General features: G+C 73.5%; 43 protein-coding genes and 1 riboswitch. Of the genes, 12 read left to right on the forward strand and 31 right to left on the reverse strand.

The window, feature by feature from the left end:
• On the reverse strand, window positions 1-537 hold a 537-nt coding region (locus tag ABLM29_RS14445), incomplete at its 3' end, for a wax ester/triacylglycerol synthase domain-containing protein (protein ID WP_349714822.1).
• A 119-nt stretch (window positions 538-656) separates the two neighbouring features.
• On the opposite strand from ABLM29_RS14445, the gene ABLM29_RS14450 reads away from it, so the two are divergent.
• Window positions 657-2,042 (forward strand): wax ester/triacylglycerol synthase family O-acyltransferase, encoded by a 1,386-nt coding sequence (locus ABLM29_RS14450; protein WP_349714823.1) that lies wholly within the window; start codon window positions 657-659, stop codon window positions 2,040-2,042.
• An 82-nt stretch (window positions 2,043-2,124) separates the two neighbouring features.
• Here the strand turns inward: ABLM29_RS14450 and serA are convergent, their stop codons facing one another.
• The 5 genes from serA to ABLM29_RS14475 all read right to left on the reverse strand — a co-directional run bounded on the left by serA (window position 2,125) and on the right by ABLM29_RS14475 (window position 8,199).
• Window positions 2,125-3,720, reverse strand: coding sequence for a phosphoglycerate dehydrogenase (serA, locus tag ABLM29_RS14455; RefSeq protein ID WP_349714824.1), 1,596 nt, complete (start codon window positions 3,718-3,720; stop codon window positions 2,125-2,127).
• Window positions 3,721-3,898: 178 nt separating this feature from the next.
• Window positions 3,899-5,167: an iron uptake transporter deferrochelatase/peroxidase subunit gene (gene efeB / locus ABLM29_RS14460; protein ID WP_349714825.1), complete on the reverse strand. Its 1,269-nt coding sequence runs from the start codon at window positions 5,165-5,167 to the stop codon at window positions 3,899-3,901.
• Window positions 5,168-5,180: 13 nt separating this feature from the next.
• Window positions 5,181-6,377: an iron uptake system protein EfeO gene (gene efeO, locus ABLM29_RS14465; RefSeq protein WP_349714826.1), complete on the reverse strand. Its 1,197-nt coding sequence runs from the start codon at window positions 6,375-6,377 to the stop codon at window positions 5,181-5,183.
• 65 nt (window positions 6,378-6,442) lie between these two features.
• Complete coding sequence (efeU, locus tag ABLM29_RS14470; protein WP_349714827.1) at window positions 6,443-7,330, reverse strand: iron uptake transporter permease EfeU; 888 nt, start codon at window positions 7,328-7,330, stop codon at window positions 6,443-6,445.
• A gap of 80 nt (window positions 7,331-7,410) precedes the next feature.
• Window positions 7,411-8,199 carry a DsbA family oxidoreductase gene (locus ABLM29_RS14475; protein ID WP_349714828.1) on the reverse strand — a complete coding sequence of 263 codons (789 nt, stop codon included), beginning with the start codon at window positions 8,197-8,199 and terminating at the stop codon, window positions 7,411-7,413.
• 92 nt (window positions 8,200-8,291) lie between these two features.
• Here ABLM29_RS14475 and ABLM29_RS14480 point away from each other — a divergent pair, with 92 nt between their 5' ends.
• The 3 genes from ABLM29_RS14480 (at window position 8,292) to ABLM29_RS14490 (ending at window position 12,230) form a co-directional block, all read left to right on the forward strand.
• Window positions 8,292-9,191, forward strand: coding sequence for an ABC transporter ATP-binding protein (locus tag ABLM29_RS14480; protein WP_349714829.1), 900 nt, complete (start codon window positions 8,292-8,294; stop codon window positions 9,189-9,191).
• Complete coding sequence (locus ABLM29_RS14485) at window positions 9,188-10,030, forward strand: ABC transporter permease (RefSeq protein WP_349714830.1); 843 nt, start codon at window positions 9,188-9,190, stop codon at window positions 10,028-10,030. Before ABLM29_RS14480 ends, ABLM29_RS14485 begins: the two co-directional genes overlap by 4 nt.
• 175 nt (window positions 10,031-10,205) lie before the next feature.
• On the forward strand, window positions 10,206-12,230 hold the full coding sequence (locus ABLM29_RS14490; protein WP_349714831.1) for a hypothetical protein: 2,025 nt from the start codon (window positions 10,206-10,208) through the stop codon (window positions 12,228-12,230).
• Window positions 12,231-12,315: 85 nt separating this feature from the next.
• On the opposite strand, the gene ilvC is transcribed toward ABLM29_RS14490, so the two are convergent.
• From ilvC to ABLM29_RS14530, 8 genes are all read right to left on the reverse strand, one after another.
• The gene (gene ilvC, locus ABLM29_RS14495) at window positions 12,316-13,341 is read right to left on the reverse strand and encodes a ketol-acid reductoisomerase (RefSeq protein ID WP_349714832.1); all 1,026 of its coding nucleotides are present in this window, start codon (window positions 13,339-13,341) and stop codon (window positions 12,316-12,318) included.
• A gap of 106 nt (window positions 13,342-13,447) precedes the next feature.
• A complete protein-coding gene (gene ilvN / locus ABLM29_RS14500) occupies window positions 13,448-13,984 on the reverse strand; it encodes an acetolactate synthase small subunit (RefSeq protein ID WP_349714833.1) in 537 nt (178 codons plus the stop codon).
• Complete coding sequence (locus ABLM29_RS14505; RefSeq protein ID WP_349714834.1) at window positions 13,984-15,744, reverse strand: acetolactate synthase large subunit; 1,761 nt, start codon at window positions 15,742-15,744, stop codon at window positions 13,984-13,986. Before ABLM29_RS14505 ends, ilvN begins: the two co-directional genes overlap by 1 nt.
• 315 nt (window positions 15,745-16,059) lie before the next feature.
• Complete coding sequence (locus ABLM29_RS14510) at window positions 16,060-16,926, reverse strand: CHAD domain-containing protein (protein WP_349714835.1); 867 nt, start codon at window positions 16,924-16,926, stop codon at window positions 16,060-16,062.
• 190 nt (window positions 16,927-17,116) lie between these two features.
• Window positions 17,117-17,848 carry a GNAT family N-acetyltransferase gene (locus ABLM29_RS14515; RefSeq protein ID WP_349714836.1) on the reverse strand — a complete coding sequence of 244 codons (732 nt, stop codon included), beginning with the start codon at window positions 17,846-17,848 and terminating at the stop codon, window positions 17,117-17,119.
• 19 nt (window positions 17,849-17,867) lie between these two features.
• Window positions 17,868-18,884 carry a hypothetical protein gene (locus ABLM29_RS14520; RefSeq protein ID WP_349714837.1) on the reverse strand — a complete coding sequence of 339 codons (1,017 nt, stop codon included), beginning with the start codon at window positions 18,882-18,884 and terminating at the stop codon, window positions 17,868-17,870.
• A complete protein-coding gene (gene ilvD, locus ABLM29_RS14525; RefSeq protein ID WP_349714838.1) occupies window positions 18,881-20,728 on the reverse strand; it encodes a dihydroxy-acid dehydratase in 1,848 nt (615 codons plus the stop codon). The genes ABLM29_RS14520 and ilvD overlap by 4 nt, the downstream gene beginning before the upstream one ends.
• Window positions 20,729-20,917: 189 nt before the next feature.
• On the reverse strand, window positions 20,918-22,000 hold the full coding sequence (locus ABLM29_RS14530; protein ID WP_349714839.1) for a WD40/YVTN/BNR-like repeat-containing protein: 1,083 nt from the start codon (window positions 21,998-22,000) through the stop codon (window positions 20,918-20,920).
• A 184-nt stretch (window positions 22,001-22,184) separates the two neighbouring features.
• On the opposite strand from ABLM29_RS14530, the gene ABLM29_RS14535 reads away from it, so the two are divergent.
• The 4 genes from ABLM29_RS14535 (at window position 22,185) to ABLM29_RS14550 (ending at window position 25,659) form a co-directional block, all read left to right on the forward strand.
• On the forward strand, window positions 22,185-23,075 hold the full coding sequence (locus ABLM29_RS14535; RefSeq protein WP_349714840.1) for an EamA family transporter: 891 nt from the start codon (window positions 22,185-22,187) through the stop codon (window positions 23,073-23,075).
• A gap of 128 nt (window positions 23,076-23,203) precedes the next feature.
• Window positions 23,204-23,449 carry a hypothetical protein gene (locus tag ABLM29_RS14540; RefSeq protein WP_349714841.1) on the forward strand — a complete coding sequence of 82 codons (246 nt, stop codon included), beginning with the start codon at window positions 23,204-23,206 and terminating at the stop codon, window positions 23,447-23,449.
• Window positions 23,450-23,517: 68 nt separating this feature from the next.
• Window positions 23,518-24,432, forward strand: a complete 915-nt coding sequence (locus ABLM29_RS14545; RefSeq protein ID WP_349714842.1) for an alpha/beta fold hydrolase — start codon at window positions 23,518-23,520, stop codon at window positions 24,430-24,432.
• A complete protein-coding gene (locus tag ABLM29_RS14550) occupies window positions 24,433-25,659 on the forward strand; it encodes a PQQ-dependent sugar dehydrogenase (RefSeq protein ID WP_349714843.1) in 1,227 nt (408 codons plus the stop codon). It abuts the gene before it with no gap.
• Window positions 25,660-25,745: 86 nt separating this feature from the next.
• Here the strand turns inward: ABLM29_RS14550 and ABLM29_RS14555 are convergent, their stop codons facing one another.
• From ABLM29_RS14555 to gatC, 8 genes are all read right to left on the reverse strand, one after another.
• On the reverse strand, window positions 25,746-26,585 hold the full coding sequence (locus ABLM29_RS14555; RefSeq protein ID WP_349714844.1) for an ECF transporter S component: 840 nt from the start codon (window positions 26,583-26,585) through the stop codon (window positions 25,746-25,748).
• The gene (locus ABLM29_RS14560) at window positions 26,582-28,222 is read right to left on the reverse strand and encodes an ABC transporter ATP-binding protein (RefSeq protein ID WP_349714845.1); all 1,641 of its coding nucleotides are present in this window, start codon (window positions 28,220-28,222) and stop codon (window positions 26,582-26,584) included. The genes ABLM29_RS14555 and ABLM29_RS14560 overlap by 4 nt, the downstream gene beginning before the upstream one ends.
• The gene (locus ABLM29_RS14565; protein ID WP_349714846.1) at window positions 28,219-29,352 is read right to left on the reverse strand and encodes an energy-coupling factor transporter transmembrane component T family protein; all 1,134 of its coding nucleotides are present in this window, start codon (window positions 29,350-29,352) and stop codon (window positions 28,219-28,221) included. Before ABLM29_RS14565 ends, ABLM29_RS14560 begins: the two co-directional genes overlap by 4 nt.
• Complete coding sequence (locus ABLM29_RS14570; protein ID WP_349714847.1) at window positions 29,349-30,005, reverse strand: hypothetical protein; 657 nt, start codon at window positions 30,003-30,005, stop codon at window positions 29,349-29,351. The genes ABLM29_RS14565 and ABLM29_RS14570 overlap by 4 nt, the downstream gene beginning before the upstream one ends.
• A gap of 14 nt (window positions 30,006-30,019) precedes the next feature.
• Window positions 30,020-31,153: a hypothetical protein gene (locus tag ABLM29_RS14575; RefSeq protein ID WP_349714848.1), complete on the reverse strand. Its 1,134-nt coding sequence runs from the start codon at window positions 31,151-31,153 to the stop codon at window positions 30,020-30,022.
• A gap of 72 nt (window positions 31,154-31,225) precedes the next feature.
• Window positions 31,226-31,341, reverse strand: a riboswitch (cobalamin riboswitch).
• Between the two features lie 248 nt (window positions 31,342-31,589).
• Complete coding sequence (gene gatB, locus ABLM29_RS14580) at window positions 31,590-33,089, reverse strand: Asp-tRNA(Asn)/Glu-tRNA(Gln) amidotransferase subunit GatB (protein ID WP_349714849.1); 1,500 nt, start codon at window positions 33,087-33,089, stop codon at window positions 31,590-31,592.
• Window positions 33,086-34,603 (reverse strand): Asp-tRNA(Asn)/Glu-tRNA(Gln) amidotransferase subunit GatA, encoded by a 1,518-nt coding sequence (gene gatA / locus ABLM29_RS14585; RefSeq protein ID WP_349714850.1) that lies wholly within the window; start codon window positions 34,601-34,603, stop codon window positions 33,086-33,088. Before gatA ends, gatB begins: the two co-directional genes overlap by 4 nt.
• Before the next feature lie 2 nt (window positions 34,604-34,605).
• Complete coding sequence (gene gatC, locus ABLM29_RS14590) at window positions 34,606-34,920, reverse strand: Asp-tRNA(Asn)/Glu-tRNA(Gln) amidotransferase subunit GatC (RefSeq protein WP_349714851.1); 315 nt, start codon at window positions 34,918-34,920, stop codon at window positions 34,606-34,608.
• A 174-nt stretch (window positions 34,921-35,094) separates the two neighbouring features.
• Here gatC and ABLM29_RS14595 point away from each other — a divergent pair, with 174 nt between their 5' ends.
• Entirely contained in the window at window positions 35,095-36,603 is a 1,509-nt protein-coding gene (locus ABLM29_RS14595; protein ID WP_349714852.1) for an amino acid permease, read from the forward strand.
• 16 nt (window positions 36,604-36,619) lie between these two features.
• On the opposite strand, the gene ligA is transcribed toward ABLM29_RS14595, so the two are convergent.
• Window positions 36,620-38,743 (reverse strand): NAD-dependent DNA ligase LigA, encoded by a 2,124-nt coding sequence (ligA, locus tag ABLM29_RS14600; RefSeq protein WP_349714853.1) that lies wholly within the window; start codon window positions 38,741-38,743, stop codon window positions 36,620-36,622.
• 233 nt (window positions 38,744-38,976) lie between these two features.
• On the opposite strand from ligA, the gene ABLM29_RS14605 reads away from it, so the two are divergent.
• Window positions 38,977-39,612: a TetR/AcrR family transcriptional regulator gene (locus ABLM29_RS14605; RefSeq protein WP_349714854.1), complete on the forward strand. Its 636-nt coding sequence runs from the start codon at window positions 38,977-38,979 to the stop codon at window positions 39,610-39,612.
• A complete protein-coding gene (locus ABLM29_RS14610; protein WP_349714855.1) occupies window positions 39,609-41,258 on the forward strand; it encodes an MFS transporter in 1,650 nt (549 codons plus the stop codon). Before ABLM29_RS14605 ends, ABLM29_RS14610 begins: the two co-directional genes overlap by 4 nt.
• An 85-nt stretch (window positions 41,259-41,343) precedes the next feature.
• Here ABLM29_RS14610 and ABLM29_RS14615 read toward each other — a convergent pair whose 3' ends face one another.
• Genes ABLM29_RS14615 through ABLM29_RS14625 form a run of 3 tightly spaced genes read right to left on the reverse strand, consistent with a single transcriptional unit; the run spans window position 41,344 to window position 44,742 of the window.
• Window positions 41,344-42,417, reverse strand: coding sequence for a uroporphyrinogen decarboxylase/cobalamine-independent methonine synthase family protein (locus ABLM29_RS14615; protein WP_349714856.1), 1,074 nt, complete (start codon window positions 42,415-42,417; stop codon window positions 41,344-41,346).
• Window positions 42,414-43,550: a tRNA 2-thiouridine(34) synthase MnmA gene (gene mnmA, locus ABLM29_RS14620; protein WP_349714857.1), complete on the reverse strand. Its 1,137-nt coding sequence runs from the start codon at window positions 43,548-43,550 to the stop codon at window positions 42,414-42,416. The genes ABLM29_RS14615 and mnmA overlap by 4 nt, the downstream gene beginning before the upstream one ends.
• Window positions 43,551-43,560: 10 nt before the next feature.
• Window positions 43,561-44,742 carry a cysteine desulfurase family protein gene (locus ABLM29_RS14625; protein WP_349714858.1) on the reverse strand — a complete coding sequence of 394 codons (1,182 nt, stop codon included), beginning with the start codon at window positions 44,740-44,742 and terminating at the stop codon, window positions 43,561-43,563.
• Window positions 44,743-44,840: 98 nt separating this feature from the next.
• Between ABLM29_RS14625 and ABLM29_RS14630 the strand changes: the two genes are divergently transcribed.
• Window positions 44,841-46,526 carry a LamG domain-containing protein gene (locus ABLM29_RS14630; protein ID WP_349714859.1) on the forward strand — a complete coding sequence of 562 codons (1,686 nt, stop codon included), beginning with the start codon at window positions 44,841-44,843 and terminating at the stop codon, window positions 46,524-46,526.
• Window positions 46,527-47,033: 507 nt separating this feature from the next.
• Here ABLM29_RS14630 and proB read toward each other — a convergent pair.
• From proB to ABLM29_RS14655, 5 genes are all read right to left on the reverse strand, one after another.
• Window positions 47,034-48,179 (reverse strand): glutamate 5-kinase, encoded by a 1,146-nt coding sequence (gene proB / locus ABLM29_RS14635; protein ID WP_349714860.1) that lies wholly within the window; start codon window positions 48,177-48,179, stop codon window positions 47,034-47,036.
• A complete protein-coding gene (gene obgE / locus ABLM29_RS14640; protein WP_349714861.1) occupies window positions 48,169-49,734 on the reverse strand; it encodes a GTPase ObgE in 1,566 nt (521 codons plus the stop codon). Before obgE ends, proB begins: the two co-directional genes overlap by 11 nt.
• A 184-nt stretch (window positions 49,735-49,918) precedes the next feature.
• Window positions 49,919-50,173: a 50S ribosomal protein L27 gene (gene rpmA, locus ABLM29_RS14645; protein ID WP_349714862.1), complete on the reverse strand. Its 255-nt coding sequence runs from the start codon at window positions 50,171-50,173 to the stop codon at window positions 49,919-49,921.
• 37 nt (window positions 50,174-50,210) lie between these two features.
• Window positions 50,211-50,513 carry a 50S ribosomal protein L21 gene (rplU, locus tag ABLM29_RS14650; protein ID WP_349714863.1) on the reverse strand — a complete coding sequence of 101 codons (303 nt, stop codon included), beginning with the start codon at window positions 50,511-50,513 and terminating at the stop codon, window positions 50,211-50,213.
• 217 nt (window positions 50,514-50,730) lie between these two features.
• Window positions 50,731-50,928, reverse strand: a complete 198-nt coding sequence (locus tag ABLM29_RS14655) for a hypothetical protein (RefSeq protein WP_349714864.1) — start codon at window positions 50,926-50,928, stop codon at window positions 50,731-50,733.
• Between the last annotated feature and the right edge of the window lie 94 nt (window positions 50,929-51,022).

Below are 51,022 nucleotides of genomic sequence, written 5' to 3' on the forward strand. Positions count from 1 at the left end.
GAGCACGTCCTGCGTGCCGCCGCGCACCTGCGCGAGCATCGACTCGATCGCCTCGGCGGCGTCGGCGGCGTCGGCGTCGAAGAGCACGCGGTACAGGCCCGTGCCGGAGACGCCGTCCGCGAGCGCGTGGTGCACCCGCGAGAGCAGCCCCCACCGGCCGTCCTCGAGGCCCTCGCAGAGCGTGACGTCCCACAACGGCCGGTCCCGGTCCATCCGCTCGGCCATCACCTCGGCGACCAGCGCGGCCACCTCGGCCCGCCCGCCCGGCGAGGGCACCCGCACGGCGGTCACGTGGTCGGCGACCTCCACCCCGGGGGCGTCCGCCCAGACGGGCGCGCGCAGCCCGAGGCTGCTGGCCTCCACCCGCTGCCGGTAGCGCGGGACAGAGTCGAGCCGCGACGCGACGAGCTCGCGGAGCTCCGCCAACGACGGGGCCGGGCCGTCCAGGACAGCCATCGAGCCGATCACCAGGCAGGCGGCCGGGTCGACGTCCTCGGCCGCCAGGAACGCGTAGGACAGGGGGGTCAGGCGGTCCATGTGCTCACCTCCGCGGCCAGTCTGCCCTGCCGCGGCGCGCGCGGTGAGGGGCCACAAGGACCCGCTCGCGCTGACCTCCGGCCCTGCCGCCCGCCGCCCGAGCACGGCACGGTGGCGGTGTGACCACCTCGCGGCGGGCCGTGCGCCCGGTCGACGACGTCTGGCTGGCGATGGATCAGCCCGACAACCTGATGGTCGTCGAGAGCCTGATGGTCGTCGGCGGGGACCTGGACCGCGCCACCTACCTCGAGCTCCTGCGCGACCGGCTCCTCGAGCCCTACCCCCGGTTCCGGCAGCGCGCCCGGTGGTCCTGGCTGCCCTGGCCGGGACAGTGGTGGGAGGACGATCCCCACTTCGACCTCGAGCGGCACGTGCACGAGGCGACCCTGCCGGAGCCCGGCGACGACGCCGCCCTGCAGGACTACGTGTCCGGCCACCTCTCCCGGGCCCTCGACCGCGGCCATCCGCCGTGGGAGGCGCACGTCGTGCACGGCTATGCCGGCGGCACTGCGATCTACACCCGCCTGCACCATGCGCTCGCCGACGGCACCGCCCTGTTCCGGGTGGTGATGTCGATGGCCGACGAGGACCTCGCCGGCGGCACCGACGGCACCCCGGAGGGCGGCGAGCAGGGCGGCGAGCAGGGCGGCGGGCCCGACGGCGTGCAGGACGGCCGTGCGGAGGCCGGGACGATCGCGAGGCTGCGCTCGCTGCCGGGCACGGCCGTCCGTTCGGCCTCCGGTGCGCGCAGGCTGGCCAGCACCCCGATCGTCGCCGAGCACCTCGTCCTCGCCCGCCGTCCCGCGTCGCCGCTCTCGGGGCCACCCCACCACGCCAAGCTCGCGGTGTGGGCGCCGCCGATCGACGTGGCCGACCTGCGCACGCTGCGGCAGGCGACGGGGACGACCGTCACCGACGTGGTGATGGCCGCCGTCGCCGGCGCGCTGCGGCGCTGGCTGGACGACCACGGCGGCACGCCCGGGAAGGACCTGCCCACGATGGTCCCTGTCGACCTGCGCGGCGCCGCCGCGCTGCGCCCCGACGACCTGGGCAACCAGTTCGCGCTGGTGCTGCTCGACCTGCCCGTCACCGCGGACACCGCGCTCGGCCGGCTCACCGAGACCGCCGCGCGGATGGCGGCCATCAAGCGCTCGCCCGAGGCCTGGCTCACCTTCGGGCTGCTGGAGGCCATGGGGGTGGTCCATCCCCGGGTCCGCGTGCGGGTCACCGACTTCTTCGCCCGCAAGGCCACGGGCGTCACCACGAGCGTCCGCGGCCCGGACGTGCCGCTGCACCTCGCGGGCCGGCCGATCACCCGGATGTGGGCGTGGGCCCCCATGTCGGCGGACCAGACGATCTCGACCTCGATCATCGGGTACGGCGGCCAGGTGCACGTCGGCTTCAAGGTCGACGCCGCCGCCGTGCCGGACCCGGACCTCCTGGTGGCCGGGCTGCGCGCCGAGCTCGACGAGCTCAGGGAGCTCGGCGGGACCGGCCGGGTCTGACCGGCGGACGGCGACGGGCCCCGACGCCGTACGACGTCGGGGCCCGTACCCTGCTTCCGGAGGCGCCCGCAGGCGCCCGCGATCAGTCCGTGGTCAGGTCGACCGCGCGCACCGAGGTGGCGTCGATCGCGTCGCTGATCTCGGCCAGCACCTCGTGCGCGATGGCCGAGTCGACCGAGAGCGCGACGAGCGCCTGGCCGCCCTTGGTGTCGCGGGCCACCTGCATGCCGGCGATGTTGACCTCGGCCTGGCCGAGGATCTGGCCGACGGTGCCGACCATGCCGGGGCGGTCCGAGTAGGTGATGAACGCCAGGTGGTCGGTGGCCTCGATGTCGAGGTCGTAGCCGTTGACCTCGACCAGCCGCTCCCGCTGGGCGATGCCGACCAGGGTGCCGCTGACCGAGATCTGCGAGCCGTCGGCCAGGGTGCCGCGCAGGGTGATCAGGTTGCGGTGGTCGGGGCTCTCCGGGTCGGTGATCAGGCGAACGGCCGTGCCGCGCTCGGCGGCCAGCAGCGGTGCGTTGACGTAGGAGACCTGCTCGTCGACGACCGAGCTGAAGACGCCCTTGAGCGCGGCCAGCTCGAGCACCTTGACGTCCTGGGCGGTGATCTCGCCGCGGACCTCGACATCGAGCTGCTGGGCGACCTCGCCGGCGACGCCGGTGAAGATCTGACCGAGCTTCTCGGTGAGCGGGATGCCGGGGCGCACGTCCTCGGCGATCACGCCGCCCTGGACGTTGACCGCGTCCGGGACCAGCTCGCCGGCGAGCGCCAGGCGGACCGACTTGGCCACCGCGATGCCGGCCTTCTCCTGGGCCTCGTCCGTGGAGGCGCCGAGGTGCGGGGTGGCGACCACGTTCTCCAGCTCGAAGAGCGGGCTGTCGGTGCACGGCTCCTTGGCGAACACGTCGAGGCCGGCACCGGCGATCCGGCCGGTCTTGAGCGCGTCGAACAGCGCGGCCTCGTCGACGATGCCGCCGCGGGCGGCGTTGACCAGCACCAGCGACTGCTTCGCCTTGGCCAGCTGGTCGGCGCCGATCAGGCCCACGGTCTCCGGGGTCTTGGGCAGGTGCACGGACATGAAGTCCGACTCGGCCATCAGGGTGTCGAGGTCGACCAGGCGCACGCCCATCTGGGCGGCGCGGCCGGCCTGCACGTAGGGGTCGAAGGCGATCACCTTCATGCCGAAGGCGGAGAGGCGCTGGGCGACCAGGACGCCGATCCGGCCCAGGCCGACGATGCCGACGGTCTTCTCGTACAGCTCGATGCCGGTGTACTTCGAGCGCTTCCACTCGCCGTTCTTGAGCGCGGCGTGGGCCGGCGAGACGTGGCGGGCGGCGGCGAGCATCAGCGCGACGGCGAGCTCGGCGGCGGAGACGATGTTGGAGGTCGGCGCGTTGACGACCATGACACCGTTCTGGGTGGCCGCCTTGACGTCGACGTTGTCGAGGCCGACGCCGGCGCGGGCGATGACCTTGAGGCGCTTGGCCGCGGCCAGGGCCTCGGCGTCGACCTTCGTGGCGGAGCGGACCAGGATCGCGTCGACGTCGGCGATCGCCGGGATCAGCTCGGCACGGTCGGCGCCGTTGCAGTTGCGGATCTCGAAGTCCGGGCCGAGCGCCTCCACCGTGGCGGGGCTCAGCTCTTCGGCGATGAGAACAACGGGACGGTCAGTCACAGCGGCAATCCTTCGCGAGGCCCGGGACGGGCGCGGTGTGTGCGTGCGGGGTGAGGTGTCGGCACGACGCTGTGCAGGCCCTCACAGTACCGGAGTGCCGCCATGTTACGAACATGTGACCGACCCTCGGGCGCCTGGATTCTCGCACCCCGTCAGCCGCGGCCGACGACGAGGTGGCTCACGCGAACAGCGCCTGCCCGACGTACTCGCCCTCGGCGACGCCCGGCGGCACGGCGAAGATGCCCTGGCCGGTGAAGCGCAGGTACTCCATCAGCGCGTCGTTGGCCGCCATCGCGCGCTGCTGCGGGATGAAGTGGGTGCGCGGGTCGCGCACGTAGGCGATGAAGAACAGCCCGGCGTCCAGCCCGCCCAGGTCGTTGCTGCCGTCGACGAAGTTGTAGCCGCGACGCAGCATCCGGGCGCCGCCGAACTGCGTCGGGTGGACCACCCGGACGTGGGCGTCGGTCGGGATGATCGGGCCGTCGCTGCCCGGCATGTCGAAGTCCGGCTCGGTGAACTCCTCGCCGCCGGACAGCGGCGCCCCGGAGCCCTTCGTGCGGCCGACGAACTCCTCCTGCGCCTCGAGCGACTGGCGGTCCCAGATCTCGATGGTCATGTTGATCCGGCGCGTCACCAGGTAGGAGCCGCCGGCGAGCCAGGCGGCGGCCGGGTCGTCCCCGCCGTCCACCCACACGTGCTCGTCGAGCGCCTCGGCCTCCTCGGCCTTCACGTTGGCGGTGCCGTCCTTGAACCCGAACAGGTTGCGCGGGGTGTCTTGGCTGACCGACGTGGTCGAGGTGCGCCCGAAGCCGAGCTGCGACCAGCGCACGGTGGTACGGCCGAAGCCCATCCGGACCAGGTTGCGGATCGCGTGCACGGCGACCTGCGGGTCGTCGGCGCAGGCCTGGATGCAGAGGTCTCCCCCGGTACGGCGCTCGTCGAGCACGTCCGCGGAGAACGTCGGCAGCGGGTCGAGCGCGGCCGGCCGGCGGTCGGCGATGCCGAACCGGTCGCGGCCGCGCTCGTCGCGGAACATCCCGGGGCCGAAGCCGAAGGTGATGGTCAGCCTGCTCGGCGGCAGCCCGATCGCCTCGCCGGTGTCGTCCGGCGGGGCGTTGACCGACCCCTCCACGGCGCCGACCGGGCCGGCGTACCCGCCCTGGGTCATCCGCGCCGCCGCCTCGGTCCACCGCCGGAGCAGGTCGATGACCTCGTCGCGGTCGTCGGTGGTGAGGTCCAGGGCCGCGAAGTGGAGCCGGTCCTGGGCCGGCGTGACGATGCCGGCCTGGCGGGTGCCGTGGAAGGGGTAGGACGGCACCGCGGTCGACGACGCGGAGGCCGTCTCCGGGGAGGTGACGCGGCCCGCCGTGTAGGCGCCGGCCAGCCCGGCGGCGGCCACGCCGCCGCCGAGGAGTCCGCGCCTGCTCAGGCGGGCCTTGTCACTCATCCGCGGTGTCCTCTCAGGCGGTGACCGCTGCGGTCAGCTGCGACAGCGGCTCGGCGAGCGCGTCGACGCCCGCGGCGAGCTCGCGGACCTCATCCTTGCCGAGGTCGGTGTAGAGCACGAAACCCTCGCCCTCGCGGTGCTGGTCGAGCACCGCCTGCAGGTCGTCGAACTTCGCGGTCAGCTCGGCGGCGAGGTCGGGGTCCTTGGTCTCCAGCAGCGCCTGCACGCCCTCGTAGGCGACGCGGGCACCGTCGACGTTGGCCTGGAAGTCCCACAGGTCGGTGTGCGACCAGGCCTCCTCCTCGCCGGTGATCTTGCCGCCCGCGACCTCCTCGAGCAGGCCGATCGAGCCGTTGGCGATCGCGTCGATCGGGTACTCCAGCGCGTCGTCGCCGGTCGCCTGGATCCGCTCGTCGAGGACCACGGTGTTGGCCATCAGGTCGTCGGCGTAGGTCGCGCGCTGCTCGGCGGTGAGCGACTTGTACTTGCCGGCGTCGGCGGGCCAGAGGTCCTTCTCGATCAGGTGCCAGCCGGTCCACTCCTCGCCGGCGGCGAAGTCGACGTCGGCCTCGCGGGCGTCCATCATCGGGTCGAGGTCGCCGAAGGACTCCGCGACGGTCTCGATCCGCTCCCAGTGCGTGCGGGCGACCGGGTAGAGCTCGCGGGCCTCGTCGTCGGAGTCACCGGCCTTGTAGAGCTCGACGAACTCCTCGGTCTTGACCAGCAGCTGCGCGGACTGGTCCTGGACGTAGGCGCGGTAGTTCGCCTCCGCCTGGTCGATCAGCTCCTGGTCCGAGGCGCTGACCTCGACCTCCTCGTCGGAGGCGGTGACGGTGAACGCGGCCCGGATGCCCTCGCCGACCATGCCCGGCTTGCAGGCGGTGGTGTAGGTGCCCTCGGGCGCGGTCACGGTCAGGGTCTTGGTCAGGCTCGGGCCGATGTTCTCGACCTCGCCGAGGATCCGCAGACCCTCCTCGTCGAGCAGGTAGAACTCGGTCACGTCCGACCCGGTGTTGGTCACCTGGAAGGAGAGCGTGCCCGCCGGCGCGCTGGTCGCGGAGAGGTCGCAGGCCCCGGCGTCCGAGGCGACGGTCATCGCCCGCTCGTCGGCGCCCTCGCCGCCGGCGTCGGTGGAGGCGTTCTCGGTGCAGGCGGCCAGGGCCGGGGCAAGGGCCATCACGGCCACGGATGCGAGCGCGGTCTTGCGCATGGGAGCGGGTTCTCCTGTTTCGATCTCTACGACGGGGACGGTGGTGCGGGAGACGCGGGCCGCGGTCAGGCGGCGGTCCGGCTGGAGCCGGAGGAGCCTGCGGGCTGGGCCGCGGGCGCCGGTGCCACCTGACGGCGGCGGTTGAGGAAGAAGAGCGTGCCGACCGGGACCACGTAGAGCAGCCAGGCGGCGGCCTCGAGCCAGGTGGTGGCGGGCGAGAAGTTGAAGACCCCCTTGAGCAGGGTGCCGTACCAGGACGACGGCGGGATCGCGCCGGAGACGTCGAAGGCGAGGTTGTTCAGGCCGGGCAGGATGCCGGCCTCCTGGAGGTCGTGCACCCCGTAGGCGAGCACGCCACCGGCGACCAGGATCAGGAAGGCGCCGGTCCAGGTGAAGAAGTGGCTGAGGTTGATGCGGATCGCGCCGCGGTAGATCAGGTAGCCGAGGACCACCGCGACCGCGAGCCCGAGCGCGGCGCCGACGAGGGGCTCCCAGGTCGGGGTGATCGCGCCGACGGTGTCGCGCGTGGCCGCCTGCGTGGCGGCCCAGAGGAAGAGCGCCGTCTCCAGGCCCTCACGACCGACGGCCAGCATCGCCACGACGGCCAGCGACCAGCGCCCGGCGTCGGCGGCGGCGTCGATCCGGCCCCGCAGCTCGGCACCCAGGCCCCGCGCCGCGTTGGACATCCAGAAGATCATCCAGGTCACGAACCCGACGGCCACGATCGACAGCGCGCCGCCGATCGCCTCCTGCGCCTCGAAGGTCAGGCCGCGCGGGCCGAACGTGAGGGCCGCACCGAAGGCGAGGGAGATCGCGACGGCGATGCCGACGCCCGCCCAGATGCGGGGAAGGAGGTCGCGGCGGTCGGTCTTGACGAGGTAGGCGACCAGGATGCTGACCACCAGGGCCGCCTCCAGGCCCTCGCGCAGGCCGATGAGGAAGTTCGCGAACACAGGTAAACCTTACCTCACTTGTGCCGCGCCCACCCGGGCCAGGTGTCACATCCTGCGGGACCGAGGTCCCGGCTCGCCCGTCAGACCGAGCAGCCCTCCGGCCCGCAGGCCTCCCCCACGCCGTCGCCGGCGTCGGGCGTGAGCACCTGCAGCGGGCTCCGCTCCGCCCACGCCTGGCGGAGCGCCTGGGCGAAGAGCTCGACCGGCTGGGCGCCCGAGATCCCGTACCTGTCGTCGACCACGAAGAACGGCACGCCGGTGGCACCGAGGTCGCCGGCCCGGTCGATGTCGGCCCAGACCTCGTCGGCGTACTCCTCGGAGCCGAGCACCGCCGCGACGCGGTCGGCGTCCAGGCCGACCCCGGTCGCGATCCCCGCGAGGACGCCGTGGTCGCCGACGTTGCGGGCCTCGGCGAAGTACGCCTGGAGCAGCGCCTCCTTGAGGGCGGCCTGCGTGTCCGCGCCGTGCTCGGCCAGCGCCAGGTGCAGCAGGCGGTGCGCGTCGCGGGTGCTGACGTGCGGCGTGGCGCTCTGGTCCCAGGTCATGCCCTCCTCCGCGGCCAGGGCGTCGACGCGCGCCTGGGCCTGCGCCGCCTGCTCGAGGCTGATCCCGTACTTGCGGGCGATCGCCTCGCGCGAGGTCTCGACCGGCGTGACCGGGGCCGAGGGGTCGAGCAGGAAGGAGTGGTAGACCACCTCGACGTCGTCGGCGTGCTCGAAGTCGGCGAGCGCCCGCTCCAGGCGCTTCTTGCCGATCGAGCACCAGGGGCAGACCACGTCGGACCAGATGTCGATGCGCATGGTCGGTGCAACGACGCCGGCGGCGCCGCGCTTCCCGGTCCCGGCCGCCGACCCTGAGGGTTCGGTCACAGACCCTGAGCCGGGACTCAGGGTCGCTCCGGGGCCGAAGCCAGGGCTCTGCCGGACGCGGGCCGGGCCCCGCGGCGGCCAGGCTGACAGCCATGATCATCGTCAACGACCTGACCAAGAGGTACGGCGGCTACACCGCCGTCGACCACGTCAGCTTCACCGCGCAGGCCGGTCGCGTGACCGGCTTTCTCGGGCCCAACGGCGCCGGGAAGTCCACGTCCATGCGGGTCATGGTCGGGCTGACCGAGCCGACCTCCGGCTCGGTCACCGTCCTCGGCCGCCGCTACGCCGACCTGCCCAACCCCGGGCGCGAGGTCGGCGTGCTGCTCGACGCCTCCGCCCAGCACGCCGGGCGGACCGGGCGGGAGATCCTGACCCTGGCCGCGCGCACCGTCGGCGTCCCGAAGGCCCGGGTGGACGAGATGCTCGACCTGGTCAGCCTGACCGAGCAGGAGGCGGGCCGCCGGGTCCGCAACTACTCCCTCGGCATGCGCCAGCGCCTCGGCATCGCCGCGGCGCTGATCGGCGGCCCCGAGGTGCTGATCCTGGACGAGCCGGCCAACGGCCTGGACCCGGCGGGCATCCGCTGGATGCGGGACCTGCTGCGCAGCTTCGCCGACGCCGGCGGCACCGTGCTGCTCTCCTCGCACCTGCTGCACGAGATCGAGGTGATCGCCGACGACCTGGTCGTGATCGGCAACGGCGAGATCGTGGCGGGCGGCACCAAGGAGGAGCTGCTCGCCACCGCCGGCACCCTGGTCCGCGCCGCCGACACCGTGGCACTCGGCGCCGCGCTCTCCGGCGCCGGCATCACCGTCCACCCCTCCGGCCACGACGCCCTGCGCGCCGAGGCCGACCTGGCCCGCGTCGGCCACGCCGCGTTCGCGGCCGGCATCCCCCTGACCGAGCTCCGCGCCGCCGACGGCGCCGGCCTCGAGGAGATCTTCCTGGAGCTCACCGCCGCCACCCAGCGCGAAGGAGTCGCAGCATGAGCGCCACGACCTACGAGCCCGGCACCGCCGCCGCCACGGATGCCGTCACCGGCCTCCTGCCCGCCCGCCACGCACGGAGCGTGCCCGCCCCGATCCCCACCTCGCGGGTGCTCGGCGTCGAGCTCCGCAAGATGTTCGACACCCGCTCGGGGTTCTGGCTGATGGTCAGCATCGTGCTGCTGTCGATCACCGCGACAGCAGCGGTCATCATCTTCAGCGCCCGCGAGGACCTGACCTACGGCACGTTCGCCGCCGCGATCGGGATCCCGATGTCGGTGGTCCTGCCGATGGTCGCGATCCTCTCGGTGACCAGCGAGTGGAGCCAGCGCACCGGGCTGACCACCTTCACCCTGGTGCCGAGCCGCGGCCGGGTGATCGGCGCGAAGGCCGCGCTGGCGGTCGCGATCGCCGCGGTCTCGATGGTCGTCGCCCTCGGGGTGGGCGCCGTCGGCAACCTGGTCGGCACCGCCATCGCCGGCGTCGACCCGGTCTGGGACATCAGCGCCCGCGAGTTCGGCCAGATCGTGCTGGCCAACGAGCTGGTCATGCTGGTCGGCTTCACCCTGGGCGTGCTGCTGCGCAACTCGGCCGCCGGCATCATCGGCTACTTCGTGTGGTCCTTCGTGATCCCGGGCATCTCCGCGGCGCTGGAGGGCGTCCAGCAGTGGTGGCTCGACAACGCGGCGTGGTTCGAGCTGAACACGGCCACCTACCCGCTCTTCGACGGCCTCCACCTGACCGGCCAGATGTGGGCCCAGCTGGCCGTCACCACGACCCTGTGGGTGGCGCTGCCGCTGGCCGTCGGGGTGTGGACGCTGCTCCGCTCCGAGGTGAAGTGAGGACCCACCCACCCGGGGGTTGACCTGCTGAGACGCGACCTCCCCGCACCCACCACGGTGCGGGGAGGTCGCGTCTATCACCGTTTTGGGCGATGTGGGCGCCATCCGCGGCTCGGCCACCCACCCGGCGCTGCGAGGGTGTGCCCTCACTTCCAGTTGTCCGGGGGGACACCGAATGACGTCTGCACGCCGTCGTGCCGGTTGGAGGCGCCCGCTCGCCGCCGCCGTCGCGGCACTCCTGCTCCCGCTCGCCGCCGCCACCGCGCCGGCGACCGCCGACCCGGTCGGCCACGGGGTCGTCGCCTCGGCAGTGCCGGCCTCGACGACGCCGCAGATCCTCGACGGCAAGACGCACGCCATCGCCCAGAGCGGCCCCTGGATCTACGTCGGCGGCACGTTCACCACCGCCCAGGACCCGGCCGGCGGCGCGACCCTCAGCACGCCGTACCTGCTCCGGTTCGACCAGGCCACCGGCGTGATCGACCGGACCTTCGCGCCGGCGCTGGACAACACCGTCAACGCGATCGCGCCGACCGCCGACGGCTCCGCCGTCTTCGTCGGTGGCACCTTCAAGTCCGCCGGCGCCGCCAAGGTGCGCAACCTGGTCAAGCTCGACGCGACCACCGGCGCCGTCGCCTCCGGGTTCACCAAGCCGGTGCCGAACGGGAGCGTCCTCGACCTCGCCCTCACCGGCCGGAGGCTGATCGTCTCCGGGGCGTTCAGCAAGTTCAACGGGGAGCCGCGCGGCGGGCTGGCCAGCCTCAACGCCACCACCGGTGCGCTGCAGGACTACCTCACCATCGGCGTCGCGGAGCACCACAACTGGACCGCCGGCGCGAACGGGGCGAAGGCCCCGGTCGGCGTCGCCAAGGTCGCCGTGTCGCCGGACGGGTCGCGGATGGTCGCGATCGGCAACTTCCAGAAGGTCGACGGCTACGCGCGGGACCAGGTCGTGCTGATCCGGCTCGGCGACTCCGCGGCGCGGGTCGACACGGGCTGGCGCACCCTGCGCTACACGCCGGACTGCCAGAGGAAGGCGTTCGACTACTACCTGCGCGACGTCGACTTCTCCCCCGACGGCAGCTACTTCGTCGTCGCGGCGAGCGGCTCCGGGTTCAAGGGCACCCTCTGCGACGCCGCCTCCCGCTTCGACGTCGCCCCCGGCGGGCAGCAGGTGGAGCCGACCTGGACCGCCTGGACCGGGCAGGACTCGCTGCTCTCGGTGGCGGTCACCGACACCGCGGTCTACGTGGGCGGCCACCAGAAGTGGCTCAACGCGGTGCAGAGCGGGGCGGACCGCCAGGCCGGCCAGGTGCCCCGCCCCGGTATCGCCGCCCTGGACCCGGTGAGCGGCCTGCCCCTGGCCTGGAACCCCGGCCGCCACCCGCGCGGGATCGGCGCCGAGGAGCTGCTCGCCACCGACGACGGCATCTACGTCGGCTCCGACACCAGCTACATCGGGAGGTCGCAGTACCGGCGCGAGCGCATCGCGTTCTTCCCCGTGCAGGGCGGCGCAGCACCGGTCTCCCAACCCGCCGCGACGCTCCCCCGCGACCTCTACCAGCTGAACGGCTCGACGATCACCGCCCGGACGTTCACCGGCACCACCGCCACCGCGCCGGCGGCGCTGCCCGGGGCCAACAACCCCAGCGCGGCCTCGTTCCGCGGTGCCTTCATGATCGGCGACAAGCTCGTCCACGGCTCGACGGACAACCGACTGCACTACCGCACGTTCACCGGCACCACCTTCGGCGCCGACGTGCCCATCGACCCCTACAACGACCCGACCTGGAGCGACGTCTCCGTGGGCGGCGCCACCACGTCGTACCGAGGGATGGCGCCGACGTTCTACGCCTCCATGTCCCAGCTCGCGGCGATGACCTACGCCGACGGGCGGATCTACTACACCAAGACCCTCGACCGGAACGTCTACTGGCGCTGGTTCTCGCCGGACAGCCTGGTCGTCGGCGCCCAGGAGCACACCCTCACCGGCGCCGCCACCCCGGCGCTGCGCTACCCGGTGAACCTGTTCTACGCCGGCGGTCGGCTCTACGCGGGGATGTCGACCACGGACGAGCAGGGCGAGCTGTGGCGGCTCCCCCTGACCGGCACGAAGGTCGGCGGCTCCTGGAGCCGGGTGACCGGCAGCGGGATCAGCGGCACCCGGTGGTCGACCGGCCAGATCTTCGTCGGCCCCTGAGCCGCCGGAACAGCACGACGCCCCGCGGGTCATCGACCCGCGGGGCGTCGTGCTGGTGCGTGCCGGTCGCGCCGGCGCGCGGGGCTCAGCGAGCGGCCGAGCCCTCGGTGTAGTCCTTGTCGGCCTGCTGCCACGAGAAGTGCGCCCGCAGCTCCTTGCCGGTCGCCTCGATCGGGTGGCCGGCCTCCTCCTCGCGGAGCTTGAGGAACTCGGCGGCACCGTTGTCCTGGTCGCCGATGAAGCGCTCAGCGAAGGCACCGCTCTGGATGTCGGCCAGCACGTCCTTCATCCGCGCCTTCACGCCGGCGTCGATGATGCGCGGGCCGGAGACGTAGTCGCCGTACTCGGCGGTGTCGGAGATCGACCAGCGCTGCTTGGCGATGCCGCCCTCCCACATCAGGTCGACGATCAGCTTGAGCTCGTGGAGCACCTCGAAGTAGGCGATCTCGGGCTGGTAGCCGGCCTCGGTCAGGGTCTCGAAGCCCGCCTGGACGAGGTGCGACATGCCGCCGCAGAGGACCGCCTGCTCACCGAACAGGTCGGTCTCGGTCTCCTCGGTGAAGGTGGTCTTGATGACGCCGGCGCGGGTGCCGCCGATGGCCTTGGCGTAGGACTTCGCGACCTCCCACGCCTGGCCCGAGGCGTCCTGCTCGACGGCGATGATGTCCGGGATGCCGCGGCCGGCGACGTACTCGCGGCGCACGGTGTGGCCCGGGGCCTTCGGGGCGACCAGGATGACGTCGACACCGGCCGGCGGCTGGATGTAGCCGAAGCGGATGTTGAAGCCGTGGCCGAAGACCAGCGTGTCGCCCTCGGCGAGCGCGGGGGCGATCTCGTCGGCGTACAGGTGGCGCTGGACCTGGTCGGGGGCGAGGATGACGATGACGTCGGCCTCCTCCGCGGCCTCGCGCGGCGTGAGCACGCGCAGGCCCTCCTCCTCGGCCTTCGCCCGGCTCTTCGAGCCCTCCTTGAGGCCGACGCGGACGTCGACGCCGGAGTCGCGCAGGTTGAGCGCGTGGGCGTGGCCCTGGCTGCCGTAACCGATGACGGCGACGTTCTTGCCCTGGATCAGGGTCAGGTCGGCGTCGTCGTCGTAGAACATCTCAGCCACTGGTGGCCTCTCCTTCGGTGATGGTGTGCGCTGCCGGTCGGCCCGGTGCGGCGCTGTTCGCTGGTGTGGATTGTGCGCGTCGGTGACGCGTGGACGGTGGGCGGGGTCAGCCGGCGGCCGGCGGGACCGGCACGGCGACCGGCTTGCCCCGCTCGGAGATCGAGCGGGCGCCGCGGCCGATCGCGACCATGCCGCTCTGGACCAGCTCGCGGACGCCGAACGGCTCGACGATCCGCAGGAAGTCGGCGATCTTGTCGGCGTTGCCGACCAGCTGGACGGTGACCGCGTCGGAGGCGATGTCGACCACCTTGGCGCGGAAGAGCTGGACCAGGTCGAGCACCTGGCCCCGGGTCTCCGCCGTGGCGGCGACCTTGACCAGCACGAGCTCGCGGGCCACCGAGGCCGACGGCTCGAGCTCGACGATCTTGATCACCTCGACCAGCTTGTTGAGCTGCTTGGTGACCTGCTCCAGCGGCGAGGACTCGACGTTGACGACGATCGTCATCCGGGAGATCTCGGCGTGCTCGGTCGGGCCCACGGCCAGCGACTCGATGTTGAAGCCGCGGCGGGAGAACAGGGCGGCGATCCGGGTCAGGACGCCGGGCTTGTCCTCGACCAGGACCGACAGGGTGTGGGTGGCCATCAGAGGTCGTCCTCGTCGAACTGGGGCGCGAGGTCGCGCGCGTACTTGATGTCGTCGTTGCTGGTGCCGGCGGCGACCATCGGCCACACCATGGCGTCGCGGTGGACCCGGAAGTCGACCACGACCGGCACGTCGTTGATCTCCATCGCCTTGGCGATCGTGGCGTCCACGTCCTCCGGCGACTCGCAGGCCAGGCCCACGCAGCCGTAGGCGTCGGCGAGCTTCACGAAGTCCGGGATCCGCTTGGAGTGCAGGTCGGTGTTGGAGTAGCGCTCGTTGTAGAAGAGCGTCTGCCACTGGCGCACCATGCCGAGCGACTCGTTGTTGATGACCGCGACCTTGATCGGGATGTTGTTGATCGCGCAGGTGGCCAGCTCCTGGTTGGTCATCTGGAAGCAGCCGTCGCCGTCGACCGCCCAGACCGTGCTGTCCGGCATGCCGACCTTGGCGCCCATCGCGGCGGGCACGGCGTAGCCCATGGTGCCCAGGCCGCCGGAGTTGAGCCACGTGTTCGGGTGCTCGTACCCGACGAACTGCGCGGCCCACATCTGGTGCTGGCCGACGCCCGCGGTGAAGATCGTCTCCGAGCCGGAGATCGCGCCGAGGCGCTCGATCACGTACTGCGGGGCGAGGCCGCCGTCGGCGGGCCGCTCGTAGCCGAGCGGGTACTTCTTCTTCACGCCGGCGCAGAAGGCGACCCAGCCCTCGTAGTCGCCGGTGTTGCCGGCGTCGTACTCGGAGCGGATCGCGGTGGTCAGGTCGATCAGCACCTCCCGCACGTCGCCCACGATCGGGACGTCCGCGTGGCGGTTCTTGCCGATCTCCGCCGGGTCGATGTCGGCGTGGATGATCTTCGCCTCCGGGGCGAAGGAGTCCAGGTTGCCGGTGACGCGGTCGTCGAAGCGCGCGCCGAGGCTGATGATCAGGTCGCTCTTCTGCAGGCCGGCGACCGCGGCGACCGTGCCGTGCATGCCGGGCATGCCGAGGTGCTGCGGGTGGCTGTCGGGGAAGGCGCCCCGGGCCATCAGGGTGGTCACGACCGGGATGCCGGTGAGCTCGGCGAAGGTGCGCAGCTCCTTGGCCGCGCCGGCGCGGATGGTGCCGCCGCCGACGTACAGGACCGGCTTGCGGGCCTCCAGCAGCAGGCGGGTGGCCTCGCGGATCTGCTTGGCGTGCGGGCGGGTCACGGGGCGGTAGCCGGGCAGCGTGATCTCGCTCGGCCAGCGGAAGTCGGTCATCGCCTGCAGGGCCGACTTGGTCACGTCGACCAGGACCGGGCCGGGGCGGCCGGTGCTGGCGATGTGGAACGCCTCGGCGATCTTGGTCGGGATCTCGGCCGGGTCGGTGACCAGGAAGTTGTGCTTGGTGATCGGCATCGTGATGCCGCGGATGTCGGCCTCCTGGAACGCGTCCGTGCCGATCAGCGACGCGCCGACCTGGCCGGTGACGGCCACCATCGGGACGCTGTCCATGTGCGCGTCGGCGAGCGGGGTGACCAGGTTGGTCGCACCCGGGCCCGAGGTCGCCATGCAGACGCCGACCTTGCCGGTCGCCGCGGCGTAGCCCTGGGCGGCGTGGCCGGCGCCCTGCTCGTGGCGGACCAGGATGTGCCGGATCGAGCTGTCCATGAGCGGGTCGTAGGCCGGGAGGATCGCGCCGCCCGGGATCCCGAAGATGTCGGTGACCCCGGCCGCCTCCAGCGACCGCACCAGGCTCTGAGCTCCGGTGATCGATCCCCCGGAGCGCTGCTGCTCACTCATTCCGCGTTGTCCTTCGTGTGCTCGTGGTCGTCGTACTCAACAAAAAACCCCTCTGTTGCCGGGCAACGAGGGGTGGACGCGTGACTGGGTGTCAGTCGTCGCGTCCGGTGCGTACGAGAAGGTGGCGCATGCGGCCACCGTACGCGGTCGTACGTCGTCCCGTCCACGCCACTCTCTCATGCGTCCCAAATGACAAGACAGCCGTCTCACGATCGGGACGTGTCCGGGCTGCTCGTGCGCGGGTCGTCCGGGGCCGTCACGGCGGCGAAACCCGCCCGCCATCAGGCGGCCCCGGCCCTGCCCGGCCCGCCGCCCTCACCCCATCGCGCTCCGCGCCTCCGCCAGCCGCTCGACGTCGGCGGGCAGGGCGGAGAGCGCCGCGCACGCCTGCTCGCGGGCCTCCGCGGCGACGGAGGCGTACGGCGCCGCGGCCGGCGCCACCCCCTCCACGTACTCGGCCAGCAGCAGCGCGTCGCGGTGGTCGCCCAGCGTCGACTGGATCGCCGAGCCCGCGGCGCCCAGCACCGCGACGTCCTCCCCGAGCACCTCGGCCGGCGGCTTGGTGACCGCCTCGGCGACGTGGCGCAGCCGCCGGGCCTGCTTGCGCAGCTCGTGCAGCGCCTCGGGCGGGGTCGCCGCCAGCGCCTCCGACGGCAGCGCCGCGGGCACCAGCGCGAGCGTCCGGTCGGCCCGCGCGAGCACGAGCCGACGGGCGACCTTCACCGCGGACCGGTCGGCGCGCTTGAGCGGCGGCGCGGCGCCCCAGTCGCCGAGGGTGCCCATCAGGGCCCGCGCCGCGACGCCGTCGCACCACGCCGCGAAGGTTCGGTGCGCGCCGTCGTGCTCGGCCCGCAGCGGCGCCACCAGGTCCGGGCGCAGCCGCGCCAGGTCCACCCGCTCGAGCACGGCGTCGCACAGGTCGGCGCGGACCTCGAGGTCCCGCGCCACGCCGAGCACCGCGCCGAGGTCGCCCAGCTGGTGGCGCAGCTCCTTGGTCGGGCGCCGGCGCAGCTGTCCGTCGAACTCGGACAGGACGGTCCGCAGCCGGCGTACCGACGTGCGCAGGCGGTGGACGCCGTCGGGCTCGTCGGCGACCGCGGCGGGCAGCCGCTGGTCGATCCGCCCGGTCAGGTCGGCGATCACGGCCGAGACCATCTCACCGGTGGTGACCGCGGGCGCCATGGCGAAAGCCTGCCACCTGCCGGGTGGATCAGCCTGGAATCACCGATCGTCGGCGTAGCGAGCGGCACCAGACGGGTGTGATGGCAAGGCGGCGGCGCGCTGGCGGTCTGGTTGCACCGTTGAGCGTCGCCAACGAAGCCAGCGCGCCCGTATGGGGCCGCGTAGTAGCCGAGGATCGGTGATTCCAGGCTCAGGGCCGGATCGTGGCGGTCGCCTCGCTCAGGGCCGTCCGCTGGCGGCCCGCGTCGTCGAAATTCGCCGGGTCCAGCCAGCGCTCGTGGGCCTCGCGCACGGCGGGCCACTCGGCGTCGGTGACCGAGAACCAGTCGGTGTCGCGGTTGCGGCCCTTCACCACCAGGTGGTTCCGGAACCGCCCCTCGTGGGCGAAGCCGAGCCGGGCGGCCGCCCGGCGCGACGGCTCGTTGAGGCTGTCGCACTTCCACTCGAACCGGCGGTAGCCCAGGTCGTCGAGGGCGTGGCGCATCAGCAGGTGGATCGCCTCGGTCGCCGCGGCCGTCCGCTGGAGCGCCTTCGAGAGCAGGATGCCGCCGACCTCGATCTGCCCGTGGGTGGGCTCGATCCGCAGGTACGACGCGATCCCGGCCGCCGTCCCCGCCGCCGGCCCGGCGAGCGGGACGAGGGCGAAGGTGAGGTCCTCGGGACGGTCGAGCACCCCGGCCAGGTGCATCCAGAGCGTGGCGAGGCCGGTCGGTCGCTCGACCGGCCGGTAGGTCCACAGGTCGTCGTCGCCGTCGCCGCAGGTCGCCGCGAACAGCTCGGAGTAGCGGGCCGAGGTGAGCGGCTCGACCCGCACGTGCGCGCCTGTCAGGGTGACCGGCTCGGGCCGGGGACGCGGCTCCCAGCCGGGGACCGGCGCCCCGACCGGCTGGGCGGGCCGGGCGGGCCGGGCGGACTCGCTCACGGGCATTCCTCCTGGGTGCTCACTGGTAGGAGACGAACCGGACGCGGGGGCGGATCGCGGCGACCTCGCGCGGGCGCATCAGCCGGCTGTCCTCGTCGTAGAAGAGCTTGAAGCCCATCCTGAACGTGTCCGGCCGGGCCACCACCCGGTAGGTGTCCAGCTTCTGCCGGGGCGTGCCGAAGCCGTCGACGTGCTGCACCAGCGCGAGGCCGCGGCGGTCGCGGACCCGTTCCGCGTCGGGCAGCATCGAGGTGCGGAACTGGTGCACGACCAGCAGCTTCTCCGGCAGGTCGCGGCGCACCACCATCGCCGACAGCCAGGCCGAGACCCGGTTGACCTCGGCGGCGCGCACCGAGCCGAGCACCCGGCCGGGGACCTGGCCCCGTGCCATCCGCCACTCGGGGTCCAGCGCCAGCCCGACGTGCGGCCGCCGCAGCGCCCAGGCCCAGCGCCGGGCCACCTGGGCGAAGTCGGCGCGGCCGGGCTGCACGTCGAGCAGCACCAGCGCGCCCTGCCGGCGCGCGGCGGCCAGGTAGCGGCGTACGGCGGCGCGGTCGATGTCGTGGTTGAAGTCCCCGTCGCGACCCGGATGGGCGTCGGCGATGGTGACGATCAGCTCGTAGACCGGCTGCGCCTCGCCGTCCCCGCCGGCGAAGGGCCGGGCGGCCCGGACCAGCCGCCGGTGCGACGCCGCCGGGTCCCGCTCGCCCAGCACGCCGAGGGCGCCGCTGCCGGCGGTGCCGTAGTAGGCGACCAGGGTGCGGCCCGGGGCGAAGACCGGCTCGGTGCGCCACCGCGGGGCGGTCGCGGCGGCGGACTCGGCGTCGCCCCCCTCGCCGCCGCCGACGGCGGACCGGACCGCGGCGCCGTCGGCCGCCTCTCCCGCGGCGGGGCCCACCAGGGTGTCCGCGAGCGGCGCGTCCGCCCGCTCGTCGGCCAGCCGCACGCCGAGCGCGAGCAGCAGCAGGGCGGCGATCGCCAGGTGGGCGAGGACCGCCCCGGTGGTCCCGTCGTACGCGCGGAGCGGTGCGCTCACTCCGGGACGCGGCGGTAGGCGCCGTCGGAGGCCGCGGTGGCCATCGAGGCGTAGGCGCGCAGCGCCGCGGAGACCGGACGCTGCCGGTCGACCGGGGTGTAGGGGCGGTCGCGCTTCTCCTGCGCGGCCCGCCGCTCACCGATCACCAGGTCGTCGACCTCGAGGCTGAGCACGCGGTTCGGGATGTCGATGAAGATCGGGTCGCCGTCCTCGATCAGCGCGATCAGGCCACCACCGGCCGCCTCGGGCGAGATGTGCCCGATGGAGAGTCCGCTGGTGCCGCCGGAGAACCGGCCGTCCGTGATCAGGGCGCACTTCTGGCCCAGCCCGCGGCCCTTGAGGAAGGAGGTCGGGTAGAGCATCTCCTGCATGCCAGGGCCGCCCTTGGGGCCCTCGTAGCGGATCACGACCACGTCGCCGGCGTCGACGGAGCGGTCCAGGATGCCCTGCACGGCGTCGTCCTGGGACTCGTAGACCTTGGCCGTGCCGCGGAACACCAGGCACTCCTCGGGGACGCCGGCGGTCTTCACCACGCAGCCGTCGGGGGCGATGTTGCCGGACAGGATCGCCAGTCCGCCGTCGGCGGAGTAGGCGTGCTCGAGGTCGCGGATGCAGCCGTCGGCGGCGTCGGTGTCGAGGCTCGCCCAGGTGTTCGTGGTCGAGAACGGCTCGGTCGTGCGCACCCCGCCGGGGGCGGCGAGGAAGAGGTCAAGGGCCTGCTGGCTCGCCGTACCGCTGCGGATGTCCCACTCGCCCAGCCACTCCTCGACGCCTGCCGAGTGGACCGAGTGGACGTCGGTGTTCAGCACGCCGCCGCGGTGCAGCTCGCCCAGCAGGGCGGGGATGCCGCCGGCGCGGTGGACGTCCTCCATGTGGTACTTCGGGCTGTTCGGGGCGACCTTCGACAGGCAGGGCACCTTGCGGGAGATCGCGTCGATGTCGTGCACCGTGAAGTCGAGCTCGGCCTCGCGGGCCGCGGCCAGCAGGTGCAGCACGGTGTTGGTCGAGCCACCCATGGCGACGTCCAGCGCGACGGCGTTCTCGAACGCCGGGCGGGTGGCGATGGCGCGGGGCAGCACCGACTCGTCGTCGTTCTCGTAGTAGCGCTTGGCCAGGTCGACGACCAGGCGGCCCGCCTCGAGGAAGAGGTCCTTGCGGGCGGCGTGCGTGGCCAGCGTCGAGCCGTTGCCGGGCAGCGACAGGCCGATCGCCTCGGTCAGGCAGTTCATCGAGTTCGCCGTGAACATGCCCGAGCAGGAGCCGCACGTCGGGCACGCGGAGCGCTCGATCGTGTCCAGCTGCTCGTCGGTGACGGCGTCGTTGGCGGCGGCCACCATCGCGTCGACCAGGTCCAGCTTCTCGTGGACGATGCCCTCGATCGCGACCGTCTTGCCGGCCTCCATCGGGCCGCCGGAGACGAAGACCGTGGGGATGTTGAGCCGCAGCGCGGCCAGCAGCATGCCCGGGGTGATCTTGTCGCAGTTGGAGATGCAGACCAGGGCGTCGGCGCAGTGCGCCTGCACCATGTACTCCACGGCGTCGGCGATCAACTCGCGGCTCGGCAGCGAGTAGAGCATGCCGCCGTGGCCCATCGCGATGCCGTCGTCGACGGCGATCGTGTTGAACTCCTTGGCCACGCCGCCGGCCTCGACCACCGACCCGGCGACCAGCTTGCCCATGTCGCGCAGGTGCACGTGGCCCGGCACGAACTCGGTGAAGGAGTTGGCGATCGCCACGATCGGCTTGCCGAAGTCGGAGTCGGTCATCCCGGTGGCGCGCCACAGGGCGCGCGCGCCGGCCATGTTGCGGCCCTGGGTGGACGTCGCGGAGCGGAGGATCGGCATGGGTCAAGGCTACGCCGGTGGTGTGCCGGCGGGCGCGGGGGCGGTGGTGCTGAGATCGGGCGGGTCGGTGTTCGTCCCACGCGCCCCACGAATCACCGGTCGACAGGTGATTCATGCGCTTGACAGGCATTGCAACGCCTGTCAAGCGTCGGAATCACCGGTCGACCGGTGATCCCGACGCCACCGCCCTCAGACCACCCCGACCTTCAACGACATCACGTCCGGCAGGTCCGCCACGATCTCGGTGAACGTCTCGCCGTCGTCGACCGACGCCCACACCGCCCCGTTGCGCCCGCCGAGGTAGAGCCCGGCGGGGTCGTGGGAGTCGATGCACATCGCGTCCCGCATCACGGCGACGTAGCAGGGGTCGGGCAGCCCGGCGTCGTACGGCGTCCAGGACTCCCCCGCGTCGTCGCTGCGCCACACCCGGGCCTTCCCGCCCGGCGGGTACCGGCCGGCGCCGCTGCCCAGCGGGAAGACGTAGATCGTGTCCGGGCGGTGCGGGTGCACCACCACCGGGAAGCCGAAGTCGCTGGGCAGGCCGTCGGCGATGGAGGTCCAGGCCCCGCCCTCGTCGTCGGAGCGGTAGACCCCGCCGTGGTTCTGCAGGTAGAGCCGCTCGGGACGGCTGGGGTGGCGGGTCACCTTGTGCACGCACTGGCCGAACTCGGGGTACTGCTGGCCCTCGGGCAGGAAGTCGGCCCGGATGCCCTTGTTCCGCGGCTCCCAGGTCGCGCCGCCGTCGGTGGTCCGGTAGACGCCGCCGGTGGAGATCGCCACCGTCACCGAGTCCGGGTCGGTCGGGTGCGGCAGGATCGTGTGGAACGCCTGGCCGCCGAACCCCGCGCCCCACTGCTCCCGGTGCGGGTGGTTCCACAGGCCCTCCATCAGCGCGAAGGTCTCCCCGCGGTCCTCGGAGCGCCAGACCGCGCCGGGCTCGGTGCCGGCCCAGACGACGCCCTCGGTGGTGCCGGGCACGAGCTGCCAGATCCGCTCGACGCTCGCGCCCACCCCCTCGGGGAACCTCACCCCGCCGCCGGCGGTCTCCTGCCAGCTCTCGCCGAGGTCGTCGGACCAGCGGACCTGCGGGCCGAGCCACATCGAGGAGGCGCCGGCGAACATCCGCGGCGGTCCCTCGCCGCGGGCGTCGACCAGGCCGGAGTACACCTCCTCCATGTCGTGGTGGGGTCCGCTGAACTCCCACGACGCGCGGTCCTCGGACCGCCCCACCCACTGCCCCTTGCGCGTGCCGACCAACAGCACCGTGGTCATCGTCGCCTCACTTCCGCGGAGGCCTCGCTCCGCCGTCACCGACCGGATCAAGGAGTGGACCCGCGGGCGGGTCCGAACTCATCGCTCCCAGCATCGTGGCACCCACCGACACCCACCACCAGGGACGTACGCCGGCGGCCCTCCCCGTGGCCGGGCAGACCGCGGCTCCCCCTAGATTGGCCCGGTGCCAGCGCCGTCGATCCGATCCCGTGCCGGCGCCCCACCCCTCGGGCTGGCGGTGGCGCTGGTCCTGGTCGGCATCGCGTCGGTCCAGCTCGGCGCCGGTGTCGCCAAGACCCTGTTCGACGAGGTCGAGCCGACCGCCATCGTCTGGCTGCGGCTGGCCACCAGCTCGCTGGTCCTCGTCGCCCTCGCCCGCCCGCGGCTGCGCGGCCGCACCCGGGAGGAGTGGCTGACCGTGCTGGCCTTCGGCGCGAGCCTGGGGGTGATGAACTGGGCGATCTACCAGTCGTTCTCCCGGATCCCGATCGGCGTCGCGGTCACCTTCGAGTTCGTCGGCCCCCTGACACTGGCGGCGCTGGGGTTCAGCCGGCGCCGGGACCTGGCCTGGGTGGCGCTGGCCGGCGTGGGCGTCGTGCTGCTCGGCGCCGAGCGCAGCGGCCTCGACCCGCTCGGGGTCGGCTTCGCGCTGCTCGCAGGCGCGGCCTGGGCCTCCTACATCCTGCTGAGCGCTCGGACCGGGCGGCAGTGGCCCGGGCTGGACGGCCTGGCGGTGGCCAGCGTGGTGGCGCTCGTCGTGGTCACCCCCGGTCTCGTCGGCGTCGACGCCGGCGGCCTGGCCGACACCCGCATCCTGCTGCTCGGCGCCGCCGTCGGGCTGCTCAGCTCCGTGGTCCCCTACAGCGCGGAGCTGGTGGCGCTGCGCCGCCTCCCCGCGGCCACCTTCGGGGTGCTGATGAGCCTCGAGCCGGCCGCCGCGGCGCTGGTCGGCCTGCTGGTCGTCGGCGAGACGCTCGCGCCGGCGCAGTGGCTCGCGATCGGCTGCGTGGTCGCCGCCAGCATCGGCGCCACCCGCGCCGCCGGCCCGCGCCAGGCCGCGCCGGCGCCGGACTGAGCGAACCAGGCGACCGCGGCGACCGCGGCCACGGCCCTTCATCGAGATGTCACGCCCCCGTGACCTCGCCCCCCGCCAGTCCTCCTACGGTGGGGCGCATTCCCCGCCATCGTCGAAAGCCCCCAACGATGACCTCTCTTCTCGGTGCCCTTCCCCTCCCCCTGCTCGGTCCGCTCCCCCGCCTCGCCCGCCACCTGCGCGCCTGGCCCGTCCACGCCCAGGAACAGGCGCGCCGCAACGCGATGGTCGCCGCCACCGACTGCGCCGACCGGCGCGCGGACCGCGAGGAGGTCGACCGGTTCCTCGCGGAGCGGTCGACGGCACGAGCGACCGGCCCGGACGACGAGGCCGCCGCGGACCGCATCCACGCCTGATCCGGCGCGCGAGGGATCACCCGGCGGATCTGCGCGTCGGCGCCGCCGTACTCGTGCAGAATCGGCGCATGCCGCCCTCCACCTCCCGTGAAGCCGCGCGGGCGTCGCTGTCCTTCCACGACATCCTCTCCGACGACGGGACGCACCTGCGGGCCTGGACCAACGACCCGGAGGGCACGATCGAGGGTCCGACGGTGGTCCTCTGCAACGGGCTGGGCACCAACCCGCACCTGTGGCCCGGCCTGCTCGAGCCCGACTGCGGGGTCCGCGTGGTCTCCTGGTTCCACCGCGGCGTCGGCGGCTCCGAGCGCCCCCGCGACCCCGACCACGTGCGCATCGAGCACTTCGTCGAGGACGCGCTCTCGGTGATGGACCACTTCGACCTCGACCGCACGGTGCTGATGGGCTGGTCGATGGGCGTGAACACGATGTTCGAGCTGGCCCACCGCAACCCGGAGCGCGTCCGCGGCCTCTTCGCCGTCTGCGGGGTGCCCGGCGACACCTTCGCGACGATGCTCGGCCCGCTCCACCTGCCGCGCCCCGTGGCGCGGGCGATCACGGTCAACATCGCGCGCGCCGGGACGCTGCTGGGCCGCGCCCTGACGCCGCTGGTCCGGCGGATCCCGGTCGGGCCGCGGACGATCGGGATGCTCAGCCACACCGGCTTCATGCTGCCCGTCGCCGACCCGGAGGCCGCGGCGGAGGGCGTCGCGGAGTTCCTCACCACGCCGGTCGACTGGTACGCCCACCTGGCGCTGAGCACGTCGGAGCACGCGCGCGTCTCGCTGAGCTCGGTCCGCGTCCCCGCCCGCTTCGTGGCGTCGAAGTACGACGTCCTGGCCGGCGCCCGGGACATGGCGACCGCGGCCGCCCGGATGATCGACGCCGACTATTTCGAGTTCCCCAACAGCCACTTCCTGCCGCTGGAGCGGCCCGAGGAGATCCAGTGGCTGCTGAAGGACTTCCTGGAGCAGGTGGACTGAGTGCGGCACCGCGCCCGCGCCGGGCGGATCGCGGTGGTCGCCGCCGCGGTCGCGGCGTCGGCGCTCGCCGGCTGCAGCCAGGGCGGCAACGAGAGCGTCGTGGTGGTCTCGCCGAGCCTGACCGCCGCCCCCAGCACGGACGCGTCCGCCTCCGCGACCGACGACGCCACCTCGGAGGACGGGACGGGCCGCGGCACCGGCACGACGGGCAGCGCGCCCTTCGACCCCGACGGGGTACCGGACGTGGTCGCGACCGTGGCCACCGGCCTGGCCACGCCGTGGGGGTTGGACTTCCTGCCGGACGGTCGAGCCGTGGTCACCGAGCGGGACAGCGGCCGGGTCCTCGTCGTGACCGCCCCACCCTCCGGGAGCGACCGGGAGGGCACCGTGACCGAGGTCGGCACGCTGCCCCAGACCGCCGCCCGGGGCGAGGCCGGGCTGCTCGGGGTCGCCGTGTCGCCGACGTTCTCCCGCGACCGGACCCTCTACTTCTACGTCTGCACCGCCACGGACAACCGCGTGGTGAGGGCACGGCTGACCGGCTCCGGCCTGGGCGCGACGACCCCGGTGCTGACCGGCATCCCCAACGGGTTCATCCACGACGGCGGGCGGCTGAGGTTCGGCCCCGACGGCTACCTCTACGTCAGCACCGGCGAGGCGGGCGAGTCGTCGCTCGCCCGCGACCGCGGCTCCTACGCCGGCAAGATCCTGCGGATCACCACCGACGGCGAGCCCGCGCCGGACAACCCGTTCGGCACCACCGTCTGGTCCTGGGGCCACCGCAACATCGAGGGCCTGGCCTTCGACGGCCAGGGCCAGCTCTGGGCCTCGGAGTTCGGCCAGGACACCGCCGACGAGCTGAACCGGATCGTGCCCGGCGAGGACTACGGGTGGCCGGTCGTCGAGGGACGCGGCGGCGCGGGCCGCTACGCCCAGCCGGCACTGACGTGGTCCCCCGACGACGCCTCCCCGGCCGGGCTGGCCTTCGTCGACGGCCACCTGTGGATGGCCGCCCTCAAGGGCGAGCGGCTGTGGCGGATCACGGTCGCCGGCGGGCGGGCGAGCGACCCCACGGCGTACCTGATGGACGGCCGCGACGGCGGGTACGGGCGGCTGCGCACCGTCGAGCTCGCGCCGGACGGGCGGCTGTGGGTGACCACCAGCAACCGGGACGGCCGCGGGGAGCCGACCGAGGGCGACGACCGGATCCTGCTGATCGAGCCCTGACGCGAGTCGGCACAAACTCGCACGCGAGTCGGCACAAACTCACGCTCGAACGCGTCAGTTTGTGCCGACTCGCGCCCTGGGCCGCGTCAGTTTCTGTCGACTCGCGCGCTCGCCGGCTCGGCGCGGACCACCCGCGCCTTGCGCGCGGCCCGGCGCAGCGTGGTCAGCACGGCCGGCCCGAGCAGCGCGATCGCCAGCGCGTTGGTGATCGCGCGGCCCGTGTCCCACCCACCGGTGGAGGTGAGGAGCGAGTAGACGAGGAACCGGTGCAGGTTCTCCAGCACCGGCGCGCCCGGCACGTAGGCGAGCTCCGAGGTGTCCTGGCCGGGCACCTGGATGCCGGCGATGAACGGCCAGCCCCACATGTTCATCAGGAGGCCGTAGGCGTAGGCCGCGACGATCCCGTAGACCACCAGCATCACGATCTCGCGGCGGCCACGGACGCCGCGGGGCAGCAGCCCGGCACCCATGCCCACCCAGGCCGCCACGAGCATCTGGAACGGCAGCCACGGCCCGACGCCGGCGGTGAGCAGCGCCGAGGCGAACAGCGAGGTGCAGCCGAGCACGAAGCCGAACGCGGGCCCGTAGACCCGTCCGCCCAGGATCAGCAGGAAGAAGACCAGCTCCAGCCCGGCGGTGCCGGCGCTGGCCACGCGCAGCACGGCGTTGACAGCGCTCAGCACGCCGAGGATCGCCAGCACCCGGGAGTCCAGGCCGCCCTCGCCCATCTCGGCCAGCACCACCGCCAGGATCAGCGGCATCAGCACCAGGAACAGGAACGGCGGGTCCACGCGGCCGTCACCGGCCGGGTCCACCTGCAGCAGCAGCGGCCAGAAGAGCATCAGCAGCCCGATCGCCGAGGCCAGCCCGAGCACCAGGCCCGACCGCAACCGGATCGGTACGGCGACCTGCCGCTCGCCGCTCACGGCAAGGCCCCCGAGGGGGCGTCGGCGAGCGCGGCGGCGACCTGGTCGACGCTGAGCCAGCCCGGGCCGAGCACCTTGGTCACCTGCGGCGCGAAGGCGGGCGACTCGCTGACGCCCCGCGCGACCGGTGCGTCGGAGACCACCTCGCCCTCGGCGAGCACCACCAGGTCGTCGGCGACCTGCGCCACGAACTCGACGTCGTGGGTGGCCACCAGCACGGTCCGCGCGGCGCCCGGCTCGGTCGCGAGGTCGCGCAGCATCCCCGCCAGCGCGTGCTTGGCCGGATAGTCCAGCCCCCGGGTCGGCTCGTCGAGCAGCAGCACGGTGGGGCGGGCGGTCAGCACGATCGCCACCGCGAGCGCGAGTCGCTGGCCCTCGGACAGGTCGCGGGGATGCCGGTCCGGATCGATCCCCGGGGCGAGCCGCTCCAGCAGCCCGTGGCAGGTCCCGGTGTCGACCCCGGAGGTCTCGTCGGCCGCGGCGCACTCCTCGGCGACGGTCTCCAGGTAGAGCAGGTCGGCGGGGCTCTGCGGCACCAGCCCGGTGGTGACGCGCCGCTGCTCGGGCCGCAGCGACGACGGCTCGGCGCCGGCGACGCGGACGGTGCCCGAGGCGGGGGCGTGGCGCCCCTGGAGCGTCCACATCAGGCTGGACTTGCCGGCGCCGTTGCGGCCCATCAGCGCCGTCACAGCGCCCGCCCGCAGGCTCAGGTCGACGCCCCGCAGCGCGGGGGTCCGGCCGTGCGCGAGCACCAGGCGCCGTACGTCGACGCTCGGCGCCGCGGCGGTGGACCGGGTCGCGGGCTCCGGCGGAGTGCCGAGGCGCTGCCGCAGAGCGGTGGCCCGGCGGCGGGCGTCGCGGACGGTGAGCGGCAGCGGGTCCCAGCCGGCGAGGCGGCCGAGGTCGACCAGCGGCGGGGCGATCGGCGAGTCCCGGAGCACGTCCTCGGGCGCGCCGACGCGCAGCGTGCCGGGCCGCTCGGGGTCCCCGCCGAGCAGGCAGAGCCGGTCGGCGAACGGGACCACCCGCTCCAGCCGGTGCTCGGCGACCAGCACGGAGACGCCGAGGTCGTGGACCAGGCGGGTCAGTGTCGCCAGCACGTCCTCGGCGGCGGTCGGGTCCAGCGCCGAGGTGGGCTCGTCGAGGACCAGCAGCCGGGGGTGCGCGGTCAGCACCGAGCCGATGGCGACCCGCTGCTGCTGCCCGCCGGAGAGGGTGCGCAGGTCGCGGTGGCGCAGGTCGGCGATGCCGAGCAGGTCGAGGGTCTCCTCCACCCGGCGCCGCATCGTCGCCGGCGGCAGGCCGAGCTGCTCCATCCCGAAGGCGAGCTCCTCCTCGACGGTGTCGGTGACGAACCAGGCCGCCGGGTTCTGGCCGACGAAGCCGACCACGTGCGCGCGGTCGCGGGCGGGCAGGTCGATCACGCTGCGCCCGTCGATCAGCACGTCACCGGTGAGGGTGCCGCCGCTGAAGGAGGGCACGAGGCCGGCGACGACGCCGAGGAGCGTGGACTTCCCGACGCCGGTGGGGCCGGAGAGGACGACCAGCTCGCCGTCCTCGATCGTCAGGTCGACGCCGTCCAGCACCGGCGCGGACGCGCCCTCGTAGGCCAGGGTGATGCCGCGGAGCTCGATCATCGCGCCGCCACCGCCTCCCGCGCCGCGGGGGCGGGTGCGGCCGCCCCCTCGCGGCGACCGACGGTCGGCGCCGGCGGCGCCACCCAGATCGGCAGCAGCCCGACCAGGATCGCGGCCAGCGCGGCCGGGGTCACGGTGGGCATCGCGAGCACGCCCGGGTGGGCGACCGCGACGTCCCATCGCTGCACGGCCCACAGGCCCGCGCCGGCGACCAGGCCGGAGGCGGCGACGAGGATCTCCGGCAGCGCCCAACGGTCGGGGCGGTACCGGGTGCGGCGCACCCGCCGGCCCGCCGCCACGAAGCCGGCGACGGCGACGGCGGTGCCGACCGCGAGCATCGGCCAGGCCAGCAGCCGGGGTGCGGTGCCGTCCAGGAAGGCGTAGACGCCGACGCAGACGCCGAGCAGCCCGAGCAGCATCAGCGCACCGGTGACCCGGCGCTGGCGGCGGCTCGCCTCGCCGGCGCGGCCGTAGCCGCGCGCGTCCATCCCGGCCGCCAGGGCCAGGGAGCGCTCGAAGGCGTCCTCGAGGATGGGCACCAGCAGCCGGCGCAGCCCCCGCACCCGCCGGAACCTGCCCTGCGGTCCACCCCGCAGCTGCTGGGCGGCGCGCACGCGCCGGGCGCTGTCGGAGAGCTGGGGCACGACGGTGATCGCGACCGTCATCGCGGTGCCGATCTCGTAGAGCGCCGGCGGCAGCGACTTCATCAGCCGCTTGGGGTTGGCCAGCGCGTTCGCGGCGCCGACGGCGATCAGCAGGGTGGCCAGGCGCAGCCCCTCGTAGAGCGCGGAGAGCAGCTCCTCGCGGGTGAACGGGCCGAGCAGGCTGATCCCGGCCGCGAAGTCCGGCAGCGGGATCGAGGGCAGCGTGAACAGCACGTGCCCGGGGACGTCGCCGCCGAGCACGATCCGGAACAGCACCCGGATCCCGATCACCACCACCCCGAGCCACAGGTAGAGGCGGAACGAGCGGGCCCACGGCTGGTCGGAGCGGCAGGAGAAGACGGTCAGGCAGACCACCGCGAGCAGCGGCAGCAGCAGGAACGGGTTGGTGGTGCAGGAGGCACCGACCGCCAGCCCGACCGCCCAGGTCCACCAGGCCACGGGGTGCAGGTCGCGCGGGAGCCTCATCCCCGTCGCCTCCTCAGCACCTGGACGACCGCGGCGAGCAGCACCGCACCGGCCCCGGCGACCGCCCACCACGGCACCGGGGTGCCGGCGGCGTCCTCGTCGGTCACGACCACGCCGCCCTCGCGGGAGGCGTCGGCCGGCTCGTCGAGCACCGCCGCCTCCCCCGAGAGCTCGACGTCGGGCGGCGTCGCCGAGCCCGCGCCCTGGTGCCAGGACCAACCGACGGCGCCGCCGGCCGGGATCTCCAGCGACGTCACCCCGAGGGTCGCGTAGGACCAGTCGGCGGTGCCGTCGGACCACCACAGGCTCCAGTAGGCGTCGCCCTCGAAGCAGGGGCCCGTGGCCGGCTCGCCGGCGACCCGGCACACGAAGCCGGGCTGCTGCGGCAGGTACTCCATCGTCACCCCGGCGGCGTCGAACGCCTCCGCCGCGGTGCCCGGATCCACGCAGGCGGTCCGGTCCTCGGCGTCGATCCGGTGGAACTCGACGACCACCAGCACACCGTCGCACCCCGTGCCGCCCGCCGCCACCGGGGCTGCCACCGGGGCTGCCACCGGGGCTGCCACCGGGTCCGTCGCCGCGCTCGCCACCGGCGCCGCCGTCACGGAGACGGCGGCGGCGAGGACGGTCGCGGCGAGGGCGCGGCGCAGCATCGTTCGCTCCGGGATCAGGCCGCGGGGCAGGCCGCGGCGGCGTCCTCGGGGGCGGTGAGCAGGCCCGGCAGCGCCTGCGCGGTCGCGAGGCGCCACTGGTACGACGTCTTGGCCGTGATCCCCTTCGTGGCCGCGCCGGTCACCGCCGCGTCGTCGTACGCGATGGCGCCGGTGGCGTCGGCCAGGCCACCCGTGCAGTCGTCGCCGACCTGGTGGGCCCGCAGCCAGCCGGCGGCCGCGGCCGCGGCCTCGTCCTCTCCGGCCAGGGCCAGGGCGCGGGCGGCGAGGCCGGTGCTGTTGGCGTTCGCGGGCAGCTCGGCGCTGCCCTCGAAGGCGCCGTCCTCCTGCTGGGCGCCGACCAGGTAGGCCACCGCGCCGTCCAGCGCGCCGGCCAGCTCCTCGTCGTCGGCGGCGAGGTCGTCGAGCAGCAGGACCGCGAGGGCGGTGGCGTCCACCGAGGCGCTGCCGCCGTCGCCGTCGCAGGACTGGTCCTTCGCCTTCGGCTTCGAGAAGTTCTGGCGGAAGAAGCCGTCCGAGCACTGCTGCAGCAGCAGGAAGTCGAGCGCCGCGTCGGCCTCCTCGACCCCGGCGCCGGCCAGCCCGCGGACCGCCCAGGCCTGCCCGAGGGAGTTCGCGAAGTCGCCGTACGAGCTCTCGTCGCTGGTGCGGCCGGAGTCGTCGGTCCGGTCGAGCAGGGTGCCGAGCGCGTCGAAGCCGCCGACATCGGTCGGGTCGTCGCCGTTGTCGGCGGCGAGCGCGACCAGCTTGCCGGCGTTGCCGGCCCAGATGTCCTCGCCGGGCGCGGCGTACTCCTGCGCGTGGGCGTAGACGGCCTCGGTCATCGCCGCGACGTCCTCGTCGTGGCCGCCGACCTCCTCGAGCGAGTAGATCGCGTCCACGGTGCCGCCGTAGTCGGGCGAGGCGTACTCCTCGTTGACCAGGACGCCGTCGGTCAGCTGACCGGCGAACCAGGTCGCGGCGGCACCGGCGGCGGCCTCGCCGGCGTCGGTGACGGCCGCGGCGGTGGTCTCGGCCGCGGCGGCGTCGGCGCCGTCGGTGTCGGTGTCCGAGCCGCAGCCGACGAGGGCGAGGGCGAGGGCGCCGGCGGCGAGGGTCGCGCCGGTACGGCGCAGGGTGGGCGTGTGCATGGTTCCTTCCCGCTGCACGCAGGCGGGGTCGACATCGGTCGACGACCCGCTGCTACTCCACGACAGCGTTTGGTGTCAGGACGACCTGTGGAAGGTGCTCCGGCTCGCCGCCCCCGCGGGGCGGCCTACGGTTGCGGGTCAGCGCCGGACTTCGACCGGCTTCCCCCGCCACAGGCGTGATGGATTGATTCGGGCGTGATCCTACGCCGTCTCCGGGGCGTCACCGACCACGCCCGGATGTCGGCCGCGCGGGGGTGCCCGAGATCACGCCGAGCCGGCAGGCTCTCTCTGCCCACTCGGTGTCGTCGCGACGGTCCCACCGGCCACACCCGTCGCACCGGACGGGCACTTCGGTCGCTTGACGGGCGATGCAATGCCTGTCAAGCGCGGGAATCACCGGTCGACCGGTGATTCCCGCGCCCAGGCAGGCCCAGCCTCAGGCCAGCTTCTCCAGGATCAGCTCGCGCACGCGCCCGGCGTCGGCCTGGCCGCGCATCTCCTTCATCACGGCGCCGATCAGGGCGCCGGCGGCGGCCACCTTGCCGTCGCGGATCTTGTCCGCCACGTCGGGGTTCGCCGCGATCGCCTTGTCCACGGCGGCCGACAGCGCGCCGTCGTCGGAGACGATCTCCAGGCCGCGGGCCGCCACGATCTCCTCGGGCGTGCCCTCGCCGGCGACCAGGCCGTCGAAGACCTGGCGGGCCAGCTTGTCGTTGATCGTGCCCGCGTCAACGAGCGCCTGGACGGCGGCCACCTGGGCGGGCGAGACCCCGACCCCGGACAGCTCGACGCCCGCGTCGTTGGCGCGGCGGGCCAGCTCGGAGAGCCACCACTTGCGGGCGGCCTGCGGGGCCGCGCCTGCGGCCACGGTCTCCTCGACCAGCTCCAGCGCACCGGCGCCGACGGTGTCGCGCATCTCCAGGTCGGAGAAGCCCCAGTCGGCCTGCAGCCGGGCCCGCTTCTGGGCGGGGTTCTCCGGCAGGGTGGCGCGCAGCTCCTCGACCCACTCCCGCGACGGGGCGACCGGCACCAGGTCCGGCTCGGGGAAGTAGCGGTAGTCCTCGGCGTCCGACTTCGGGCGGCCGGGGCTGGTGGAGCCGTCGTCCTCGTGGAAGTGCCGCGTCTCCTGCAGGATCGAGCCGCCCGCGTTCAGCACGCCGGCGTGCCGCGACATCTCGAAGCGGACCGCGCGCTCGACCGAGCGCAGCGAGTTCACGTTCTTGGTCTCGGTGCGGGTGCCGAGCTTCTCGGTGCCCTTCGGCGCCAGCGAGAGGTTGACGTCGGCGCGCATCGAGCCCTGGTCCATCCGGGCGTCGGAGACGTCGAGGGCGACGATCAGGTCGCGCAGCTGGGAGACGTAGGCGCGGGCCACCTCGGGCGCCTTCTCCCCCGCGCCGAGGATCGGCTTGGTGACGATCTCGATCAGGGGGATGCCGGCGCGGTTGTAGTCGACCAGCGAGTAGTCCGCGCCGTGGATGCGACCGGTGGCGCCACCGATGTGGGTGGTCTTGCCGGTGTCCTCCTCCATGTGGGCGCGCTCGATGCCGACCCGGTAGGTCTCGCCGTCGACCTCGACGTCGAGCCAGCCGTCGAAGGCGATCGGCTCGTCGTACTGGGAGGTCTGGAAGTTCTTCGGCATGTCCGGGTAGAAGTAGTTCTTCCGGGCGAAGCGGCACCAGTCGGCGATCTGGCAGTTCAGCGCGAGGCCGATCCGGATCGCGGACTCCACGGCCTTGCCGTTGACCACCGGCATCGCGCCGGGCAGGCCCAGGCAGGTCGGGCAGACCTGGGTGTTCGGCTCGGCGCCGAAGGTGGTCGGGCAGCCGCAGAACATCTTGGTCGCGGTGTGGAGCTCGACGTGGACCTCGATGCCCATCGCGGGGTCGTACGTCGCGACGACCTCGTCGAAGTCGACCAGCTCGACGTTGGCGGTCATGCCTGCACCTCCGGCAGCTTGTCCAGGATGGGGCCGCCGGCGGCGGCGGTGACGGCGGCCTCGAGCGCGGCGCCGACGCGGTAGAGCCGGTCGTCGGCGAGCGCCGGCGCCAGGATCTGGAAGCCGACCGGCAGGCCGTCCTCCTCGGCGAGCCCGACCGGCACCGAGATGCCGGGGACGCCGGCCAGGTTGGCCGGGATGGTCGCGAGGTCGTTGAGGTACATCGCGATCGGGTCGTCCAGCTTCTCCCCCAGCGGGAAGGCGGTGGTCGGCGCGGTCGGCGAGACCAGCACGTCGACCTGCTCGTACGCCGCCTCGAAGTCGCGGCTGATCAGCGTCCGCACCTTCTGGGCCTGCCCGTAGTAGGCGTCGTAGTAGCCGCTGGAGAGCGCGTAGGTGCCGATGATGATCCGGCGCTTGACCTCGTCGCCGAAGCCGGCGTCGCGGGTCGCCTTCATGACGTCCTCGGCGCTCGGGTCGCCGTCGGGGGTGACCCGCAGGCCGTAGCGCATGGCGTCGAACTTGGCGAGGTTCGAGGAGGCCTCGGCCGGCAGGATCAGGTAGTAGGTCGCCAGCGCGTGCACGAAGCTCGGGCACGAGACCTCGACGACCTCGGCACCGGCCTTGGTGAGCAGGTCGACCGACTCGGCGAACCGGGCCATCACGCCGGGCTGCCAGCCGTCGCCGGCCAGCTCCTTGATGACGCCGACCTTGAGGCCGGTCAGGTCGCCGGCCGCGCCCTGCCTCGCCGCGGCGACCAGGTCGCCCACCGGCGCGTCCACCGAGGTGGAGTCGAGCGGGTCGTGGCCGCCGATCAGCTCGTGCAGCAGCGCGGAGTCGAGCACGGTCCGGGTCACCGGGCCGACCTGGTCCAGGCTGTTGGCGAGCGCGACCAGGCCGTAGCGGGAGACCCCGCCGTAGGTCGGCTTCACGCCGACGGTGCCGGTGACGGCGCCGGGCTGGCGGATCGAGCCGCCGGTGTCGGTGCCCAGGGCGAGCGGGGCCTCGAACGCGGCGACCGCGGCCGCCGAGCCGCCGCCGGAGCCGCCCGGGATCCGGGTCTGGTCCCACGGGTTGCGGGTGGGGCCGTACGCCGAGTGCTCGGTGGAGGAGCCCATCGCGAACTCGTCCATGTTGGTCTTGCCCAGGATCGGCAGGCCCGCCGCCTTGAGCTTGGCGACCACCGTGGCGTCGTACGGCGGGACCCAGCCCTCGAGGATCTTGGATCCGCAGGTGGTCGGCAGGCCGGAGGTGGCCAGCACGTCCTTGACCGCGATCGGCACGCCGTCGAGCGGGTGCAGCGGCTCGCCGGCGGCGCGGCGGGCGTCGGAGGCGGCGGCCTGGGCCAGCGCGCCCTCGGCGTCGACGTGGAGGAAGGCGTGGACGCCGGCCTCGGCGTCGCCGTCGACAGCGGCGATCCGGTCCAGGTAGGCCCGGGTGATCTCGACCGAGGTGGTCTCGCCGGCGGCCAGGGCGTCGGCCAGCTCGGCGGCGCTCCTGCGGATGAGGTCCATGCTCACTGCTCCTCCCCCAGGATCCGCGGCACGGAGAACCGCTGGTCCTCGACGGCCGGGGCGCCCGAGAGCGCCTGCTCGGCGGTGAGGCTCGGGCGGACCACGTCCTCGCGGAAGACGTTGGTCAGCGGGATCGGGTGGGAGGTGGGCGGCACGTCGTCGCCGGCCACGCCGCGGATCGCGGCGACCGACTCCAGGATCACCGCCAGCTGGGGCGCGAGGTGGTCCAGCTCGGCGTCGTCGAGATCGATCCTGGCGAGGTCGGCCAGGTGGGCCACGTCCTCGCGCGAGATCGCGGCGCTTTCGGTGTCAGGCATGGGGACCATCCTAGGGAGCGGAGCGCCGGATCACCGATCCGGCCGCCCCCGCGGACGGCACCCCGGACGACCCGCCGCACGAGCGCGTGGTGGCGATGTGGCGCGAGGGGCTGGGAGCGGGCCCGGAGTTGTGATGGAGTCGAGGCAGCGCCACCCCCGCGAAGGAGTGTTGCCGTGCCCGGTCTGACCAGGGAAGAGCTGTTCCGCACCAAGAGCGTCGAGCAGGCGATCGCCGATACCGTCGAGCCGGAGCACCGGCTGCGCAAGGACCTCGGCGTGCGCGACCTGATCGTGTTCGGGGTCGGCGTGATCATCGGGGCGGGGATCTTCGTGATCACGGGCACGGTGGCCGCCAGCAACGCCGGGCCGGCGATCACCGTCTCCTTCGCGATCGCCGGGCTGGCCTGCGCGCTGGCCGCGCTGTGCTACGCCGAGTTCGCCTCGACGCTCCCGGTCGCGGGCAGCGCCTACACGTTCAGCTACGCCACGTTCGGGGAGCTCCTCGCCTGGATCATCGGCTGGGACCTGGTGCTGGAGTTCACGATCGGCGCCGCCGCGCTGGCCACCAGCTTCTCCGGCTACTACCAGGAGGTGGTGGCGGGGACCTCGTTCGAGGTGCCCGCCTCGATCGGCTCCGCGACGGACGGGTCGGTCGACCTGCCGGCGGTGGTGGTCTCGCTGCTGGTGATGGTCGTGCTGATCGCGGGCATCAGGTTCTCCTCCTGGCTCAACCAGGTGGTGGTGGCGATCAAGCTGATGGTGATCCTCGCGGTGATCGTCTTCGGCGCCGCCTACATCCAGCCGGACAACTACAGCCCGTTCGTCCCGCCCTCCCAACCGGCGCCGGAGGGTGCGGGCGGCTTCCTGGACTCCACGCTGATCAGCTCGCTGCTGGGCATCGAGCCGTCGGTCTTCGGCATCGGCGGCGTGATCGCCGGCGCCTCGGTGGTCTTCTTCGCCTTCCTCGGCTTCGACATCGTCGCCACCACCGCCGAGGAGACCCGCGACCCGCAGCGGGACATCCCGCGCGGCATCCTCGGCTCGCTGGCCATCGTCACCGCGCTCTACATGGTGGTGAGCCTGGTGATCACCGGGATGCAGAGCTACACCGAGATCGACCCGGACGACGGCGCCCCGCTGGCCACCGCGTTCGACGTGGTCGGGCTGGAGTTCATGGGCAGGCTGATCGCGCTCGGCGCCTGCGTCGGGCTGATCGTCGTGGTGATGATCCTGATGCTCGGCCAGACCCGGGTCGGCTTCGCGATGGCGCGCGACGGGCTGCTCCCCCAGCAGCTGGCGCGGGTGCACCCGTGGTTCGGGACGCCCTGGCTGTTCACCCTCATCACCGGCGTCGCGGTGGCGACGATCGGTGGCCTGGTCGACCTGCAGACGCTGGCGCACCTGGTGAGCATCGGCACGCTGTTCGCCTTCATGCTGGTCAGCATCGGCGTGGTGATCCTGCGCCGGAACCGGCCCGACCTGCCGCGCTCCTTCCGGGTGCCGGCGGTCTACGTCGTGGCGACCGCCTCCACCCTGCTGTGCGGCTACCTGATGCTCAACCTGACCGGCGGCACCTGGCTGCGCTTCCTGGCCTGGATGGCGCTCGGGGTCGGCGTCTACCTGCTCTACGGCCGCCACCACTCGCGGCTCGCGGCGCGGGAGCGGGCGTCCGAGGACGCCTGACCCGACCGGGGCCGGCTCAGCCCGCCGGTTCCTCGGCGCCGCCGTCCTCGGACGCCGGGGCGGGCGGGCCCTCCGCGAGCAGCCGGACGAACCCCTCCTCGTCCAGGATCGGTACGCCGAGCTGCTCGGCCTTGTCGGCCTTCGACCCGGCGTTCTCGCCGATCACCACGAAGTCGGTCTTCTTCGAGACCGACCCGGCCGCCTTGCCGCCGCGGGCCAGGATCGCCTCCTTGGCCGAGTCCCGGCTGAAGCCGCTCAGCGACCCGGTGACCACGACCGTGAGGCCCTCCAGCGTGCGCGGCACGGAGTCGTCGCGCTCGTCGGCCATCGTCACCCCGGCGGCGGCCCACTTGTCGACGATCTCGACGTGCCAGTCGACGTCGAACCACTCCACGACCGCCTCGGCGATGGTGGGGCCGACGCCCTCGGCGTCGGCGAGCGCCTCCAGCGACGCCTCGCGGATCGCGTCCATGGAGCCGAACTCGCCTGCCAGCGCGCGGGCCGCGGTCGGTCCGACGTGGCGGATCGAGAGCGCCACCAGCACCCGCCACAGCGGGACCTCCTTGCGGGCGGCGAGGTTGGCCAGCAGCTTCTCGCCGTTGGCCGAGAGCTGGCGTCCCTCCTCGCCCTTCTTCGGGTCCCGGGTGAAGAGGTCGGTGGCCAGCAGCTTCTCGGCGCTCAGGTCGAAGACGTCGCCCTCGTTGGCGATGGCGCCGGAGTCCAGCAGGGCGACGGCGGCCTCGTAGCCGAGGCCCTCGATGTCGAAGGCGCCCCGGCCGGAGACGTGGAACACGCGCTCGCGCACCTGGGCCGGGCAGTGCTGGTGGTTCGGGCAGCGCAGGTCCTTGTCGCCCTCCTTCTGCTCCACCAGCGTGGTGCCGCAGGACGGGCACTCCGTCGGCATCACCCACTCGGCCAGCCCCTCGGGCCGCAGCGGGAGCACCGGGCCGACGATCTCGGGGATCACGTCGCCCGCCTTGCGCAGCACGACGGTGTCGCCGGGACGCACGTCCTTGCGCTTGACCTCGTGGGCGTTGTGCAGGGTGGCCATCTCGACGGTGGAGCCCGCCACCTTGACCGGGCGCATCCGGCCGAACGGGGTGACCCGGCCGGTGCGGCCGGTGTTGACCTCGATCGCGAGCAGCTCGGTGTTCACCTCCTCGGGCGGGTACTTGTAGGCGATCGCCCAGCGCGGCGCGCGCGAGGTGGAGCCCAGCCGGCGCTGCAGCGCGACGTCGTCGACCTTGACCACCACGCCGTCGATCTCGTGCTCCACGGAGTGGCGCTGCTCGCCGTACGTGGCGATGTAGGCCTCGGCCTCGGCCAGCGTCGGCACCACCGCGACCCGGTCGGAGGTGGGCAGCCCCCAGGCCCGCAGCGCGCGGTAGGCCTCGGACTGCGCGGACGGCTCGAAGCCCTCGCGGGCGCCGATGCCGTGGCAGACCATCCCGAGCGCGCGGGTGGCGGTGACCCGGGGGTCCTTCTGGCGCAGGGAGCCGGCGGCGGCGTTGCGCGGGTTGGCGAACGGCGGCTTGCCGGCCTCGGTCATGGTCACGTTGAGCCGCTCGAAGGCCTCCACGGGGAGGAACACCTCGCCGCGGACCTCGACCAGGTCCGGCACCGGGAACTCCTCGGTGGCGGTCAGCCGGTGCGGCACGGAGTCGATCGTCCTGACGTTGGGCGTCACGTCCTCGCCGGTGGTGCCGTCGCCGCGGGTGAGGGCGCGGACCAGCCGGCCCTGCTCGTAGAGGATGTTGATCGCGAGGCCGTCGACCTTGAGCTCGCAGAGCAGCGCGGGGTCGGCCACGCCGTCGCGGGCGAGGCGGGCGTGCCAGGCGCCGAGCTCCTCGGCGGAGAACGCGTTGTCGAGGCTCTCCATCCGCTGCAGGTGGTCGACGGCGGTGAACTCGGTGGAGACCGCGCCGCCGACCTTCTGCGTGGGCGAGTCGGGGGTGCGCAGCTCGGGGTGCTGCTCCTCCAGCTCCTCCAGGCGCCGCATCCGCGCGTCGAAGTCGGCGTCGGAGAGGGTCGGGGCGTCGAGCACGTAGTAGCGCCAGCGGGCCTCCTCGACCTCGTCGGCGAGGGCGGCGTGCTCCTCCCGCGCCGCGGCCGGTACGACGGAGGGCTCGAGTGCGGTCATGGGGCCAATCTTGCCGCCTGGCGCCGACACACCGGACAGCCGGGGCGGCGGCCGACGCCGCCGGACCGAGGGCTGTCGGTGGTCGCTGGGAGCCTGGGAACAGATGGCGGACGAATTGCATTTGCCAAAACGAAACCGTTCCGTACTATCTGTTCAGAACGAAACCGTACCGTTTCATCGTAAGGCCGCGCCGGTGCGCAGCGTCGCGCTCCCCCCGCCCGCAAGGAGGTCCCATGTCACCCGCGTCGAAGGACGGCTCGGACCAGCCGGTCCGCCCCCGCGTCGAGGGCGAGCGCGAGCTCGAGATCCTCGACGCCACCGTCCAGATCCTCGCCGAGGTCGGCTACGACCTGCTGACGATGGACGCGGTCGCCACCCGCGCCAAGGCGTCCAAGGCGACGCTGTACCGGCGGTGGAACGGCAAGCCCGCGCTGGTGCTCGACGCGATCCTCTCCCAGAAGGAGCGGCACGACCTCCCCGACACCGGGAGCCTGCGCGGCGACCTGCTCGCCCTGACCTGCGGCATGGGCGGCCTCACCGACGGCACCCAGGTCGCGATCCTCGGCAGCCTGATCACGGCGGTCAGCCGCGACCGGGAGTTCGCCGACATCTTCCACCGCGACTTCATCGGCCCGAAGGCCGAGCAGAACCGCCAGGTCTTCGTCCGCGCCCAGGAGCGCGGCGAGATCCCCCGGGACCTCGACCTCGACGTCCTGGTGCCGGCCCTGCCGGCGATCATCCTCCACCGTCTGTTCCTCCTCGGCGACCCGCCGACGGAGGAGTTGATCACCCGCGTGATCGACCAGGTGATCCTCCCCGCCGTGCACCACCGCGGCACTCCCACTCCTGAACCCGAAGGAACCCGATGACCGACATCGACAAGACCGCGGCACCACCCGCGGCGCCGGACGAGAGCCAGGGCCACGCCCACCTCGGCTGGGCACTCGTGCTGATCTGCGTCGCCCAGCTGATGGTCGTCCTCGACGGCACCATCACCAACATCGCGCTGCCCTACATCGGACAGGACCTGGGCATCTCCCAGGCCAACCTGACCTGGATCGTCACCGGCTACGCCCTCGCCTTCGGAGGACTGCTGCTGCTCGGCGGCCGCCTCGGTGACCTCTACGGCCGCCGCCGGATCTTCATGATCGGCCTGACCGTCTTCGCCATCGCCTCGCTGCTCGGCGGCCTGGCGACCGGTGAGTTCATGCTGCTCGGCTCCCGTGCGCTGCAGGGCGTCGGCGCCGCGATGGCCGCCCCCTCGGCGCTCGCGCTGATCACCACCACCTTCCCGGCCGGGCCGTCGCGCAACCGGGCCTTCGCGGTCTACGCCATGATGTCCGGGGTCGGCGCCGCCGTCGGCCTGATCATGGGCGGCTGGCTGACCGGCATGGACTCCGTCTTCGGGATCAGCATCGAGGGCTGGCGCCTCACCTTCCTGATCAACGTCCCGATCGGCCTGGTCGCGGCAGCCCTGGCCCCGCGCGTGCTCGCGGAGTCCGAGACCCACCACGGCTGGCTGGACGTTCCGGGCGCGATCACCGGCACCCTCGGCCTGCTCGGCATCGTCTTCGGCCTCTCCCGCGCCAGCGAGGAGGCCTACGGCTGGGGCGACCCGCAGACGATCGCCGCCCTCGCGGGCGGCGTGGTGCTGCTGGCGGTCTTCGCGGTGATCGAGTCCCGTGTCGAGCACCCGCTGCTGCCGATCCGGGTGCTCCGCAACCGCACCCGCGCGACCAGCTTCCTGGCGATGATGGTCGCCCCCGCGGCGATGTTCGCCATGTTCTTCTACCTGAGCCTGTTCATGCAGCAGATCGTCGGCTACAAGCCGCTGCACGCGGGCTTCGCGTTCCTGCCCTTCGCCTTCGGCATGGTGATCGGCGCCGGTGCGTCGTCGAACCTGGTGAACCGGGTCGACCCGCGCTTCCTGGCCGGCACCGGAACGCTGATCGCCTCCTTCTCGCTGTTCATGTTCTCGCGGGTCAGCGTCGACGACTCCGTCCAGTCGGTGCTCGCCGCCGCCGGGCAGAACCAGGCCGTCGGCGCCGACCTCAACTACTGGGCCCACATCTTCCCGTGGGTGATCACCATGGCGATCGGCATGGGCCTGACCTTCGTGCCGTTGACCCTGACCGCGGTGCACCACCTGCGCCGCGAGGACTCCGGCATCGGCTCGGGCGTGCTCAACACCATGCAGCAGGTCGGCGGCGCGCTCGGCCTGGCCACGCTGAGCACCGTGGCCCTGCACTTCACCAACGACCGCGCGGCCGAGATCACCAAGCCGATCTCCGACAGCGTCGCCGCCGGAGTCGCCAACGGCGCCATCCCCGCGGACAAGGCCGACGCCGTCGCCCAGTTCGCGATGTTCCAGGGCAGCTTCACCGAGGGCGCCACCCATGCGTTCCTGGTGGGCTCGATCATGATGCTGGCCGCCTCGGCCATCGTCTGGATCTTCCTCAACGTCAAGCACGAGGAGCTGGCCACCGACGGCCCCGAGGGCGTGCACGTCGGCTGACCCCGACGCGACACCAGGGTCGGCGACGACCCGCACCGCCCGCGGCCGTCACCCCCACCGGGGTGGCGGCCGCGGTCGCGTCCGCCTACTCCTGCGCGGCCTCGGCCAGACCGCGGGTCGCGCGCGCCGTCAGCGCCACCGCCCGCCTCGCCCACCCGGCGTCCGCACCGGCCAGCCCGCAGGACGGGGTGAGCACCACCTGGTCCAGGTGCTCGGCCGGGTCCAGGCCGGTCATGTCGAACCAGCGCAGCACCCGCTCCAGCACCGCCGTGTCGGTGAGGGCGCCGCTCGGCGCCACGGTCGGGACCACGCCGAGCGCGACGGTGCCGCCGTCCTCGAGCGCCTGCGCCAGGGCGTCGTGCCCCTCGCCGCCGACGAGCCCGAGGTCCACGGCGAGACCGGTCGCGCCGGCGCCGCGCAGCAGCGCCAGCGGCGCGTCCGGGGCGCAGCAGTGCACCCACGGCTCCGCGCCCGCCTCCGCGATCGCCTCCAGCACCCAGCGCAGCCCCTGGTCGGCCTCCGGCGGGTGCACCACCCGGTGCTTGCCGAAGCCGGACGCCGTCGGCACCCGGCCGGCCAGCACCGCGGGCAGGCCCGGCTCGTCGACCTGGACGATCACCCGGTCCGCGCCGGGGGTACGGCGGCGCAGGTCCGCCACGTGCTCGGCGACCGCCAGGGCCAGCGCCTGCGCGAGGTCGCGGCGGGCGCCGTGGTCGGCGAGCACCTTGTCCCCGCGCGGCCGCTCGACGGCGGCGGCCAGCGTCCACGGCCCGGTCACCTGGGTCTTCACCGCGCCGGCGTACCCGTCCGCCTGCTCCTCCCAGGTGTCGAGGTCCTGGCCGAGGAGGCTGCGGGCCCGGCGCTGGTCGATCGGGGGCGCGCCGTCGGTGCCGGTCAGCCGCCAGCCCTCCGGCTGCAGGTCGGCGTCCCAGGCGCCGACGGCCGGGAAGAGGCCGAGGGTGCGGCCGATCATCCCGGCGGGCGCGCCGCGGCCGGGGACCTCGGGGACCGCGGGGATGCCCGTGGGGTCCTGGCCGAACTCGCCGAGCACGAGTCGGACCGCCTCGTCGTGGGCGGCCTGGGTGGCGCCCGGGAACGAGCCGATGACGGTCGCCAGCGACGCCGCGGGGGTCGGGTCGCCGGTGGGCGCTGCGCTCATGCGCCGGCCCGCGCGGCGACGCGCTCGGTGGCGGTGATGGTGGCGGAGCCGATCACCCGCGTGCCGTCGTAGACGACCGCCGCCTGGCCGGGCGCGATCCCGAACGCCGGGTCGCGCAGCTCGATCTCGACCTCCGTGCCGTCGGGGCTGACCGCGCAGGTGGCGCGGTGCTCCTCGCCGTGCGCGCGCAGCTGGACGGTGACCTCCACGGGGGGCTGCCCGGCCGGCATCGGCGCACCGCACCACCGCGGCTCGGTGCCGCGGATCCGCGCCACGGCCAGGCGCTCGCGCGGCCCGACGGTGACGGTGTTGCTGACCGGCTCGATGTCCAGCACGTAGCGCGGCTTGCCGTCCGGGGCCGGGCGGCCGAGCCGCAGCCCCTTGCGCTGGCCGATGGTGAAGCCGTAGGTCCCCTCGTGGCTGCCGAGCACCTCGCCGGTCGCCTCGTCGACGATCTCGCCGGCCTCGAGGAACGGCGCGTCGTCGTACCGCTCCCCCAGCTTCTCGCGCAGCCACCCGGCGTTGTCGCCGTCGGCGACGAAGCAGATGTCGTGGCTGTCGGGCTTGTCGGCGACCAGCAGGCCGCGCTCGGCCGCCTCGCGCCGTACCTCGGGCTTCGGGGTGTCGCCCAGCGGGAACAGCGAGTGGCGCAGCTGGCGCTCGTCGAGCACGCCGAGCACGTAGGACTGGTCCTTGCCGTGGTCGACCCCGCGGTGCAGCTCCAGGCCGTCGGCGCCGTCCACCAGGCGCGCGTAGTGGCCGGTCGCGACGGCGTCGAAGCCGAGCGCCAGGGCGCGGTCCAGCACGGCGGCGAACTTGATCTTCTCGTTGCAGCGCAGGCAGGGGTTGGGGGTCTGCCCGGCGGCGTAGGTGTCCATGAAGTTCTCGACCACGTCGGTGTGGAACCGCTCGGAGAGGTCCCAGACGTAGAACGGGATGCCGATGACGTCGGCGGCGCGGCGGGCGTCGTTGGCGTCCTCGATCGTGCAGCAGCCCCGGGCGCCGGTCCGGTAGGACTTCGGGTTGCGCGAGAGCGCGAGGTGGATCCCGGTGACCTCGTGCCCGGCCTCGTGGGCGCGGGCGGCGGCGACAGCGGAGTCCACCCCGCCGGACATGGCGGCGACGACCCTCATCGACTCCCCCTCACAGCCGGGCCGCGCGGGCCCGCTCGACGCAGGCGCCGAGGGCGTCGGCGACCGCGTCCACGTCGGCCTCGGTGCTGGTCCACCCGAGGCTGAACCGCAGCGAGCTGCGCGCCATCTCGGGGCTGTGGCCCAGCGCGAGCAGCACGTGGCTGGGCTGCGGTACGCCGGCGGAGCAGGCCGAGCCCGTCGAGCACTCGATGCCGCGGGCGTCGAGCAGCATCAGCAGCGAGTCCCCCTCGCACCCCGGGAAGGAGAAGTGGGCGTTGCCCGGCAGCCGGTCCTCGCCCGGCGCCGCGCCGTTGAGGACAGCGTCGGGGACCGCCCGCAGCACGCCCTCGACGAGCCGCTCGCGCAGCGCGGCCACCCGGACGGCGTGGTCGGCCTGCTGCTTGACCGCGATCTCGACCGCGGCCGCCAGGCCGGCGACGGCGGCCACGTCCACGGTGCCGCTGCGCACGCCGCGCTCCTGCCCGCCGCCGTGCAGCAGCGGGGTCAGCGCCGCCTCGCGGCGCGCCACCAGCGCGCCGACACCCTGGGGTCCTCCGACCTTGTGGCCGGAGAGCGACAGGGCGTCGAGGCCGGAGGCGGCGAAGTCGACCGGCACCGCGCCGACCGCCTGGACGGCGTCGGCGTGCACCGGGATGCCGTGGGCCGCGGCGAGCGCCGCCACCTCGGCCACCGGCTGCACGGTGCCGACCTCGTTGTTGGCCCACATCAGGCTGATCAGACCGACGGCGCCCGGGTCGGCCTCGATCGCCGCGCGGACCCGCTCGGGGTCGAGCCGTCCGGCACCGTCGACGTCGAGCAGCTCGACCGCGGCGCCCTCGTGCTCGGCGAGCCACTCCAGCGGGTCCAGCACGGCGTGGTGCTCGATCGCGGTCGAGAGCACCCGGGTGCGGGCGGGGTCGGCGTCGCGGCGGGACCAGAACAGGCCCTTGAGGGCGAGGTTGTCGGCCTCGGTGCCCCCGGAGGTGAAGACGATCTCGCTCGGACGGCAGCCGAGCGAGCCCGCGATCCGCTCCCGGGACTCCTCGACGACCCGGCGCCGCCGCCGCCCCGAGGCGTGCAGCGAGCTGGCGTTGCCGACGTCGCGCAGGTGCTCCGTCATCGCCGCGATCGCCGCGTCGCACATCGGCGTCGAGGCGGCGTGGTCCAGGTAGACCGTCGGGGTGTTCCTCATGGCGCGTCCAAGACTACGGCGCGGCCACAGCGGTCGCCGAACCCGGCGGACCCGGGCCGACGGCTACGGAAGCGCACCGGCGTGCCGAACGGGAACACGTGGAGCACCCGAGCAGCACCGAGCGACCCGGCGGGCGCCGCGGCCACCGACCGCGCGCGCTGCCGGCGCTGCTCGCGCTGCTCCTCGCCGCCACGCTGATGGCGGCGCTCGGCGCCACGGCGCCGACCTCGTCGGCCCGCGGGTCGGCGAGCCTGAGCATCTCGAAGAAGAACTTCTACGGCGGCCAGGGGCTGACCTTCCGCGGCAACATCGGCCGCACCGCCGCGACCCGGATCTGGCTGGAGTTCCACATGGGCCTGGCCGGGGACTCCTGGACGCCGGTGGAGGACTCCGAGCGGACCACCGCCGCCGACGGCTCGTTCTCGTTCGTCTTCCCGGCCCGCAGCATGTACAACATCCGGCTCCGGGTCGCCGCGTCGAGCGGGGCCACACCCGCCGTCACGCTCGTCGCCCGCGACCAGGCGGCCGACGTCAAGGTCACCGCCCCGGGCCACGACCTGAGCCTGGACGGCTACCGCGACCACACCAGCTACCCGGTCGTCGCCGGCGAGCCAATGCGGATCCGGGTGGACACCTCCCCCGACGGCGAGCCGGTGCTCGCCGGTCGCACCGTCGAGCTCCAGCGCCGCGTCCGCAGCACGCGGTGGACCACCCGGTGGAAGACCATCGGCACCGACAGCGTGGGCGGCAAGGGCTTCGCGACCTTCGAGCGGAGCGCGCCGCAGCACGCGGGCACGGTGACCTACCGGGCACGGCTGGACGACTGGCGCCGCGGCGGGAGCCGCATCGGCTGGTTCCCGTCGTTCCCGGTGGAGGTGGACGTCCTCGGCGCCGAGGAGGCCCGCGCCAGCGAGCTCGCCGCACGGGCCCGGCCGACACCGGTGGTCCGCCGCTCCACGATCACCGACCGCACCGTCGCGCTGCGCGACGACCCCTGGCACAGCAGTGCCGGCACCACCGCCTCCCTCACCCACGCCTGGGCGCCCGCGAACTGGGACTTCGCCTTCGAGTACGGCGAGTCGCTCTCCGACAAGCCGTTCCGCGGCACCGACCGGCGAGGCAGCTGGACCGAGTACTCCACCGGCTCCGGGCGGGCCGCGAAGGAGAACGGCGGGCTGCAGCTGGAGAGCAAGTTCTCGCCGTTCCCGCGGCCGGCCAACGCCGGCGACGGCGACCACGGCACCACGGCCGTGACGCTGAAGGGGAACCCGCGCACCTACGGCCGGTGGGAGGTCCGGATCCGCCCCTGGACCGCGGCCGCCCCGCGCGACGAGCGGGGCGGCAACTACCGGGTCCGGGCCGAGCTGGTCCCGGCCAAGCCGCGGCTGCGGGCCTGCGGCGCGCGGTCCATCGTGATCGCCGACATGACGCCGTACAAGTCGAAGGTCCGGTTCGGAGCGGCGACGCCGAAGGGGCGCCAGGCCTGGACCGGCACGCGGCGCAACATCAAGGTCTACGGGATGCCGCGCGCCTACGCCGTCGAGGTCGCCGCCGACCACATCTCGTGGTTCATCGACGGCCGCGTGGTCGGCACGCTGAAGAACACCGACGCGATCCCGGACGTGCCGCTCACACTGCGGATCTCCCTGGTCGGCAAGGGCCAGAAGGAGATGGACCACACCTACGCGATCATGGACTGGATGCGCGGCTTCGACCTCGCCCGCGGCAACCAGATCCGCAAGGGCGCCCCGCTCAAGGCGACGCGCAACACCGCCAGCTGCTGACGCCGCCCGCGGGCGGCCGCGGGCGTGGGCGGTCTGCTGGGTGGGTCGTGGCGAGCGACCCGCCCGGGACCGGGTCGTGTGCCTCACACCCCGCTATGCCGATGCCTCAGGCACACGAGCCCGAGCCAGCCGACCAACGCCCCGCCGGGACCGGGTCGTGTGCCCCAGACCCCGCTATGCCGATGCCTCAGGCACACGAGCCCCAGCCAGCCGACCAACGCCCCGCCGGGACCGGGTCGTGTGCCCCACACCCCGCCATACCGATGCGTCAGGCACACGACCGCCCACACCTGCCCGGAGACGCGCTCGCGCCAGGAACCACCGACCTGACGGCTGCCACCGCGGAGAACGCCCGGCGAGCACGCGCAGGGAGCGCAGCGACCGGAGCGGACGAGCCGGGCTTCTCCGCGCGCAGCCGCCGCAAGCCGCCAGCAAACCCCTACCCCAGCGGCGCCCGACCGCGAGGCCGGCAGCGTGTCAAGCGAAGCGCCGACACGCTCGGCCCATTCAGAGCAGCACGAGGTCGTCGCGGTGCACGACCTCGCGCTCGTACCCGGCGCCGAGCTCGCGCTTGAGGTCGGCGGTGGAGCGGCCGAGCAGTGCCGGCATCTCGCCGGCGTCGAAGTTGACGAGGCCGCGGGCGACGACGGCGCCGTCGGGGCCGACCAGGTCGATGGGGTCGCCGGCGGTGAAGTCGCCGACGACCTCGACCACTCCGGCCGCGAGCAGCGATGCCCGGCGGTCGACGACGGCGCGCACCGCGCCGGCGTCGAGGACCAGCGAGCCCTTGCCGTCGGTGGCGTGGCGCAGCCACAGCAGCCGGGTGGGACGGCGCTTGCCGGTGGCGTGGAAGAGGGTGCCGGTGGGCTCCCCGGCCAGCGCGGCGGGCGCGCACGCGGCGGAGGTGAGCACGACCGGGATGCCGGCGCCGGTCGAGATCGCCGCGGCCTCGACCTTGGTGGCCATCCCTCCGGTGCCGACGCCGGCCGGGCCGGCGGCGCCGATGGTCACCCCGTCGAGGTCCTCGGCGGAGGCGACCTCGCTGATCAGCCGGGAGCCCGGGCGGGTCGGCGGGCCGTCGTACAGGCCGTCGACGTCGGAGAGCAGGACGAGCAGGTCGGCGTGGACCAGGTGGGCCACGAGGGCGGCCAGCCGGTCGTTGTCGCCGAACCGGATCTCCGTGGTGGCGACGGTGTCGTTCTCGTTGACGATCGGCAGCACGCCGAGCTCGAGCAGCTTGGTGAAGGTCTGGTGGGCGTTGCGGTAGTGCGCGCGCCGGGTGACGTCGTCGAGGGTGAGCAGCACCTGGCCGGCGATCAGGCCGTGCCGGGCGAGCTCCTCGGTGTAGCGGTGCACGAGCAGCCCCTGGCCGACCGAGGCGGCCGCCTGCTGGGCGGCCAGGCCCTTGGGCCGGCGGCGCAGCCCGAGCGGGGCCAGGCCGGCGGCGATCGCGCCGGAGGAGACGAGGACGACCTCGGTGCCGCGCGCGCGGACGGCGGCGACGGCGTCCACGAGCGCCCGCACCCGGTCGGGGTCGATCCCGCCCTCGGCGGTGGTCAGCGAGGAGGAGCCGACCTTGACCACGATCCGGCCGGCGTCGAGGACGGTGGAGCGCAGGTCCCCCGACCGCGCTTCCCCGGCCTCAGCGGTCACCGGGGTCCTCCTCCAACCAGGCCTCCTCGTCGGTGACGCCGCCGAGGGCGTCGGGGTCCTCGTCGGAGCCGATCTCGTACGACGAGGGGCCGTACTCGTCCGGGCGGTCCAGGCGCCGGGCGACGTCGGCGCGGGTCTCGCCCTCGCCGCGGTCGTCCATGTGCTCCTGGATGTCGCGGCGACGCGAGGCCGCGGGCCGCTCCTCGGTGAACCGGTGGTCCTCGCCGCGGCGGGCCAGGTTCTCCGCGCCGGCGTCGACACCGGGCTTGAAGTCGAAGACGACCGAGTCGTCGGGGTGGCCGATGAGCACGGCGTCGCCCTCGACGGCGCCCTGCTTGACCAGCTCGTCCTCGACGCCGAGCCGGTTGAGGCGGTCGGCGAGGTAGCCGACGGCCTCGTCGTTGCTGAAGTCGGTCTGGCGGACCCAGCGCTCGGGCTTGCGGCCGCGGACGCGCCAGCCGGCGCCGGTCGGGGTCACGGTGAACTCGTCGCCGGAGACCGACGGCGGGCGCAGCACGATCCGCTCCTGGACCTCGCTGGCGCGCTCGGCGCGGGCGGCCTTGACGATCTCGGCCATCGCGAAGATCAGCTCGCGGGTGCCCTCGCCGCTGACCGCGGAGATCTCGAAGACCCGCAGGCCGCGCTCGCGCAGCTCCTCGACGACCAGCTCGGCGATGCCGCGGCCGTCGGGCACGTCGACCTTGTTGAGGGCGACCAGGCGGGGCCGGTCCTCGAGGCCGCCGTACCGGCGCAGCTCGTCCTCGATCACGTCGAGGTCGTCGACCGGGTTGCGGCCGGGCTCCATCGTGGCGGTGTCGAGCACGTGGACCAGGGCGGCGCAGCGCTCGATGTGGCGCAGGAAGTCGTGACCCAGGCCGCGGCCCTCGGCGGCGCCCTCGATCAGGCCGGGCACGTCGGCCACGGTGAAGGTGGTGTCGCCGGCGGTGACCACGCCGAGGTTCGGCACGAGCGTGGTGAACGGGTAGTCGGCGATCTTGGGGCGGGCCCGGGAGATCGCGGCGATGAGGCTGGACTTGCCGGCGCTCGGGAACCCGACCAGGCCGACGTCGGCGACGACCTTGAGCTCGAGCACGATCTCCAGCTCGTCGCCGGGCTCGCCGAGGAGCGCGAAGCCGGGAGCCTTGCGGCTCTTGGAGGCCAGCGCGGCGTTGCCGAGGCCGCCGTGGCCACCCTCGGCGATCACCATCTCGGTGCCGGCGCCGACGAGGTCGGCGAGCACGGTGCCGTCGGGGCGCGCGACGACGGTGCCGTCGGGCACGGGCAGGACGAGGTCGGAGCCGTGGGCGCCGTTGCGCCGGCCGCCCGCGCCGTGGCCGCCGTGCTCGGCGCGCCGCTTGGGGCTGTGGTGGTAGTCCAGCAGCGTGGTCACGTCCGGGTCGACCCGGAGGATCACGGAGCCGCCGGGGCCGCCGTTGCCGCCGTCGGGGCCGCCGAGCGGCTTGAACTTCTCGCGGTGGACGGAGGCGACACCGTTGCCGCCACGACCGGCGGACACGTACAGGGTGACCCGATCGACGAAGGTGGGGACGGCCATGGGTTCAGTCTCTCAGTCTGTGATTGGTCGGTGGTTGAGGTGCGAGGAGCGCTAGCGACGAGCCTCGAAACCCGGTGGGTTGAGGTGCGAGGAGCGCTAGCGACGAGCCTCGAAACCACCAAATGCGGCAAGGGCGCCCCGAACGGGACGCCCTTGCCACGGAAGTCGAACGCGGAGCGTCAGGTCACTCCGACGGAACGATGTTGACGACCTTGCGGCCGCGCTTCTTGCCGAACTCGACGTTGCCGGCCACCAGCGCGAACAGGGTGTCGTCGCCGCCACGGCCCACACCGGCGCCGGGGTGGAAGTGGGTGCCGCGCTGACGGACGATGATCTCGCCCGCGTTGACCAGCTGGCCGCCGAAGCGCTTGACGCCGAGGCGCTGGGCGTTGGAGTCGCGGCCGTTCTTGGTGGACGCCGCGCCCTTCTTGTGTGCCATCTCTTCAGTCCTTCTGGATCTTCAGCGAGCGAGGTGCTCAGAGCTTGATGTCGGTGACCTTGACCTGGGTGTACTTCTGGCGGTGACCCTGGCGCTTCTTGTAGCCGGTCTTGTTCTTGTACTTCTGGATGACGATCTTCGGGCCCTTGGTGGCCGCGAGGACCTCGACCGTCACCGCGGCCTTGTCCAGGCCCGTGGTGGTGACGGTGTCACCGTCGACCGTCATGACCACCGGAAGGGTCAGCGACTCGCCGACGGGCGCAGAGACCTTGTCGATCTCGATGACGTCGCCAACGGCGACCTTCTCCTGCTTGGCGCCAGCGCGCACGATCGCGTACACCGCGGTCTCCTTCGGTCCTGACTGGAACAAACTCTTGGGTAGATCTCTGCTGCCATGTCCACAGCACGCCACATCACGATCCCCGAGGATCTCTCCCCTGGGAGCACTGACGGGTGCCAGCGGCACTGCCTGCAGAAACGGTTCGCCGGGGGCGCACCGACGATCAATAGTACGGATCGCCCCCGGTCTCAGCAAAATGCCGATGCCCTCGCGGGGCTCACCGCTTCCGCGAGCCCTTCTTCTTGATCGGGACGTGCTCCACCGTCGGCTCCGCGGCGGGGGCAGCGTCCTCGCCGGGGACCTCAGCCGGTTCGCCCGCGGGCTCCACCGACACGGAGACGGGCTCCACGGCCCCGTCGGCCGGCAGCGCGCCGACGTGGCCGGACACCGGCGACGGGTCCGCGGCGGGCGCCAATGAGGTTTCCTACCCCCTTTGAGGGGATAAGGCCCCCAAAAGATGATTGGGTTGATAGGCCGGAGGTGTACAGCAGCAATGCCCAGCCGACCGG

The sequence above is a fragment of the Nocardioides sp. YIM 152588 genome, assembly GCF_040191335.1.
Taxonomy (GTDB): Bacteria; Actinomycetota; Actinomycetes; order Propionibacteriales; family Nocardioidaceae; genus Nocardioides.

Coding starts and splice junctions, on each gene's coding strand:
- efeB (WP_349714825.1), bottom strand. CDS start 5,167: ATGAGTGACAAGGCCCGCCTGAGCAGGCGCGGACTCCTCGGCGGCGGC.
- efeO (WP_349714826.1), bottom strand. CDS start 6,377: ATGCGCAAGACCGCGCTCGCATCCGTGGCCGTGATGGCCCTTGCCCCG.
- ABLM29_RS14480 (WP_349714829.1), top strand. CDS start 8,292: ATGATCATCGTCAACGACCTGACCAAGAGGTACGGCGGCTACACCGCC.
- ABLM29_RS14485 (WP_349714830.1), top strand. CDS start 9,188: ATGAGCGCCACGACCTACGAGCCCGGCACCGCCGCCGCCACGGATGCC.
- ABLM29_RS14490 (WP_349714831.1), top strand. CDS start 10,206: ATGACGTCTGCACGCCGTCGTGCCGGTTGGAGGCGCCCGCTCGCCGCC.
- ilvN (WP_349714833.1), bottom strand. CDS start 13,984: ATGGCCACCCACACCCTGTCGGTCCTGGTCGAGGACAAGCCCGGCGTC.
- ABLM29_RS14505 (WP_349714834.1), bottom strand. CDS start 15,744: ATGAGTGAGCAGCAGCGCTCCGGGGGATCGATCACCGGAGCTCAGAGC.
- ABLM29_RS14510 (WP_349714835.1), bottom strand. CDS start 16,926: ATGGCGCCCGCGGTCACCACCGGTGAGATGGTCTCGGCCGTGATCGCC.
- ilvD (WP_349714838.1), bottom strand. CDS start 20,728: ATGCCGATCCTCCGCTCCGCGACGTCCACCCAGGGCCGCAACATGGCC.
- ABLM29_RS14530 (WP_349714839.1), bottom strand. CDS start 22,000: ATGACCACGGTGCTGTTGGTCGGCACGCGCAAGGGGCAGTGGGTGGGG.
- ABLM29_RS14540 (WP_349714841.1), top strand. CDS start 23,204: ATGACCTCTCTTCTCGGTGCCCTTCCCCTCCCCCTGCTCGGTCCGCTC.
- ABLM29_RS14545 (WP_349714842.1), top strand. CDS start 23,518: ATGCCGCCCTCCACCTCCCGTGAAGCCGCGCGGGCGTCGCTGTCCTTC.
- ABLM29_RS14560 (WP_349714845.1), bottom strand. CDS start 28,222: ATGATCGAGCTCCGCGGCATCACCCTGGCCTACGAGGGCGCGTCCGCG.
- ABLM29_RS14565 (WP_349714846.1), bottom strand. CDS start 29,352: ATGAGGCTCCCGCGCGACCTGCACCCCGTGGCCTGGTGGACCTGGGCG.
- ABLM29_RS14570 (WP_349714847.1), bottom strand. CDS start 30,005: ATGCTGCGCCGCGCCCTCGCCGCGACCGTCCTCGCCGCCGCCGTCTCC.
- ABLM29_RS14575 (WP_349714848.1), bottom strand. CDS start 31,153: ATGCACACGCCCACCCTGCGCCGTACCGGCGCGACCCTCGCCGCCGGC.
- gatB (WP_349714849.1), bottom strand. CDS start 33,089: ATGACCGCCAACGTCGAGCTGGTCGACTTCGACGAGGTCGTCGCGACG.
- gatA (WP_349714850.1), bottom strand. CDS start 34,603: ATGGACCTCATCCGCAGGAGCGCCGCCGAGCTGGCCGACGCCCTGGCC.
- gatC (WP_349714851.1), bottom strand. CDS start 34,920: ATGCCTGACACCGAAAGCGCCGCGATCTCGCGCGAGGACGTGGCCCAC.
- ligA (WP_349714853.1), bottom strand. CDS start 38,743: ATGACCGCACTCGAGCCCTCCGTCGTACCGGCCGCGGCGCGGGAGGAG.
- ABLM29_RS14605 (WP_349714854.1), top strand. CDS start 38,977: ATGTCACCCGCGTCGAAGGACGGCTCGGACCAGCCGGTCCGCCCCCGC.
- ABLM29_RS14610 (WP_349714855.1), top strand. CDS start 39,609: ATGACCGACATCGACAAGACCGCGGCACCACCCGCGGCGCCGGACGAG.
- ABLM29_RS14615 (WP_349714856.1), bottom strand. CDS start 42,417: ATGAGCGCAGCGCCCACCGGCGACCCGACCCCCGCGGCGTCGCTGGCG.
- mnmA (WP_349714857.1), bottom strand. CDS start 43,550: ATGAGGGTCGTCGCCGCCATGTCCGGCGGGGTGGACTCCGCTGTCGCC.
- ABLM29_RS14625 (WP_349714858.1), bottom strand. CDS start 44,742: ATGAGGAACACCCCGACGGTCTACCTGGACCACGCCGCCTCGACGCCG.
- obgE (WP_349714861.1), bottom strand. CDS start 49,734: ATGGCCGTCCCCACCTTCGTCGATCGGGTCACCCTGTACGTGTCCGCC.
- rpmA (WP_349714862.1), bottom strand. CDS start 50,173: ATGGCACACAAGAAGGGCGCGGCGTCCACCAAGAACGGCCGCGACTCC.